Annotated in this window: 53 protein-coding genes and 2 pseudogenes (1 of these 55 only partly in view); 32 read left to right on the top strand and 23 right to left on the bottom strand. The window is 66.0% G+C overall.

The features are described from left to right. Window positions 1-1693, top strand: a pseudogene (locus DNX69_RS26885) (EAL domain-containing protein) (it extends 912 nt beyond the left edge of the window). An 81-nt stretch (window positions 1694-1774) separates the two neighbouring features. Here the strand turns inward: DNX69_RS26885 and DNX69_RS05560 are convergent. Continuing rightward, entirely contained in the window at window positions 1775-3025 is a 1251-nt protein-coding gene (locus tag DNX69_RS05560) for a NupC/NupG family nucleoside CNT transporter (RefSeq protein WP_110785026.1), read from the bottom strand. Between the two features lie 181 nt (window positions 3026-3206). Between DNX69_RS05560 and DNX69_RS05555 the strand changes: the two genes are divergently transcribed. Together DNX69_RS05555 and DNX69_RS05550 are read left to right on the top strand one after the other, a co-directional pair. Then, window positions 3207-4307, top strand: coding sequence for a RuBisCO large subunit C-terminal-like domain-containing protein (locus DNX69_RS05555; protein ID WP_110785025.1), 1101 nt, complete (start codon window positions 3207-3209; stop codon window positions 4305-4307). Next, window positions 4297-4794: a cupin domain-containing protein gene (locus DNX69_RS05550; RefSeq protein WP_110785024.1), complete on the top strand. Its 498-nt coding sequence runs from the start codon at window positions 4297-4299 to the stop codon at window positions 4792-4794. Before DNX69_RS05555 ends, DNX69_RS05550 begins: the two co-directional genes overlap by 11 nt. Window positions 4795-4801: 7 nt before the next feature. On the opposite strand, the gene DNX69_RS05545 is transcribed toward DNX69_RS05550, so the two are convergent. Continuing rightward, on the bottom strand, window positions 4802-5221 hold the full coding sequence (locus tag DNX69_RS05545) for a protease inhibitor I42 family protein (RefSeq protein ID WP_110785023.1): 420 nt from the start codon (window positions 5219-5221) through the stop codon (window positions 4802-4804). Between the two features lie 80 nt (window positions 5222-5301). On the opposite strand from DNX69_RS05545, the gene DNX69_RS26250 reads away from it, so the two are divergent. Continuing rightward, window positions 5302-5529 (top strand): hypothetical protein, encoded by a 228-nt coding sequence (locus DNX69_RS26250; protein WP_165825189.1) that lies wholly within the window; start codon window positions 5302-5304, stop codon window positions 5527-5529. Between the two features lie 153 nt (window positions 5530-5682). On the opposite strand, the gene DNX69_RS26545 is transcribed toward DNX69_RS26250, so the two are convergent. Both DNX69_RS26545 and DNX69_RS26540 read right to left on the bottom strand, forming a co-directional pair. After that, the gene (locus DNX69_RS26545; protein ID WP_234826860.1) at window positions 5683-6021 is read right to left on the bottom strand and encodes a hypothetical protein; all 339 of its coding nucleotides are present in this window, start codon (window positions 6019-6021) and stop codon (window positions 5683-5685) included. A gap of 11 nt (window positions 6022-6032) precedes the next feature. Further along, window positions 6033-6350 (bottom strand): ArsR/SmtB family transcription factor, encoded by a 318-nt coding sequence (locus tag DNX69_RS26540; protein WP_234826859.1) that lies wholly within the window; start codon window positions 6348-6350, stop codon window positions 6033-6035. A 58-nt stretch (window positions 6351-6408) separates the two neighbouring features. Here DNX69_RS26540 and DNX69_RS26030 point away from each other — a divergent pair, with 58 nt between their 5' ends. Further along, the gene (locus tag DNX69_RS26030) at window positions 6409-6618 is read left to right on the top strand and encodes a hypothetical protein (protein WP_133255973.1); all 210 of its coding nucleotides are present in this window, start codon (window positions 6409-6411) and stop codon (window positions 6616-6618) included. On the opposite strand, the gene DNX69_RS05535 is transcribed toward DNX69_RS26030, so the two are convergent. From DNX69_RS05535 to DNX69_RS05500, 8 genes are all read right to left on the bottom strand, one after another. Then, window positions 6575-7774 (bottom strand): acyltransferase family protein, encoded by a 1200-nt coding sequence (locus DNX69_RS05535; protein ID WP_165825192.1) that lies wholly within the window; start codon window positions 7772-7774, stop codon window positions 6575-6577. The genes DNX69_RS26030 and DNX69_RS05535 overlap by 44 nt on opposite strands. Before the next feature lie 132 nt (window positions 7775-7906). Beyond that, window positions 7907-8665: an SDR family oxidoreductase gene (locus tag DNX69_RS05530; protein WP_110785117.1), complete on the bottom strand. Its 759-nt coding sequence runs from the start codon at window positions 8663-8665 to the stop codon at window positions 7907-7909. A gap of 81 nt (window positions 8666-8746) precedes the next feature. Then, on the bottom strand, window positions 8747-9949 hold the full coding sequence (locus DNX69_RS05525) for a GNAT family N-acetyltransferase (protein ID WP_110785021.1): 1203 nt from the start codon (window positions 9947-9949) through the stop codon (window positions 8747-8749). A 241-nt stretch (window positions 9950-10190) separates the two neighbouring features. Next, window positions 10191-10730 (bottom strand): GNAT family N-acetyltransferase, encoded by a 540-nt coding sequence (locus DNX69_RS05520; protein ID WP_110785020.1) that lies wholly within the window; start codon window positions 10728-10730, stop codon window positions 10191-10193. A gap of 18 nt (window positions 10731-10748) precedes the next feature. Then, window positions 10749-11495 carry a peptidase gene (locus DNX69_RS05515; RefSeq protein ID WP_110785116.1) on the bottom strand — a complete coding sequence of 249 codons (747 nt, stop codon included), beginning with the start codon at window positions 11493-11495 and terminating at the stop codon, window positions 10749-10751. A 111-nt stretch (window positions 11496-11606) separates the two neighbouring features. Further along, a complete protein-coding gene (locus DNX69_RS05510) occupies window positions 11607-12434 on the bottom strand; it encodes a transglutaminase family protein (protein ID WP_110785019.1) in 828 nt (275 codons plus the stop codon). 53 nt (window positions 12435-12487) lie between these two features. Beyond that, window positions 12488-13432, bottom strand: coding sequence for an alpha-E domain-containing protein (locus DNX69_RS05505; protein WP_110785018.1), 945 nt, complete (start codon window positions 13430-13432; stop codon window positions 12488-12490). 109 nt (window positions 13433-13541) lie between these two features. Then, entirely contained in the window at window positions 13542-14960 is a 1419-nt protein-coding gene (locus DNX69_RS05500; protein ID WP_110785017.1) for a circularly permuted type 2 ATP-grasp protein, read from the bottom strand. 226 nt (window positions 14961-15186) lie between these two features. On the opposite strand from DNX69_RS05500, the gene DNX69_RS05495 reads away from it, so the two are divergent. The 3 genes from DNX69_RS05495 to DNX69_RS05485 all read left to right on the top strand — a co-directional run bounded on the left by DNX69_RS05495 (window position 15187) and on the right by DNX69_RS05485 (window position 17569). Continuing rightward, entirely contained in the window at window positions 15187-15924 is a 738-nt protein-coding gene (locus DNX69_RS05495; protein WP_110785016.1) for a competence/damage-inducible protein A, read from the top strand. A 158-nt stretch (window positions 15925-16082) separates the two neighbouring features. Further along, window positions 16083-16604, top strand: a complete 522-nt coding sequence (gpt, locus tag DNX69_RS05490; protein ID WP_110785015.1) for a xanthine phosphoribosyltransferase — start codon at window positions 16083-16085, stop codon at window positions 16602-16604. 290 nt (window positions 16605-16894) lie between these two features. Continuing rightward, on the top strand, window positions 16895-17569 hold the full coding sequence (locus DNX69_RS05485) for a hypothetical protein (protein WP_110785014.1): 675 nt from the start codon (window positions 16895-16897) through the stop codon (window positions 17567-17569). A 189-nt stretch (window positions 17570-17758) separates the two neighbouring features. On the opposite strand, the pseudogene DNX69_RS05480 reads toward DNX69_RS05485, so the two are convergent. Further along, window positions 17759-18605 (bottom strand): annotated as a pseudogene (locus tag DNX69_RS05480) (methionine synthase). Window positions 18606-18753: 148 nt separating this feature from the next. On the opposite strand from DNX69_RS05480, the gene DNX69_RS05475 reads away from it, so the two are divergent. From DNX69_RS05475 to DNX69_RS05450, 6 genes are all read left to right on the top strand, one after another. Then, a complete protein-coding gene (locus DNX69_RS05475) occupies window positions 18754-19473 on the top strand; it encodes a glutathione S-transferase N-terminal domain-containing protein (RefSeq protein WP_110785013.1) in 720 nt (239 codons plus the stop codon). Between the two features lie 404 nt (window positions 19474-19877). Further along, window positions 19878-20498: a 2-hydroxychromene-2-carboxylate isomerase gene (locus DNX69_RS05470; protein ID WP_110785012.1), complete on the top strand. Its 621-nt coding sequence runs from the start codon at window positions 19878-19880 to the stop codon at window positions 20496-20498. Then, the gene (locus DNX69_RS05465) at window positions 20498-21472 is read left to right on the top strand and encodes an NADPH:quinone oxidoreductase family protein (RefSeq protein WP_110785011.1); all 975 of its coding nucleotides are present in this window, start codon (window positions 20498-20500) and stop codon (window positions 21470-21472) included. The genes DNX69_RS05470 and DNX69_RS05465 overlap by 1 nt, the downstream gene beginning before the upstream one ends. Before the next feature lie 91 nt (window positions 21473-21563). After that, window positions 21564-22031 carry a MaoC family dehydratase gene (locus tag DNX69_RS05460; protein ID WP_110785010.1) on the top strand — a complete coding sequence of 156 codons (468 nt, stop codon included), beginning with the start codon at window positions 21564-21566 and terminating at the stop codon, window positions 22029-22031. Window positions 22032-22049: 18 nt separating this feature from the next. Beyond that, window positions 22050-22967, top strand: a complete 918-nt coding sequence (locus DNX69_RS05455; RefSeq protein WP_110785009.1) for an SDR family NAD(P)-dependent oxidoreductase — start codon at window positions 22050-22052, stop codon at window positions 22965-22967. A 230-nt stretch (window positions 22968-23197) separates the two neighbouring features. Continuing rightward, window positions 23198-24430: an NAD(P)/FAD-dependent oxidoreductase gene (locus DNX69_RS05450; RefSeq protein WP_110785008.1), complete on the top strand. Its 1233-nt coding sequence runs from the start codon at window positions 23198-23200 to the stop codon at window positions 24428-24430. 80 nt (window positions 24431-24510) lie between these two features. Here the strand turns inward: DNX69_RS05450 and DNX69_RS05445 are convergent, their stop codons facing one another. From DNX69_RS05445 to DNX69_RS05435, 3 genes are all read right to left on the bottom strand, one after another. Continuing rightward, window positions 24511-25593, bottom strand: a complete 1083-nt coding sequence (locus DNX69_RS05445) for a D-TA family PLP-dependent enzyme (protein ID WP_110785007.1) — start codon at window positions 25591-25593, stop codon at window positions 24511-24513. Between the two features lie 168 nt (window positions 25594-25761). After that, entirely contained in the window at window positions 25762-27579 is a 1818-nt protein-coding gene (locus DNX69_RS05440; protein WP_110785006.1) for an ABC-F family ATP-binding cassette domain-containing protein, read from the bottom strand. An 8-nt stretch (window positions 27580-27587) separates the two neighbouring features. After that, window positions 27588-28064, bottom strand: coding sequence for a YaiI/YqxD family protein (locus DNX69_RS05435; RefSeq protein WP_110785005.1), 477 nt, complete (start codon window positions 28062-28064; stop codon window positions 27588-27590). 102 nt (window positions 28065-28166) lie between these two features. Here DNX69_RS05435 and DNX69_RS05430 point away from each other — a divergent pair, with 102 nt between their 5' ends. Continuing rightward, the gene (locus DNX69_RS05430) at window positions 28167-28964 is read left to right on the top strand and encodes a hypothetical protein (protein ID WP_110785004.1); all 798 of its coding nucleotides are present in this window, start codon (window positions 28167-28169) and stop codon (window positions 28962-28964) included. Between the two features lie 193 nt (window positions 28965-29157). Beyond that, the gene (locus DNX69_RS05425) at window positions 29158-30372 is read left to right on the top strand and encodes an ABC transporter substrate-binding protein (protein ID WP_110785003.1); all 1215 of its coding nucleotides are present in this window, start codon (window positions 29158-29160) and stop codon (window positions 30370-30372) included. 273 nt (window positions 30373-30645) lie between these two features. On the opposite strand, the gene DNX69_RS05420 is transcribed toward DNX69_RS05425, so the two are convergent. Further along, window positions 30646-33021, bottom strand: coding sequence for a xanthine dehydrogenase family protein molybdopterin-binding subunit (locus DNX69_RS05420; RefSeq protein WP_110785002.1), 2376 nt, complete (start codon window positions 33019-33021; stop codon window positions 30646-30648). Window positions 33022-33261: 240 nt separating this feature from the next. Between DNX69_RS05420 and DNX69_RS05415 the strand changes: the two genes are divergently transcribed. From DNX69_RS05415 to DNX69_RS26245, 3 genes are all read left to right on the top strand, one after another. After that, a complete protein-coding gene (locus tag DNX69_RS05415; protein ID WP_110785115.1) occupies window positions 33262-34329 on the top strand; it encodes a Ppx/GppA phosphatase family protein in 1068 nt (355 codons plus the stop codon). A gap of 71 nt (window positions 34330-34400) precedes the next feature. After that, on the top strand, window positions 34401-35114 hold the full coding sequence (locus DNX69_RS05410; protein ID WP_110785001.1) for an RlmE family RNA methyltransferase: 714 nt from the start codon (window positions 34401-34403) through the stop codon (window positions 35112-35114). A 163-nt stretch (window positions 35115-35277) separates the two neighbouring features. After that, on the top strand, window positions 35278-35454 hold the full coding sequence (locus tag DNX69_RS26245; protein WP_165825191.1) for a hypothetical protein: 177 nt from the start codon (window positions 35278-35280) through the stop codon (window positions 35452-35454). Window positions 35455-35473: 19 nt separating this feature from the next. Here the strand turns inward: DNX69_RS26245 and DNX69_RS05405 are convergent, their stop codons facing one another. Beyond that, window positions 35474-36946, bottom strand: a complete 1473-nt coding sequence (locus DNX69_RS05405; protein ID WP_110785000.1) for an MFS transporter — start codon at window positions 36944-36946, stop codon at window positions 35474-35476. A 193-nt stretch (window positions 36947-37139) separates the two neighbouring features. On the opposite strand from DNX69_RS05405, the gene DNX69_RS05400 reads away from it, so the two are divergent. The 5 genes from DNX69_RS05400 (at window position 37140) to guaA (ending at window position 43739) form a co-directional block, all read left to right on the top strand. After that, the gene (locus DNX69_RS05400) at window positions 37140-37388 is read left to right on the top strand and encodes a hypothetical protein (RefSeq protein WP_110784999.1); all 249 of its coding nucleotides are present in this window, start codon (window positions 37140-37142) and stop codon (window positions 37386-37388) included. A 354-nt stretch (window positions 37389-37742) separates the two neighbouring features. After that, complete coding sequence (gene guaB, locus DNX69_RS05395) at window positions 37743-39239, top strand: IMP dehydrogenase (RefSeq protein WP_110784998.1); 1497 nt, start codon at window positions 37743-37745, stop codon at window positions 39237-39239. A gap of 268 nt (window positions 39240-39507) precedes the next feature. Beyond that, window positions 39508-40533 (top strand): NADP-dependent oxidoreductase, encoded by a 1026-nt coding sequence (locus DNX69_RS05390; protein ID WP_110784997.1) that lies wholly within the window; start codon window positions 39508-39510, stop codon window positions 40531-40533. A gap of 192 nt (window positions 40534-40725) precedes the next feature. After that, window positions 40726-42027: an RsmB/NOP family class I SAM-dependent RNA methyltransferase gene (locus tag DNX69_RS05385; RefSeq protein ID WP_110784996.1), complete on the top strand. Its 1302-nt coding sequence runs from the start codon at window positions 40726-40728 to the stop codon at window positions 42025-42027. An 89-nt stretch (window positions 42028-42116) separates the two neighbouring features. After that, window positions 42117-43739 carry a glutamine-hydrolyzing GMP synthase gene (gene guaA, locus DNX69_RS05380; RefSeq protein WP_110784995.1) on the top strand — a complete coding sequence of 541 codons (1623 nt, stop codon included), beginning with the start codon at window positions 42117-42119 and terminating at the stop codon, window positions 43737-43739. A 697-nt stretch (window positions 43740-44436) separates the two neighbouring features. Here the strand turns inward: guaA and DNX69_RS05375 are convergent. Beyond that, window positions 44437-45366, bottom strand: coding sequence for a LysR substrate-binding domain-containing protein (locus DNX69_RS05375; RefSeq protein WP_110784994.1), 930 nt, complete (start codon window positions 45364-45366; stop codon window positions 44437-44439). A 135-nt stretch (window positions 45367-45501) separates the two neighbouring features. On the opposite strand from DNX69_RS05375, the gene DNX69_RS05370 reads away from it, so the two are divergent. From DNX69_RS05370 to DNX69_RS05360, 3 genes are all read left to right on the top strand, one after another. Further along, window positions 45502-45840, top strand: coding sequence for a hypothetical protein (locus DNX69_RS05370; protein ID WP_207803116.1), 339 nt, complete (start codon window positions 45502-45504; stop codon window positions 45838-45840). After that, complete coding sequence (locus DNX69_RS05365) at window positions 45807-46568, top strand: SDR family oxidoreductase (protein WP_110784993.1); 762 nt, start codon at window positions 45807-45809, stop codon at window positions 46566-46568. The genes DNX69_RS05370 and DNX69_RS05365 overlap by 34 nt, the downstream gene beginning before the upstream one ends. Before the next feature lie 268 nt (window positions 46569-46836). Next, on the top strand, window positions 46837-47970 hold the full coding sequence (locus DNX69_RS05360) for an FAD-dependent oxidoreductase (protein ID WP_110785114.1): 1134 nt from the start codon (window positions 46837-46839) through the stop codon (window positions 47968-47970). Between the two features lie 128 nt (window positions 47971-48098). Here DNX69_RS05360 and DNX69_RS05355 read toward each other — a convergent pair whose 3' ends face one another. Continuing rightward, on the bottom strand, window positions 48099-48428 hold the full coding sequence (locus DNX69_RS05355; RefSeq protein WP_110785113.1) for a nuclear transport factor 2 family protein: 330 nt from the start codon (window positions 48426-48428) through the stop codon (window positions 48099-48101). Window positions 48429-48545: 117 nt separating this feature from the next. Between DNX69_RS05355 and DNX69_RS05350 the strand changes: the two genes are divergently transcribed. Next, window positions 48546-49436: a LysR family transcriptional regulator gene (locus DNX69_RS05350; protein ID WP_110784992.1), complete on the top strand. Its 891-nt coding sequence runs from the start codon at window positions 48546-48548 to the stop codon at window positions 49434-49436. 140 nt (window positions 49437-49576) lie between these two features. Here DNX69_RS05350 and DNX69_RS05345 read toward each other — a convergent pair whose 3' ends face one another. Then, window positions 49577-50557 carry a helix-turn-helix transcriptional regulator gene (locus DNX69_RS05345; RefSeq protein WP_110784991.1) on the bottom strand — a complete coding sequence of 327 codons (981 nt, stop codon included), beginning with the start codon at window positions 50555-50557 and terminating at the stop codon, window positions 49577-49579. Window positions 50558-50641: 84 nt separating this feature from the next. Between DNX69_RS05345 and DNX69_RS05340 the strand changes: the two genes are divergently transcribed. Further along, entirely contained in the window at window positions 50642-51286 is a 645-nt protein-coding gene (locus tag DNX69_RS05340; protein WP_110784990.1) for a glutathione S-transferase family protein, read from the top strand. Between the two features lie 111 nt (window positions 51287-51397). Here the strand turns inward: DNX69_RS05340 and DNX69_RS05335 are convergent, their stop codons facing one another. Beyond that, complete coding sequence (locus DNX69_RS05335; RefSeq protein ID WP_110784989.1) at window positions 51398-52291, bottom strand: LysR family transcriptional regulator; 894 nt, start codon at window positions 52289-52291, stop codon at window positions 51398-51400. A gap of 106 nt (window positions 52292-52397) precedes the next feature. Here DNX69_RS05335 and DNX69_RS05330 point away from each other — a divergent pair, with 106 nt between their 5' ends. The 3 genes from DNX69_RS05330 to DNX69_RS05320 all read left to right on the top strand — a co-directional run bounded on the left by DNX69_RS05330 (window position 52398) and on the right by DNX69_RS05320 (window position 54550). Then, a complete protein-coding gene (locus DNX69_RS05330) occupies window positions 52398-53267 on the top strand; it encodes an SDR family oxidoreductase (RefSeq protein WP_110784988.1) in 870 nt (289 codons plus the stop codon). A 221-nt stretch (window positions 53268-53488) separates the two neighbouring features. Beyond that, on the top strand, window positions 53489-53926 hold the full coding sequence (locus DNX69_RS05325) for a hypothetical protein (protein WP_110784987.1): 438 nt from the start codon (window positions 53489-53491) through the stop codon (window positions 53924-53926). Between the two features lie 63 nt (window positions 53927-53989). After that, a complete protein-coding gene (locus DNX69_RS05320) occupies window positions 53990-54550 on the top strand; it encodes a flavin reductase family protein (RefSeq protein WP_110784986.1) in 561 nt (186 codons plus the stop codon). A 16-nt stretch (window positions 54551-54566) separates the two neighbouring features. Here DNX69_RS05320 and DNX69_RS05315 read toward each other — a convergent pair whose 3' ends face one another. After that, complete coding sequence (locus tag DNX69_RS05315; RefSeq protein WP_110784985.1) at window positions 54567-54869, bottom strand: AbrB/MazE/SpoVT family DNA-binding domain-containing protein; 303 nt, start codon at window positions 54867-54869, stop codon at window positions 54567-54569. Window positions 54870-55098 lie beyond the last annotated feature (229 nt).

Below are 55098 nucleotides of genomic sequence, written 5' to 3'. Positions count from 1 at the left end.
GCTGAGCTGGACGGGGTCGCGATCGGTCCAAATGTCGGATCCTGCGGCGCCGCCGCCTATACCGGCGAGCCGGTGCTGGCGGTCGACCTCAAGACCGATCCGCGTTGGCAGCCGTTCAATGCGATGCCGCTCGCGGCGGGGCTGCGCGCCTGCTGGTCGTTGCCGATTAAGTCCAAGGACGACCGTGTCATCGGCACCTTCGCATTCTATTTCCGGCAGTGCCGTGCACCGAGCCGTTGGCACGAGCGCATCGCGCAGGCGTGCTTGCATCTCGGAGCATTGGCGATCGAGCGTATGGAATCGCGCGCTCAGATCGCGCAGATGGCCTACAACGACTTGCTCACCGGCCTACCCAATCGCGCTCGTCTGCGCGATCTGATCCAAGATGCGATCACGACCTCCTTCGGGGCGGCATGTGGCGTTGGCGTTTCTCGACCTCGACAATTTCAAGGATATCAACGATACGCTCGGCCACTCTGCCGGTGACGACTTCCTCATGGCGTTTGCCGGGCGGCTGCGTGAGCAAGTGAAACCGGGTGACATTCTCGGGCGCCTCGGCGGCGACGAGTTCGTCGTTGCGATGCCGGGCTGTGACGCGGCCGGAGCGGATGCCGTCGTCGCGCGGATCGCGCAGGCGTTGACGGCGCCGCTGAAGCTGGCGACCCGTCAGGTGTCGATGTCCGCCAGTATCGGTATCAGCATCTATCCGGACAACGCCACCGAGTTCGATACGCTGCTCCGGCAGGCCGACACGGCGATGTATCAAGCCAAACGGGCCGGACGCGCGACCCGTCGGTTTTACAGCGATGATATGAATGGGGCCGCCCAGGAGCGTGTGATCTACACGACCGCGCTTCGCGACGCGATCGCACGCGAGGCCCTGGAGCTGCACTACCAGCCGCAGATCCGCTCGTCCGACGGCACGATTTTCGGCGTCGAAGCGCTCGCGCGATGGAACGATGCCGTACTCGGCGCCGTGTCGCCTGCGAAGTTCATCCCGCTCGCCGAGGAGTGTGGATTGATCGAGCAGATCGCGCTGTGGTCGATCCGCGCCGCCTGCCGGCAGATGGCGGCGTGGCGCAAGGCCGGGCTCGATATTCCCACGGTGTCCGTCAATCTGTCGCCGATCAACTTCCAGAATCCCGATCTTGCTTCGATCGTGGCCGATATTCTCGCCGAATTCGAGCTGCCGCCGGAAGTGTTGACGATCGAAGTGACCGAGGGCGTGCTGCAGAACGAAGAAGCGGTGGCTCTGGGCAGCATGCAGACGCTACGCGCGCTGGGGGTCGGCTTGGCGCTCGACGATTTCGGAACCGGCTATTCCAGCCTGAGCCGCTTGGTGCAACTTCCCATCCGAGAGTTGAAGATCGACCGCAGTTTCATGCAGCAGCTCGAGACCGACAGCAACGCGCGGGCGGTGGTCACGGCCATCATCCGTGTCGGACAGGCGCTGGAGCTCACCGTGGTCGCCGAAGGCGTCGAGACCGAGGGGCAACAAATGCTGCTCTCGCAGCTCGGCTGCGCTGTGGTGCAGGGCTTCCTCCACGCGCCCGCGCTGCCGCCGTCGGCATTCGCGCGCTGGCTGATCGAGCACAGCACCACGCGAGCTGTCTCGCTGATGCGGCGGATCCGCAAGCTCGCTGGGCAGCGGCCGCTGGCCTCGCGGACGGATCTATTGCGGCTGTCGAGCTGACGAGGCGTCGTAACCTCTATCCGCGCGGGGAGAGGGAGCAGGCAGCGTCCGCCAAGACGCAAGTTGCCTACGTCGCCTCCTTTACGTCATCACCCCGACCACCGCGCCCATCAGGCAGGTGGTGAGCGTGCCGGAGACGATCGACCTGAGGCCGAGCGCGGCGATCTCCTCGCGGCGCTGCGGCGCCATCGCAGTGAGGCCGCCGAGCATGATGCCGAGGCTGCCGAAATTGGCGAAGCCGCACATCGCGTACAGCATGATCAGCTTCGAGCGCGGATCGAGCGCCCCCTCCGGCAGCTTCGAAAGCTCGACATAGGCGATCAGCTCGTTGAGGACAGTCTTGATCCCCATCAGCGACCCCGCCGTCACCGCCTGATCCCACGGTAGGCCGAGCAGCCAGCACACCGGCGCCATCAGATAGCCGAGCAGCCGCTGCAGCGTGATCGCCTCGCCGCCGATAGGCGGCAGCAGGCCGAGTGCGGCGTTGCCGAGATACACCAGCGCCACCAGCACGATCAGCATCGCAATGATGTTGAGCAGCAGGTCGAGGCCGGCGGCGGTGCCCTTGACGATGGCGTCCATGCTGCTGACCGCGATCTTGCCGGGATCGGCGAGTTCGCCGCCGGTGGCGCGCGCCTCCGTCTCCGGCACCATGATCAGGCTGACTAGGATCGCGGCCGGCGCGCCGAGGACCGAGGCGATGACGAAATGCGCGGCGGCGTCCGGCAGCACCGGCGCCAGCAGCGTCGAATACAGCACCAGCACGGTGCCGGCGATCCCGGCCATGCCGCCGGTCATCACCAGGAACAATTCGCTGCGGGTGAGCTGCGCCAGATATGGGCGGATGAACAGCGGCGCTTCGACCATGCCGAGAAACACATTGGCGGCGGTCGACAGCCCGACCGCGCCGCCGACGCCGAGCGTGCGCTCGAGCAGCCACGCCATGCCGCGCACCACCGGCGGCAGGATCCGCCAGTAGAACAACAGCGTGGTCAGCACGCTCATCACCAGCACCACCGGCAGCGCCTGAAACGCGAGGATGAAATCGGCGCCGGGCGCCTTGACGTCGAACGGTGCCGGGGCGCCGCCGAGATACCCGAATGCAAACGAGGTGCCGGCGCGGCTCGCCGCTGCGATCACGCCGACCGCGTCGTTGATCGCCCCGAACGCATGGGCGGCGCCGGGCAATTTCAGCATCGCGACCGCGGTCAGAAGCGTGACGCCGAGCCCGATCGCGACCTGCCGCACCGAGACGCGGTCGCGATGTTCGCCGAACGCCCACGCGAGCATCAGCAGCGCGAACACGCCGAAGCCGGATTGCAATTGCAGCATTGTGTCCCCCGAGCCGAACCCGATGGGTAGGCCACGGCGGGGCGCGCTGGCAAGTCGACTAAAGCGCGGATCACCGCGACGATGCCGTCATCGCGGCTTCGTCCGCCGCGACGACACTGCGGTTCGAACAGGCTGTGCTAGACAGGCCGGACAGGTCGGCCGTCGCGATATTGGATCGGATATGAGCGAACGGATTATCGTCACCTATCAGGTCGGCGCGCCGCCGGCGGAGATCGCCGCGCGCGCCGAGGCGCTGGCGATCGAGCAGAGCGTCGAATGCCCGCTCGCGGCGGTGACGGAGCCGCATCTTCGCGACGACATCGTCGGCCGGGTCGAAGCGATCACGCCGATCGGCGAGGCGCGATTTTCCGTGCGGATCAGTCTGGCGAGCGCGACCGCACCCGCTGAGCCGGGACAGCTTCTCAATATGCTGTTCGGCAACAGCTCGATCCAGCCCGACGTCGTGCTGGCCGATGTCGACTTGCCGTCGGCCTATCCGGCTGCGTTCTGCGGGCCGAGGTTCGGGATCGCCGGCATTCGCGCCAAGCTCAATGCGCCGCGGCGGGCGCTGACCGCGTCGGCACTGAAGCCGCAGGGGCTGTCGCCGCAGGCGCTGGCGGCGCTCGCGGGGCGGCTGGCGCGCGGCGGCGTCGATCTGATCAAGGACGACCACGGCATCGCCGATCAGGCGTTCAGCCCGTTCGCGGCGCGGGTGCCGGCGGTCGCCCGCGCGGTGGGGGACGCCAATGCGGTGCGGGGGGCGACGACGTTGTATGCGCCGCACGTCTCCGGTTCGCTCGACGACATGCGGCGGCAGCTCGACATCGTCCGCCGCGAAGGTCTGCCGGCCGTGATGCTGATGCCGATGATCGTCGGGCTGGCGAACTTCCATCTGATCGCCAAAGAGGCCGAGGGGCTGATCGTGCTGGCGCATCCGTCGCTCGCCGGCGCGCAGCGGATCGCGCCGGACCTGCTGCTCGGCCGACTGTTCAGGCTGCTCGGTGCCGACGCGACCATCTTTCCGCATCACGGCGGCCGGTTCGCCTACACGCCGGAGACCTGCCGCGCGCTGGCGGATGCGGCGCGGTGCGACTGGTGCGATCTGAAGCCGTGCCTGCCGATGCCGGCCGGCGGCATCGCGATTGATCGGATCAAAGAACTGCTGGCATTCTACGGTCCCGACGTGATGCTGCTGATCGGCGGCAGCCTGCTCGCTGCGGGCGTGCATCTCACCGAACAGGCGGCGCGGTTCACCGCGGAGGTCGCAAGCCATGGCCAATGACAACGCAGCAGCGCCGCAGCCGCCTTCGGGCGAGCGCCCCGGCGTGCGCGCGCAGACCGAACCGGGCCGTTGGGAAGGTGTCGCGGTAATGCCGTACAAGCAGACCGCCGAAGCGCCGTTTCAGGACGTCTCGCGGCAATTGCTGTTCTCGGATCCTAGCCTGGCTTGCGAGTGGCGCTACTTTGAGGTGAGCGAAGGCGGCTATTCGACGCTGGAGCGCCATGCCCATGTGCATGCGGTGATGATCCACCGTGGGCGCGGGCAGTGCCTGGTCGGCGAGACGATCCGCGATGTCGGGCAGGGCGATCTGGTGTTCATCCCGCCGATGACCTGGCATCAGTTCCGCGCCAATCGCGGCGACTGCCTCGGCTTTCTCTGCGTGGTCAACGTCGCCCGCGACCGGCCGCAACTGCCGACGGCGGACGATCTCGCCAAGCTGCGCAAGACCGAGCAGGTCGCCGACTTCATCCGCACCGGCGCGGAGTAGCTGCGCTTCAGCGCGGCGTGATCTCGACCGTGACGGTGTGGCGCTGTGCCGGCGCCTGGTTCTCCCAATCGCGCAAGTAGTCGAACACCGCGGTCGCGGTACCGGCCTTGCGCGCCATGATGCGGAACGACCGCATGCCGGGCACGCCGACCACCGGTTGGTGCACCACGTCGCCGGCGCCCTGGTGATAACCAGCATCGGAGATCTCGATCAGGTCGAGATCGCGGCTGGCCTTGGTGTCCAGGTGCCAGCGATAGCCGGTCGAGGGATTCTCTTTCAGGCTGAAGGTCGCATCGCCGCCGACCGCAAGGCGCAGCGTCTCGGCCGTGTCGTCGGCGCGCGGCGGCGCGACGCCTGCAACCAGCACAGTGCCGGTCAACAGGCCGAGCAGCCCCAGCTGTCGAACGGTGTTGAATGATGCCCGCATGTCCGCCCCCGGAAGTAGGTTCCTGCTGCCAATATCCTTATCAATTCATTAGCCCGGTAAATGCAGCGATCCAACAGATCATGAAGGGGACTTCCATGCGGATCGCAAGTGCGGTCTTTTTATCAGAACAATATTGCGGTGCTGCAATTGCTGTCACAGTCGGCATCCGCGACCGCCAAAGGTACTTCGACGGCATTGGCCGGAGCGGCTCCGGCACCAAGACGGCGGCGAATATTCCGGACCTGCAGCAGCTCACCGACACCACGACCGGGCTGCCGGGTGGAGGCCCCTACGCCGGAGCTACGTGATGTCGTGGTAAGCGCGCCTACCGGGGAAGCCCGGCTCATCTGAACAATGTCCGGTCCTGATCAAATCAGAACCGGAGCTCCAGACCAGTGTTTGGACGCATTGCAGCTCCGCGAAGCTGTTTGCGTTTCGCGCGACAATGCCTGCGTCGACGCTCAGGCGAGTTCGAGCGGGCCGTGGTCGTCGCAATGGTCGCCGTGCGGGTGGTGCAGGCGGCCGTTCACCAGATAATCGACGTGGTCGCCATGCGGCACGGCTTCGTGGCCGCAGCCGGGACCATGGGTATGGCTGCATTTGGTGTCGGGCGTGCATGCCACCGGGTTGGTGCCGTCGACCGCGATGCGATGTTCATCCACGTGATCGCCGTGCATGTGATGCAGATGGCCATCGTGCAGATAGTCGATATGGCCCTCGTGCTTGATTGCGGTGTGGCCGCAGTTCGGGCCGTGCTGATGGTCGTGATTGGCGTGGTGGGATTCGTTGCAGGTAGCCATTGTGGTCTCCTTCAGTGGTCTTGATGGTTGCTGTCGTGCTCGGCCGCGTGAGCGATGGCGCCGCCGATCATCTGCAGCACATGGTCGTCGGCGACGGAGTAGTAGACATGCTTGGCTTGCCGCCGGCGCTTGACCAGCCGCGCCGCGTGGAGCGATTTCAAGCGGGCCGACACGGTCGTGAGTTGCTCACCCTCGATCTCCGCCAGTTCGGAGACGCAGATTTCGTCGGTCGACAATCGCAGTAGCAGGCGCAGCCGTGCCGGCTCGCCGAGCGCTTCGAACATTTTCGCAGCGTCGTCGATGTCACGCCGCCGCGGCAGCTTGACCACCGCACGCGGCGGATGATCGTGCGGTTCAACCGTTCGCCGAACTGTCCCGGATTTCGTCATGCTCAATCCATCGATTGATGGATTGATAGGTCGATTGGGGTGGATCGTCAAGCCGCAAAGGGATCCCGGTGGCTTTGTCGCTCAGTTCGGCAAGCGTGCCGGCTTGGCGGATGCCGACACGTTGGTGAGTCTGGAGGGCTTCACCCTTGGCGAGCACTGGCCGTTTAAGGAGGCGCCGGATGTGCAGGCGGGGTGCGCGGACCATTGAGTATGGTGCCGATCAGGCGGTAACGCACCAGATACTGATAGCTGACGAAGCCGAGCACCAGCGTGATCGCCATGATGGTCGCGTATTTGGCCGGCCACGGCCAGCCCAGTCGTGCGACGGCGATCTGCAGCGCGACGATGATCGGCAGATGCACGATGTACAACCAATACGACGCGTCGGCGATGTATCGCCGCGTCTTGCTGAAGCTGGACAGGAAGCGTAGTGCGGCGCCGACCACGCCGAGCGTTGCGGTCCAACTCGCGACCGCATAGCACATCGCGCGCGCGCTGCGTAGCAGGCCGGCTTCCAAACCGTTCGTCGCCACCGCGCCGAGCAACAGACAGGCCACGATCGACGCAATCGCGACCGCCAAGTACAGCAGCCAGTACGATTGCAGCCGCCAGATCAGTCGTGATTGACGATGCAGCGCGAAGCCGAAGCCGAACGCCAAGCCGTAGACGATCCAGGCCTGCGCGGTGGTGACGAGATGATCGGGCGTGCGGATGTTCGGCCAATCCGTCCAGCTCGAATCGCCGAGCAGCGCGGCGCTCACCGGCAGCGCTAGCAGGATCGGGCCGAGCGGGCTGCAGACCACGAAGCCGACGAGATGGTCGACGCCGGCTCCGATCCGACCCGCCCGGTCGATCGCCGCGACGGCGGCGCGCAGCAGCAGCGTTATCGCGTAGAACTCGATCAGCACGTAAAGAAACCACAGATGTGTCAGCGACAATTTCGCTGCGACGGCGGGCGGCTCGTGAAGTGGGGGCTGGCGGCCGTGATTGGCGAGGATCGCGGCGACGGCGCCGATCAGCCCGAAGGCGAGGGTGACCGCCAGCCAGCCGACCACCAGCGGCAGTGCGATCCGCCGGCCGCGGTCGCGGACGAAGCTCGTTATGCCGAGCCGGTGCAGGCTAAGACGCGCGAAGAAGCCGGCGATCAGGAAGAACGTCGTCATCCGAAAGCTGTGCGAGGCGAACATGAACACCGACAACACCGTGCTCGGATGGTTGTCTGCGACCATCCAGAACTGCGGCGCGAACGGCAGAAACGACAATGCAGCGTGATAGAAGATGCCGAGAAGCAATGCGAAACCGCGCACCGCGTCGAGCGCATGCAGACGCTCGGCGGTGGCGGACTGCTGGGCCGATGCGGTCATCGCGCGCTCTGGTCTCGGGGCCGGATCGGGGTCGGCGCCGTTTGGAAATGACTGGATCAATGCCAGCATGCTGGCCCCGACGGGCCAGCGGAAGCAACCGTAAAACGCGGCAGTCGTCGGCTGGCTGAGGCCTCAGCCGCGGCCGACGAACGGCATTTTGGTCGCCATCACGGTCATGACCAGCACGTTGGCGTCGAGCGGCAGACCGGCCATGTAGGCGACCGCATCGCCGACCGCCTTGGCGTCCATCCGCGGCTCGTGCTTGACCGAGCCGTCCGGTTGCAGCACGCCGGGGCCCTCGACCATGCGGTCGGTCATCGGGGTGGCGGCGTTGCCGATGTCGATCTGGCCGACCGCGATGTCGTAGGCGCGGCCGTCGAGATTGCTGGCCTTGGTCAGGCCGGTGATGGCGTGCTTGGTGGCGGTGTAGGCGGATGAGAACGGCCGCGGCGCGTGCGCCGAGATCGAGCCGTTGTTGATGATGCGGCCGCCGCGCGGGTTCTGATCCTTCATGATCCGGAACGCGTGCTGGGTGCACAGGAACGGCGCGGTGAGGTTGGTCATCACCACCGCCTGCCATTGTTCCAGCGGCAGGTCCTCGAACGGCACCGGCGGCGCGCCGATGCCGGCGTTGTTGAACAAGAGGTCGAGCCGGCCATAGGTGGCGGTGGCCTTGTCGAATAGTGCGGCGATCGAGGCCGGGTCGGCCATATCGGCGACCACCGGCAGGCTGTCGCCGAACTCGGCGCCGAGCTTCTGGGTCTCCTGCAGCAGTTGCAGCCGGCGGCCGGCCAGCACCACGGTGAAGCCGGCCTGCATCAGCGCCAGCGCCGCGGCACGGCCGACGCCGGTGCCGGCGCCGGTGACGAGGGCGATCTTGGTGGTGGACATCGGCGTCTCCCCGAACTGTTCTATCGTTGTGATGAGGCGCGCACCGTAAAGCCAGTCCATGGCCGCAACAAGCCGATGCGGTCAGCGTTCGGCGACCGCTTCGGTGCCTGCACGTTCGTCGTTGGCCCGCGGCGCCGCCTTCGAAGTGGGACGCTGATGTCTGCTGCGATAGCTCTGGACGGCGTGCCAGACGCGGTCGGATTGCAGCGCCATCTTGCCCAACAGGGTGCGGCCGCCGACGAACGACGCCAGCGTCACCTGCTGATTGGCGAAGCGATACTTGTAGTCCTCGTCGCCGCAAAGAAAATCGATGCAGGTGGCGCCTTGATCGATCGCCCATCGGATGTAGTCGTACAACAGGATGTAGCCGGGCGAACCGCGCTCGAAGGCGGAGTCGTAGGTGGTGACATAGGCCATCATGGTGTCGTGCTGGACCAAGTTGATGGTTATTGCGACGATGATGCCGTCGCGTTCGAGCACGAAGACATGGAGCAGATTCTTGTCGGCGAGCACCTGCGCCAGCGCTGGCAGCATCGGCGAGCCCTCGTCGAACAGCGGCGCGATCAGCCCGTTGCGCGCGCACCAGGCACGCTTCAGCTCGGCACAGCGCTGCAGCGCAGGCCCGAGTTGCTCGCCGGGCCCGAGCCGCCGGAATTCGACCTTGGCGCCTTCGGACAGGCTTTTCAGCGCTCGGCGGTAGTTGCGCCGGGCGTTGCCCGATTGCGAGTCGAACCAGGCCTGCCCATTTTCCCAACGGCCGACGACGCGCAGGCTGGTGGCCTGCCGGTGATGCGGATGCAGCGCGAGGCCACCCGTCGTGCGACGTGTCAGCGTGGTCGCGGTCGCTGTCGGCAAGAGATGGGGCAGATACGCGGCATCGAAGCCGCCTTGCGCGCTGACGTAATCCCACATCCGCACGGCCAGTGCCGGGTCGGTGCAGGGGCGCAGCAGCACGTCGCAATAATCGGAATAATCCTTGGCGGCCCATTCGAGCACGCGGATGCCGTGCAGCCGGCAGATTGCGAGCGGCATCACCGCATCAAGTCGATCCCCGGACCAGGCGAGGACGATCATCAGCCCGCGCCGATGCGGATCCGGTACGGCGTGCCACCACGCTGCCACCCAAGCGTGGCATTGAAACACCGGAGCGTCGGCTTGCTCCCACAGTGTTTCCCAGGCGTCTCCGATTTCCTGCAGGCGCTCGGTCGTCCGCACAATCTCCAGGCGCGTGGCCTGCTCCAGGCTTGTGCCCTGGGCTCCCGTCGCGTCGGGCTTGCTCGTCATCTCTCGTCCTTGGTCTCGCGGCCCGCACGCAGGCGCGCCGTATGGATAAAGGGCAACCTAGTATCGAGGTGCCGTCGTTTGAATTTGTCCGCAACAGGAACAGCAGACACGGTTAATGTAACCGTGACGAGGGCGACGATTTTTCTGCCGACGGATCGACGATGAATTCGGAACTTATTCTAGCTCAGAAATGCGCGCGCTCACTGCGGCATCCTGTCCGGTCTGCAGCTTGCACCGCCACTCACTCCAGCGAGATCGTCGATCCGGCGGCGTGATCGGCGCTCAGCGAGCGGACCATATAGCTGGCGTCTTTGCCGTAGCTCTGAAGCTTGCGTGCGAGGCTCGGGGTGTCGTGTGGCGCGAAGCGATAACGCCCCCAGAACGGCGCGGTTCCACCGACAGCGACGAGTGAGACGTTGTCCGCGACAGCCGCTGCGTGATCAAACACCATCGTCAGCACGGTGCCTGCCGCACCGCCGCCGCGCGCCTGCGGTAGCAGCGCGATGTCGTGCAAATAATAGGTCGAGGCCGGCTGTGGCATACTGCCCAGCAGCGCATTCAGCGCCGGTGGCTGCATCACATGCCAAGGATGACTAACGAGATAGCCGGCGAGGCCGTTCGCGGTCTCGAGCACGAAGCAACCGTCCGGATACAGTGCCAGCCGCTCGGCGAACACCGCGGGGTCTTCAGGGTAGGCTGCGTGGACCACCGCCGCGATGGCGTTGACGGCGGGCAGATCGGCGGGGGTCATGCCGCGCCAGGTGGCGGTCTTTGCCATCATGATCTCGCGCCCGATGCCTCACGCCGGATTCTTGTAGGGCGGGCGCGGGATGTTCTTGTGGGCGGCGCGCAGTGCGGCGGACCAGCGCGAGCGGAGGTCGTGGAAGTAGGGCTCTCCGGCCTCGATGCGGTGGTTGAGGTCGGCGTCGCAAACGTCGGTGCGTACCACCAGCACGTCGATCGGCAGGCCGACGCCGAGATTGGAGCGCATCGTCGAATCCATCGAGATCAGGCTGGTCTTCAGCGCCTCGTACAGTTCGACGTCGTAAGTGATCGCGCGGTCGAGCACGGGCTTGCCGTATTTGTGCTCTCCGATCTGCAAATACGGCGTGTCGATGGTGCATTCGATGAAGTTGCCGGCCGGATAGATCATGAACAGCCGCATCCGCTCGCCCTTGATCTGGCCGCCGAACAGGAACGACACCTCGTAGTTGATTTCCTCGGCCTTGAGCGCCTGCGCCTCGGTCGCATTGACGTGGCGGATGACGCGGCCGATCAGTTGCGCCGCCTGGAACATGCTGGACGCGCCGATCAGGGTCTCGCGCTCGCTGGTCTCGGCGTTTTCGAGGCCTTCGGTCAGGGTCGACAGCACCGACTGGCTGATCGACAGATTGCCGGCGCTCGCCACCGCCATGATGCGGTCGCCCGGCGTGCTGAAGACGTGCAGCTTGCGAAAGGTCGAGATGTTGTCGAGCCCGGCATTGGTGCGGGTGTCGGCGACCATCACCAGGCCCTCGCGCACCAGCACTCCACAGCAATAGGTCATCTCGTCCTCGAACTCACAGGCCTGACAGCAATTGCGCCGGCGCGGCAGCGCCGATCGGCCGCGGGACACTAGCCCATCCGTGCCGCCCGTCCAGCCCCCGAAGGGCGGAAGCTATTGCGATTGGAATTGCCGGCCGGCCTGATCGACCTTGACCGACACCGTCAAGGTCTCGACGCCGCCGCCATAGCGGGTGCCGCGCACCGGCGCGGCGCCGAGATAGTCGAGCCCGATGGCGACGCGGGCGTGGGCATCGGTGGTGCAGATGCCGTTGGCCGGATCGAACCCGACCCAGCCGAGACCCGGCACATAGGCTTCGGCCCAGGCGTGGCCGGCGGGTTGCTGCGCCATGCCGTCGGCGCGCAGGAAATGCCCGGCGACGAACCGAGCCGGCACGCCGCCGGCGCGGGCGCAGGCGATGAACACATGCGCGTAGTCTTGGCAGACGCCGCGGCGTAACGCGAAGGCTTCGGCCGCGGTCGTGCCCGAATGGGTGGGGTCGTCGTCGAAGGTGATGTGCTGGTTGATCGCGGACATCAGCGCGTGCAGGAAGCCGATCGTGTCGCCGCTGCCGTCGCCGCGCAGCTCGCGCGCCAGCGCCTGCATCGGCGGCGCGAGGTCGGTCAGCTCGGTCGGGCGCAGAAACAGCTGCGGCGGAAACCGCTCGTCGGTGCCCTTCAGGACGCCGCCGGTGTCCGAGGTCTCGATCAGCCCTTCGGCGGTGATGGTGAGATACTCGGTCGCGCCGACCGTCAGCACGTGGGTGACGTTGCCGAACGCGTCGTAATGCATGTCGAGCCGGGTGTCGGTGGAGACGTCGATCTGCCAGTCGGCGACGTATTGGCCGTCGTGGCTGCCGGGCGTCAGCCGCAGCACCTGGATCACGCCGGTGGCGGGCGGCTCGTAGCGATAATTTGTCGTGTGCGTGATGCGCAGGCGCATGGCGTCGGCAGTCCGGTTGCGGCGGGCGGGCGGTCGCGCGCGCCTGTGCTCGATCAGATAAGATACTGCTTGGCGACGATTTCGCCGAGCCGGCTGTTGTCGGCGATGAATTCCTGGATGAATTCGTGGACGCCGCGCTGGAAGATGTCGTCCATGTTGGAATGTTCCAGCCGGTTTCGGATGGCGCGGGCGTGGCGCTGGGCCAGGCCCTGGCGGCCGTAGGCGACGCCGATCTGGTCGAGATTCCGCACCAGATTGCCGTAGCACGACGCCAGCGAGCGCGGCAGGCTGTCGTTGAGGATCAACAGGTCGGCGATCAGCCACGGTTTCAGCGTCTCGCGATATACCCAGTGATAGGCGGTCAGCGCCGACACCGAGCGCAGGATCGACGACCACTGATAATAGTCGAGCGGGCCGCCGACGTGCTCCTCTTCGGGGAGCAGCAGATGATATTTGACGTCGAGAATCCGCGCGGTGTTGTCGGCGCGTTCCAGATGCACGCCGAGCCGCGAGAACCAATAGGCGTCGTTGCGCAGCATGGTGCGATAGGCCGAGCCGTCGAACCGCAGTGACGTCTCCTGCACGAAGCGCAGGAACTGGGTCAGTTGCTCGCGTGTCTTGGCGCCCTTGCTCCAGTTCTCCTGCAGCTCGATCCAGGCGGAATTGATGGTGTCCCACATCGCGCCCGTGAGCGCGGTGCGGACCGAGCGCGCGTTCAGCCGCGCCGCCTCGATGCAATTGCGGATCGAGGACGGGTTCGAGGTCGACATCGACAGGAATTCGACGACGTTGGGCTCGTTGGCCTCGTCGTATTGCGCATAGAAGCTGGCGCTGACGCCTGCCGTGAGCAGCGCCGAATCCCATTCGTTGCCTTGGCCCGAATAGGTGTTCGGCAGCGCGGTGACGCGCAGCGTCGCCTCGATGGTCCGCGCCAGATATTCGGCGCGCTCGACGTAGCGGGACAGCCAGAACAGGTTTTCAGCGGTACGGGACAGCATGACTCATTCCGTCATTGCGAGGAGCGGAGCGACGAAGCAATCCAGCTTGCCGAGTGTGGCGCCATGGATTGCTTCGCTTCGCTCGCAATGACGCCTCAATGTTGCGAACCTACTCATCCAGCACCCAGGTGTCTTTGGTGCCGCCGCCCTGGCTGGAATTCACCACCAGCGATCCTTCCTGCAGCGCGACGCGGGTGAGGCCGCCGGGGACGACGGTGATGCGGTCGCGGCCGGTGAGGACGAATGGGCGCAGGTCGACATGGCGCGGCGCGAGGCCGGCTTCGGTGCAGGTCGGGCAGGTCGAGAGCGCCAGCGTCGGCTGGGCGATGAAGCCTTCCGGCTCGCGCTTCAGCTTCTCGCGAAACGCTTCGATCGTCGCCTTGGTGGCGGTGGGGCCGATCAGCATGCCGTAGCCGCCGGAGCCGTGGACCTCCTTCACCACCAGCTCGGACAGATGGTCGAGCACGTAGGCGAGGTCGGAAGGCTCGCGGCAGCGCCAGGTCGGCACGTTCTTCAGGATAGGCTCTTCGTCCAGGTAGAACTTCACGATGTCCGGCATGTAGCTGTACACCGCCTTGTCGTCGGCGATGCCGGTGCCGACTGCGTTCGCCAGCGTGACGTTGCCGGCGCGATAGGCCGACATCAGTCCGGGCACGCCGAGCACCGAATCCGGGCGGAAGGTCAACGGATCGATGAAGTCGTCGTCGACCCGGCGATAGATCACGTCGACCCGCTTCAGCCCTTCAGTGGTGCGCATGAACACCTCGTCGTTCTTGATGACGAGGTCGCGGCCTTCGACCAGCTCGATGCCCAGCTTGTCGGCGAGGAACGAGTGCTCGTAATAGGCGGAGTTGAACACGCCGGGGGTCATCAGCGCCACGGTCGGCTCCGACGACGAATGCGCCGGCGCGACCGAGCGCAGCGCGGTCAGGAGTTCGTCCGGATAGCGCTCGACCGGCGCAATGCGATGCCGCGCGAACAGATCCGGAAACAGCCGCATCATGATCTCGCGGTTTTCCAGCATGTAAGAGACGCCGGACGGCGTCCGCGCATTGTCCTCCAGCACGTAGAAATGCTCGTCGTCGACCCGGACGATGTCGATGCCGGCGATGTGGACATAGACGTCGTGCGGAACCGCCTGGCCGTTCATCTCCGGGCGGAACACCGGGTTCTGGAAGATCAGGTCGTCGGGAATGATGCCGGCGCGCAGAATGTCCCGGCCGTGATAGATGTCGCGCAGGAACATGTTGAGCGCGCGCACCCGCTGCTTCAGCCCGAGTTCCATCCGGGCCCATTCCTGCGCCGACAGAATGCGCGGGATGACGTCGAACGGGATCAGCCGCTCCTGCGCCTCAGCATCGCCGTATACCGCGAAGGTGATGCCGATGCGACGGAACAGCAGCTCGGCTTCCTGGCGCCGGTGAGTGAGGGCTTCGGGCGGCGTTTCGCCGAGCCAGCGGGACAATTCCTGATAGGCCGCGCGAACCTCGCCGCTGGGGCCGTTCATTTCATCGAACGCAACTGCCATGAAACCAGTCTGATTCCCAAAGACGCTGCGAGAGAGTGCAGCATGGAACACAGCAGTAGCAAGGGGCGGGCCAGCACGATATGGAAGGAGTGGACGCTTTTTGACCGCGGGCTCATAATCTTGCCCGCAAATAGGGCGGGTGCTGCTCAAATGAGTGGCAAAAGTCTACGGAGGCGGCAGCTGCGGTCGTCGCCGGGCACTTAGCAGCGGGGAAACGGAAGCATTCATGAGCGAGATCGTTACGGCGGGTATCCTGGTGATCGGCGACGAGATCCTGTCGGGCCGGACCAAGGACAAGAATATCGGCTTCATCGCCGAATACCTGACCAACATCGCGATCGATTTGCGCGAAGTGCGCGTGGTGGCCGACGACGAGAACGCGATCGTCGAGGCGCTGGACGCGCTGCGGAGCCGCTATACCTACGTCTTCACCACCGGCGGCATCGGGCCGACCCATGACGACATCACCGCCGACTGCGTTGCCAAGGCGTTCGGTGTCGGGATCGATTATCATCCCGAGGTGGTGGCGCGGTTCCGCGAACGGTTCTCCGAAGCCGAGCTCAACGAAGCGCGGTTGCGGATGACGCGGATTCCGGATGGCGCCGAGCTGATCCAGAGCGCGACCATCATCGCGCCCGGCTTCAAGATCGGCAACGTCATCGTCATGGCCGGCGTGCCGTCGATCATGCAGGCGATGATGGACATCGTCGCGCCGACGCTGAAGTCCGGCGTCAAGATGCTGTCGGAGACGGTGAAGGCGAACGCGCGCGAGGGCGACATCGGCGGTCCCTTGCGCGAGATCGCCGCCGCGCATCCGGACGCGATGATCGGCAGCTACCCGTTCCTCGACGAGGAGCGCAAGCCGAATACCAATCTGGTGGTCCGCTCGCGCGATCCAGAGAAGCTGCAGCAGGCGATGGCGGCGGTGAAGCAGATGCTGGCGGATCTGCAGCCGGCGAAATGAACCAGGATAAATAGTCTCTGTCATTGCGGGGAGCGGCGCGACGCAGCAATCCAGAACCGCCTGCACCATGACCCTGGACTGCGTCGCGGAGCCTGTGCCTGGACGGCGCAACGCGCCGATGTGTGGGCTCGCAATGACGGAGTCGTCGGAGTGGATGAATGACGCAAAGCGAACCGAATGAGCAGAAACGGGCGGGGCGCCCGTTTCCGGTGTCGTGGGATCAGTTTCACCGCGACTGCCGGGCGCTGAGCTGGCGGCTCAACGAGCTCGGACCGTTCCATGCGGTGATCGCCATCACCCGCGGCGGCCTGGTGCCGGCCGCGATCGTCGCCCGCGAGCTCGGCTTGCGGGTGATCGACACGGTGTGCATCGCCAGCTACGAGCACGACAAGCAGGGCGATTTGCAGGTGCTCAAGGGCGTCTCCGATCAGACCGCCGCGCTCGGCGGCGGCACCGGCAAGGGCCTGTTGATCATCGACGACCTGGTCGACACCGGCAACACCGGCCGGATGGTGCGCTCGCTGCTGCCGGACGCGCATTTCGCCGCGGTCTACGCCAAGCCGAAGGGCCGTCCCTTGGTCGACACCTTCATCACCGAAGTGTCGCAGGACACCTGGATCTTCTTCCCCTGGGACACCGGCCTCAGCTTCCAGCCGCCGCTGAAGAATGGGGCGGAGTGAGGAGACGTCTAGTCTAGTAGGCAAGTTTCTCGTCCTGGGTCTGACAGGCGCCGCAGCTTCACCTCTCCCCGCGCGCGGGGAGAGGTCGGATTGCGTAGCAATCCGGGTGAGGGGGCGCCTCCGCGCGCCTGAGCTTTTCGGGTGGCTCGACGCCGTCGCCGGTGATCTGATCGTTGATCGTGGGCACTCGGCGGCGTGGCGCCGCCCCCTCATCCCGGCCTTCTCCCCGCACGCGGGGAGAAGGAGCAGGCAGTGCGCGTTGATCAGTCTTTCCTCACAGGACACACTTGATGCCGCTGCAGAACCGCGTGACGCCGTTCGGTGAGATCGTTGCGGTGGCGAGCCGCGGGATGTTCACCGGCAATCGCGGCATCATTCATGATCCGGCGACCAGGACGCTGCTGAACAGGCGCTGGTCGAGTCACGCTTGGATCACCTGTGCTTGCGAGTTCCGTGGTCGCCGCCGCGACGTGATGGCGACGCGGAGCTGGACCGAGCTGTTCTTTCTCGACGAAGCGACCGCGCTCGCGGCCGGGCACCGGCCTTGCTACTACTGCCGCCGCGCGGATGCGAACCGCTTCGGTGCGGCGTGGGCGCGGGGCAACGGGCTCGAGCAAATCACCGCCAAGGAGATCGACACCACGCTGCACCGCGAACGGCTCGACGGCCGCGCCAAGCGGCTGCATGCGTTGCCGTGTGCGGTCGATGAGTTGCCGGATGGGGCGATGGTGGCGGGTGAGCAGAGCGACGATGCCGGTGGCCGCAATGACACCTGCACCCGCACTGCTTATCTGGTCACGCAGGGCAGTCTGCTGCGCTGGTCGTTCGAGGGTTATCAGCCGGTCGGAGCGGCGGTGATCGAAGGCTTGCAGGATCGTCTCTTCCTGCTCACGCCACCATCAACGCTAAGGGCTCTTGAAGCCGGCTATCAGCCCGCACTGCATCCAACCGCACGCACAAACTAACCACGTCATTCCGGGGCGCTCGCGCAGCGGGCGAGCCAGGAACCCACAAACCTGTGTGCGTGGTTATGATCCGCGGCTGTCACTTCGCGTCAAATGATTACAGGGACAGGATGCCGGGTTCGCGCTACGCGCGCCCCGGAATGACGAACGATAGAGCGAGTGTAGACCTCGCTCAGAAAAATCAGCGAACTACTTGAACCGCTCCCGCGCCAGTTCCGCGCCCTTGCCGAGCGCGGCGAGCTTGGCTTCGGCGATGTCGCGGCGCATCGGAGCCATGCCGCAATTGGTGGTGGCGATGATGTTGCTCTTGGGCACATGCTTCATCACCGCTTCGATCGTGGCGCAGACGTCGTCCGCCGTCTCGACCTCGTCGCTGGCGACGTCGATGACGCCGGCCTGAACGATCTTGCCCTTCAGCAGCGACAGCAGTTCCAGCGGCACTTTCGAATTGCGGCACTCGACCGCGACCTGTTGGATCGAACTGGCGTCGATCGCCGGGAAGATGTCCTCGTATTGCCGCCATTCGGCGCCGAGCGTGTCCTTCCAATCGGTGTTGGCCTTGCAGCTCGGCGAAGGCGAATGCCATCTTGACGCGGTCGCCGTAGTGGCGATCGGCGATGGTGTCGATGATCGTCATCGGGCCGGGCAGGGTGAACTTGATCTTGTGCGTGGTATGCGCTCGCGCGATCTGTCCTTCGAAGCCGTGAACGCGGCCTTTCAGCCGCAGCGGCGCCACCACTTGCGGCACCATCGCTTTGTAGCGATCGTTGCGGATGCCCATCTCGACCTTGTGGGCGAAATCGATGCCCTCGACGGCCTCCAGGAAGCCGTGGACGAAATGCTGGCGCGCCTGCTCGCCTTCGGTGACGATGTCGATGCCGTAGTCCTCCTGCAGCTTCAGCGCCAGGATGGTGGCGTCGCGCTTGGCCCGGATCAGTTCATCGCCGCTCGACTTCCACGGCGCCCACAGCTTGTTGGGTTCGGCAAGCCATTCCGGCTTCGGCAACGAGCCGGCGATCGTGGTCGGAAACAGCATCGTTCTCTCCCTTGAGCCTCACATGGCGCCTGATTGGCGCCCTCTGTGCCACGTCCGCAGCGAGGCGTACAGAAGTGCGAGACCGAGGTGACAAGGCGGCCGAAGCCGGGCTAGGATCGGCGCAAACCCGTCAAGAGGACCTGCTGCCATGATCGATCTGTATTACGCGCCGACTCCGAACGGCTGGAAGATCTCGATCATGCTGGAAGAATGCGGCCTGCCGTACACGGTGGTGCCGATGCAGCTCGGCCGCGGCGACCAGCACAAGCCGGAGTTTCTCGCGCTCAGCCCCAACGGCCGGATGCCGGCGATCGTCGATCGCGCGCCCGCGGGCGGCGGTGAGCCGCTCTCGGTGTTCGAGAGCGGGGCGATCCTGATCTATCTGGCGGAGAAATCCGAGCAGTTGATGCCGACCGAGCCGCGGGTGCGGTTCGAGGTAATGCAGTGGCTGATGTGGCAGATGGCCGGGCTCGGGCCGATGCTCGGGCAGAACGGCCATTTCCTGCTGTATGCGCCGGAGAAGATCCCTTACGCGATCGATCGCTACAGCCGCGAAGCGAAGCGGCTTTACGGCGTGCTCGATCAGCGGCTGGCCGACCGCGACTATATCGCCGGCGGCTACTCGATCGCCGACATCGCCTGTTTCCCCTGGATCATGACCCACAAGGCGCAGGGCCTGACGCTCGACGACTATCCCAACATCAAGCGCTGGTACGCCGCGCTGCGTGCCCGGCCGAAGTTGCAGGCCGGTCTCGCGCTCGGCAAGGAGGACAAGAAGCCGATGGACGAGCAGGCCCGCAAGCTGCTGTTCGGCGTCGACAAGCCCGCGCACGCCGACGCGCAGGCACAGAGCGCGCAGCAACAGTGATGATGCAGTACGACGCAAGGCGCGAAACATGGATTGGCGCACGATCCGCTTGTGGCGCATTCCCCACAATCGACGTCATCGCTCGTCCGGGCGACCCAGTATCCCAGAGCGTTCGTGGTGGACGCAGTCGCTCTGCAATACTGGGTCCCCCGCCTTCGCGGGGGACGACGGTGGTCGCGTAGCGATGTCGTGCACGAACTCACCGTTCGTCATTCCGGGGCGCGCGGCGAAGCTGCGCGAGCCCGGAATCCATACGCCGCAGCGTCGGCTGTGGAGCAAGGCGGCTGTTGCGCTTTGCTTGAACGAGGGATTAGCGGTTATGGATTCCGGGTTCGCTCGCTGGCGCCAGCGCCCCGGAATGACGAGTTGAGAGACAATCAATAACAACAACGGAGGAAATCCCTATGCTCGAATTCTTCTTCGACTGCTCCAGCCCCTGGACCTATCTCGCCTTCCACAACATCCAGCCGCTGGCGAAAGAGATGGGCGAGGAGATTTCGTGGCGGCCGATCCTGGTCGGCGGCATCTTCAACTCGGTCAATCCGAGCGTGTACGAGAGCCGCAAGACGCCGGTGCCGCTGAAGGCGCGCTACATGCTGAAGGATCTGTCGGATTGGGCGCGCTCGGCCGGCCTCGCCATCAAGATGCCGCCCAGCGTGTTTCCGGTGAACAGCGTCAAGGCGATGCGCGGCTGCCTGTGGCTGCTGCGGGACAAGCCCGACGCGATGGTGCCGTTCGCGACCGCAGTGTTCGAAGCGTATTGGGGCGACGATCAGGACATCTCCAAGGATGAGGTGCTGACCGCGATCTGCACAAAATGCGGCCTTGATCCGCAGGCGTTCTTCTCCGCCATCGCCGAGCAGGGCATCAAGGATCAGCTCAAGGACAACACCGAGGAAGTGATCGCGCGGGGCGGGTTCGGTTCGCCGACGATCTTCGTGAACAAGACCGACATGTATTTCGGCAACGACCGGCTGCCGCTGGTGCGCGAGGCGCTGGCGCGCGGCAAGGCGGGTGCCGCCTGATGCCGAAGGCTGTGGTGTGCCGCGAACTCGGACCTCCCGAGGCGTTGCGGCTCGAAGAGATCGAACGCAAGGCGTTGAAGCCCGGCGAGGTGCGGGTCGCGATCCGCGCCGCCGGCATCAACTTCCCCGACATCCTGATGTGCGCCGGGGAGTATCAGCTCAAGCCGGAGCTGCCGTTCATTCCCGGCGTCGAGGCGGCCGGCGAGGTGATCGAAATCGGCGAGGGCGTCACCGGCGTTCGGTGCGGTGACCGCGTCATCGTCAAGCTGAGGTTCGGCGCCTATGCCGAAGAGGTGGTGGTCGCTGCGTCGCAGCTCACGCCGGCGCCGCCGAACTTCGACGACGCCGAGGCCGCGACCTATCTGGCCGGTCATGGCACGGCGTGGCACGGGCTGGTCGAACGCGGCGGGCTCAAGGCCGGCGAGGTGCTGCTGGTGCACGGCGCCGGTGGCGGCGTCGGGCTCGCCGCGGTCGAGCTCGGCAAGTATCTCGGCGCCACCGTGATCGCAGCGGCGTCGTCCGAGGAGAAGCTCGCGGTGGCGCGGCAGCGCGGCGCCGACCACGGCATCCTCACCAGTGCCGAGCCGTTCCGGGATGCGGTCAAGCGCATCACCGACGGCCGCGGCGCCGATGTAGTGTTCGATCCGGTCGGCGGCCAAGTGTTCGAGGACAGCGTGCGCTGTATCAATTGGGGCGCGCGGCTGCTGGTGGTCGGCTTCACCGGCGGCATCGGGCTGGCGCGCACCAATCTGATCCTGATGAAGGGCGCATCGGTGATCGGCGTGCGCGCCGGCGAGGCGGTGCGGCGCGATCCCGCGCTCGGCGCGCAGCGCATCGCCGCGCTGCTCGACCTCGCCGCCCAGGGCGTGCTGCGCCCCAACGTGTCGCACCGGCTGCCACTCGCCGAATGGGCGCCGGCGATGCGTCTGCTGATCGACCGCAAGGCGATCGGCCGGGTCGCGCTGCTCCCGTAGCGCGGAATGTCGGGCGCCCGCGCCGGGTGAAGATTTCGCTTGGCGCGGGTTTCGCGATGTGGAATGTGCAGCGCGGAACAACGAGGGTGGAATGAGCACTGAACTGGAACTCGACGCCTATATGAAGCTGGTCGGCACCGAGATCGGGGTGTCGGAATGGCACGTGCTCGATCAGAACCGGATCGATCAGTTCGCCGATTGCACCGAAGATTGGCAGTACATCCACGTCGATCCGGAGCGCGCCGCGCGCGAGACGCCGTTCGGCACCACCATCGCCCACGGCTTCCTGACGCTGTCGATGCTGAGCGTGTTCTCCTACGAGGCGATGCCGAAGATCAAGGGCGTCACCATGGGCGTCAATTACGGCTTCGACCGGTTGCGTTTCATCTCGCCGGTGAAGGCGGGAGCGCGCGTGCGCGGCCGCTTCATGCTGGCGGAAGCCACTATGCGCAAGCCGGGCGAATTGTTGTCGCGTACCAGCGTCAACGTCGAAATCGAGGGCGAGAAACGCTCCGCGCTCGTGGCCGACTGGCTCGGCCTGATCTACTTCGAACAATAATCCGGGGAAGCAACACACATGGCTATCAGGTTCGACGGACGCGTCGCCATCGTCACCGGCGCGGGTAACGGTCTCGGCCGCGCGCATGCGCTGGGTCTCGCGGCGCTCGGCGCCAAGGTGGTGGTAAACGATTTCGGCGGCGCGCGTGACGGCACCGGCGGCTCGATGACGGCGGCCGAGACCGTGGTCGAAGAGATCAGGAAGGCCGGCGGCACTGCGATGGCCGACGGCGCCGACGTGTCGAACTACGAACAGGTCCAGGCGATGGTCGCCAAGGCGACCAAGGAGTGGGGCAGCGTCGATCTTCTGGTCGCCAACGCCGGCATCCTGCGCGACAAGTCGTTCGGCAAGATGGAGCTCTCCGATTTCCAGAAGGTGATCGACGTGCATCTGGCCGGCACGTTCTACTGCTGCAAGGCGGTGTGGGACGGCATGAAGGAGCGCAACTACGGCCGCATCGTGCTGACCACCTCGTCGTCGGGCATGTTCGGCAATTTCGGCCAGGCCAATTACGGCGCGGCGAAGGCCGGCATCGTCGGGCTGATGAACGTGCTGGCGCAGGAAGGCCGCAAGACCGACATCCGCGTCAACACCGTGTCGCCGACTGCAGCGACCCGCATGACCGAAGAGCTGCTGCCGCCGCAGGCGCTGGCGCTGATGAAGCCCGAGGCGATCACGCCCGCGGTGCTGTTCCTGCTTAGCGACAACGCGCCGACCCGCACCACGCTCGGCGCCGGTGCCGGTTCGTTCGCGCAGATCAAGATCATCGAGACCGAAGGCATCAACCTGCCGGAGTCCGAATGGACCCCCGACGCGATCGCGGCACACTTCGCCGAGATCAGCGACGACTCCAAGGCCCAGGCGCTCGAAGGCGCGTTCCAGCAGACGCAGAAGTACGTGGCGCAGGCCGCGGCGCGGCTCGGGATCAAGATGTAGGCGCGACGTCATTCCGGGGCACGCGCAGCGCGAACCCGGAATCTTAGAGTCGCAGAACAGCTCGGGGTTCCGGGTTCGCTCGCCGGCGCGAGCGCCCCGGAACGACGTGCTTGGGCCGAAGCCTCTCCCCGAGTCATTCCGGGGCACGCCGAAAGGCGTGAACCCGGAATCTCTGCGCCGATCCCGGTTGGTGTATAAGCGCCGGATGATTTTCATCGGACGCAGCCGTCGTGGCTGACCTCATCGACATCGATGCCGCCGTGATCGGCGCCGGCCCGGCCGGGCTGATCGCGGCTGAGCAATTGGCGCAGGCGGGCGCGCGCGTCGCCGTGTTCGATGGCATGGCCGCGCCGGCGCGGAAGTTTCTGCTGGCCGGGCGCGGCGGGCTCAACCTCACCCACAGCGAAGCGCTGCCGGATTTTCTCGCGCGCTACGGCGCCGCGCAGCCACGGCTGAGCCCGGCGATCGAGGCGTTCGGACCGCAGCAACTCCGCGCCTGGGCGGATGATCTCGGGCAATCGACCTTCGTCGGCACGAGCGGCCGGGTGTTTCCGGTCGCGATGAAGGCCTCGCCGCTGTTGCGCGCCTGGCTGCGCCGGCTCGATGCGCAGGGCGTGCAGCTTCGCCTGAAGCATCGCTGGACTGGATGGGACGGCGAGGGACATCTGTCGTTCGACACACCGGACGGCCCGCGCCGCATCGCGGCGCGAACGACGGTGCTGGCACTCGGCGGCGCGAGCTGGCCGCGGCTGGGCTCGGATGGGAGCTGGGCCGATCTGCTCGCCCGCAAAGGCGTTACGATTGAGCCACTGAAGCCGGCGAACTGCGGCTTCGTCGCCGCGTGGTCGGCGCTGTTCGCGGATAAGTATCAGGGCGCTCCGCTGAAGAACGTCGCGCTGTCGTTCGGACCGCGCACCGTGCGCGGCGAGGCGATGATCACCCGCGACGGCATCGAAGGCGGTGCGATCTACGCGCTGTCGGCGCTCTTGCGCGATGCGATCCTCGCCGGCGGCGAGGCGCGGCTGTGGATCGCGCTGCGGCCGGATCTGACGCCGAACGATCTCGCCGCGCGCTTGGCGAAACCGAAGGGCAAGCAGTCGCTATCGACGTATTTGCGTAAAGCCGCGGGATTGTTGCCGGCCAGCATCGGTCTGCTGCAGGAAGTAGCCCATGCGTCCGGCGCCACGCTGGCGATGCTGCCCGCGGACGAACTCGCCGCGCTGATCAACGCGGTGCCCGTGCGGCTCATCGGCGTAGCGCCGATCGCACGCGCGATCTCGACCGCCGGCGGCATCGCGTGGGACGAGATAGGTGACGACTACATGCTGCGCAAACTCCCCGGCGTGTTCGCCGCCGGCGAGATGCTCGATTGGGAAGCGCCGACCGGGGGCTACCTGCTGACCGCGTGTTTTGCCACGGGGGCGGCCGCGGGGCAGGGCGCGGCGAAGTATCTGGGGCGATGACTCCGTCATTCCGGGCTCGCGCAGCTTCGCTGCGCGCCCCGGAATGACGAACGCTGAGGTCTCGCGTCGCCGTCGAGCTGTTACTTCAGCTTCCCCCGCGCCGCCACCGGCAGCGTTCCCAGAATTTCCTCACCGCGCACCATCACCACCTCGTCGACCATGTTGACGACGACGCAGACGTGGTTGGGAATGATCCGCACGACGTCGCCGACGTTCGGACGGGAGTTGCTGCGGGACAGGTCTAGGAAGCCGTGTTCCTCGGCGAATTTGGCGATGCGCGCTTCGGGGTGATCGAGGATCAGGCCGTAACCGTCGAGGCCGCCGCCGGGGTCGGAGGTTAGGGTCTTGGATCCCGCATCGAGGATGCCGCGCTCCGGGCCGGCGCGGCTGACCACGGTGGAATACACCATCAGGGCGCAACCGTCCCAAGAGGCGACGCCGGCCGCGACCTGCATGCGGTCGTTGTAGACGTAGGTGCCGGGGCGATGCTCGGTGGCGCCCTTCAACTGGCCGAGGTTCTTCAGATTCGGCGAGCCGCCGGTGGAGACCATCGCGGCGTCGAGGCCGTGGGCGCGGATGCCGGCCTGCGCCTCGTCGAAGAAGCGCTGCGCCCGCGGCCAGTCGTCCTCGGTCGGATACAGCATGAAGCCCTTGAAGCTCAGCCCTTCCGAGCCCGCGATCATCCGCGCCAGCGCCACCGCTTCGGCCGGGGTCTCGACGCCGGCGCGCTGACGGCCGGTGTCGCATTCGACCACGACGCCGAGCGGCCGGCCGGCGCGCGCGGCTGCTTGCGGCAGGCCGGCGATCACCACCGCGTTATCGGCCGCGACCGTCATCGCGGCGCGTTCGTGCAGCGCGCCGAGCCGCGCCATCTTTTCCTCGCCGATCAGGTTGTAGCTGATCAGGATGTCGTCGATGCCGGCCTCGGCCATTACTTCGGCCTCGCCGAGCTTCTGGCAGGTGATGCCTTTGGCGCCGGCGGCGATCTGCATCTTGGCGAGAAGCGGCGACTTGTGAGTCTTGATATGCGGCCGGTTGGCGACGCCGGCCGCATCGCACAGCGCCTGCACGCGTGCGATGTTACGCTCGACGCGGTCCATGTCGATCACCAGCGCTGGTGTGCCGACCTCGCGGGCGATTTTGGCGGCGAGCGGCGTAGTCATGAGCGGGCTCCGGGTTTTAGGGCGTGACATCGCAACTTGTGACCGCGTCATGCCCGGGCTTGACCCGGGCATCCACGAAACGACCACCGTGCTTGCGGCCGTGGATGGCCGGGTCAAGCCCGGCCATGACGGGTGATTATGTGGCAGCGCGGTACTCCAACGTCAGCCTCACGCGCTTTCGATTTCCTCGCGCAGCATTTCGAGTTCGAGCCAGCGGTGCTCGGCTGCGTGGAGTTCGTCATGGGCCTTGGCCATCGCGGCCGAGGCCTTGTCGAATTTGGCGCGGTCGCGGGCGTAGAGTTGCGGATCGTCGAGCTGCTTCTGCAGGGCCGCGATCTCGGCCTCCAGCTTGGCGATGGTCTTCGGCAGCGTTTCCAGCGCGTGCTTCTCGTTGAAGCTCAGCTTGCGCTTCGGCGCTGGTGCGGCGTTCGGCGCGGGCGCGGCCTTGGCTGCGGCCGGCTCGGCCGTGGCGGCCTTGGCAGGCTGCCGGGTCAGATCGGCGCCGCGCTGCGCCAGCATGTCGGAATAGCCGCCGGCATATTCGATCCATTTGCCGTCGCCGTCCGGCGCGATCACCGAGGTGACGACGCGGTCGAGGAAGTCGCGGTCGTGGCTGATCAGGATCACCGTGCCGTCGTAGTCGCCGAGCATCTCCTCGAGCACGTCGAGGGTCTCGAGGTCGAGATCGTTGGTCGGCTCGTCGAGCACCAGCAGGTTCGACGGGTTGGCCAGCGAGCGTGCCAGCATCAGCCGGCCGCGTTCGCCGCCGGACAGCGCCTCCAGCGGGGTGCGGGCCTGCTCCTGGGTGAACAGGAAGTCCTTCATGTAGCCGATGACGTGGCGCGGCTTGCCGCCGACCATCACCTGGTCGCCGCGGCCGCCGGTCAGCGCATCGCTCAGAGTCGATTTCGGATCCAGGCTGTCGCGGCTCTGGTCGAGCGTGGCGATCTCGAGGTTGGTGCCGAGCCGCACCGTGCCGCTGTCGGGCGCAAGCTGCCCGGTGAGCAGGCTGATCAGCGTGGTTTTGCCGGCGCCGTTGGGGCCGACGATGCCGACGCGGTCGCCGCGATTGATCCGAATCGAGAAGCCGTCGACGATGCTGCGATCGCCCCACGCCTTGCTGATCGCTTTCGCTTCGATCACCAGCTTGCCGGATTTGTCGGCCTCCGCGGCGGCGAGCGAGGCGGCGCCGGTCGGGCCGCGATAGTCGCGGCGCTGGGCGCGCAATTCGTGCAGGCCGGCGAGCCGCTTGACGTTGCGCTTGCGGCGGCCGGAGACGCCGTAGCGCAGCCAGTGCTCTTCCATCACGATCTTGCGGTCGAGCTTGTGCTGATCGCGCTCTTCCTCGGCCAGCACGTCGTCGCGCCAGCTTTCGAATTGCGAGAAGCCGCGGTCGATCTGGCGGATCACGCCGCGGTCGAGCCAGGCGGTGGCGCGCGACAGATTGCTGAGGAAGCGGCGGTCGTGGCTGATCATCACGATCGCGCATCGGCGCTGGGCGAGATCGTTTTCCAGCCATTCAATCGTGGTGAGGTCGAGATGGTTGGTCGGCTCGTCGAGCAGCAGGATGTCGGGATCGGGCGCGAGAATCCGCGCCAGCGCCGCGCGCCGCGCCTCGCCGCCGGACAGATTGGCGGGGTTCTCGTCGCCGTGCAGGCCGAGCTGTTCCAGCAAGTAAGCGGCCTGATAGTGAACGTCGCCCGGCGCGAGCCCGGCCTCGACATAGGCCAGCGTGGTGGCGAAGCCGGCGAAATCCGGCTCCTGCGGCAGATAGCGGATAGTGGCGCCGGGCTGCACGAAGCGGCTGCCGCGATCGGACTCGATCAGCCCGGCGACGATCTTCAAAAGCGTCGACTTGCCGGAGCCGTTGCGGCCGATCAGGCACAGCCGGTCGCCGGCGGAGACGGCGAGTTCGACGCCGTCGAACAGCGCGGCGCCGCCGAAGGTCAGCGCGATGTCTTTCAGTTGAATCAGCGGCGGCGCCATGGTTCGTCTCAGCTCTGATCGGTGCGGCGGTGCGCGATCCGGCGGATCGCGCTGTCGAGCGCCGAGAGAAAGGTGGAGCGGTCGCGCGGCGAGAACGCGCGCGGGCCGCCGGTGATCTCGCCGGACGAGCGCAGATCGGTCATCAGATTGCGCACCGCCAGCGTCATGCCGATCGACTCTTCGGAGAACGGTTTGCCGTTGGGAGCGATCGCGGTGGCGCCCGCTTTGACGCAGCGGCTCGCCAACGGAATATCCGCGGTGACGACGATATCGCCCGGTTTGATCCGCTCCGCAATCCAGTCGTCCGCCGCATCCATTCCGGAACCGGCCGCCACGCGTTCGATCAGAGGATGCTGCGGCACCCGGATGAAGCCGCCCGCCACCACCGTCACCGGAAGATGGTGACGTTCCGCCACCTTGTACACCTCGTCCTTCACCGGACAGGCGTCGGCGTCGACATAGATGCGGGTGAGGGCGTCGGTCATCGGGCGGTGCGTGGTCCTGGGGCAGCGGCCTTGCGTTGCCGGTGTAGTGGCGTAGCATCGCTGGCAACGATCGCCAACAAGATCGGGTAACCTGGAGACACCATGGCCGCATCGCTTGCGCCCTGGCGCGTCAGCGCCTTCAACACTGCCAAACAATCCGAAAACAAGATGCACGACGACACCGTTGCCCGCCGCTTCGGTTTCACCGGCGGTCTGGTGCCCGGGGTCGAGGTGATGGCCTATATGATGCATCTGCCGGTTGCCCGCTGGGGACGCGACTTCCTGGAGCGCGGCCTGATCGAGGCGCGGTTCGTGAGGCCAGTCTACGACGGCGAGACCGCGACGGTGACGGGCGAGGAACAGGCCGAGGCCCTCGCGCTCGCAGTCGAAAGCCGCGGTGAGCTCTGCGCCACCGGCTCGGCGTCGCTGCCGGCGCGGGCGCCCTCGGTCGATCTGTCCGCCTATCCCGAGACTGCGGCGGCAACGAATCGGCCGCCGGTCGACGCCTCGTCGTTTCCGCTCGGCCGGTGGTTCGGCACTGCGCCGGTGAGCTGGGGCGGGGCCAAGCTGCGCGCCTATCTCGACGAGATCCGCGAAACCGACCCGATCTTTCAGGCAGCCGATCTGATCCATCCCGGCACGCTGCAGCGGATCATGAACCGTGTGCTGGTCGACAATGTCGTGCTCGGGCCGTGGATCCATGTCGGATCCAAGATGCAGTTACTCGCCGCCGCACGCGGTGACGACGTCCTCAGCGCGCGGGCCAAGGTGGTGGCCAACTACGACAAGAAGGGCCACCGCTTCGCCGAGTTCGACGCGCTGATCGTCGCGAACGGCGATCAGCCGGTGGCGCATTGTCACCACGTCGCGATCTTCGCTCCGCGACAGGCGGCCGCGTAGTTCGCGCTTATTCCGCTTTGCGGACGCGTGCTTGGGCGCGCGTGCGACGTTCTGCCTCTCTCGCCTTGCCGGCGAGAGAGGTGAGAATGCGTGACGACACTAAAACAGGTAGGGCGGGGGCACATCCATTCATGCGCGCGGCCGGCGACAAGGCCGAACTGACAAACAAATCAAAAAATATCTGGGAGGAAACATGACACTCATTCAACGGACGGCAGCGCTGCTGCTCGCCGCGCCGCTGCTGCTGGGCGCGCCCGCCTTCGCGCAGCAACAGGCGCCGGTGAAGATCGGTCTGCTCGGCGACTTCCAGTCGGTGTATTCCGACATCGGCGGACAGGGTAACGTCGAAGCCGCCAAGATGGCGATCGAGGAGATGGGCGGCACGATGTTCGGCCAGCCGATCGAGTTCATCTCGGCGGACGTCCAGAACAAGCCGGACATCGCCGCATCGCTGGCGCGCAAATGGTACGAGAACGAAAGCGTCGACATGATCGTCGACCTGCCGACCTCGGCCACCGCGCTCGCCGCAATGGAGATGAGCAAGAAGTTCGAGAAGATCATGATCGTCACCGACGCGGCGTCGTCGGACATCACCGGCAAGTCGTGCTCGCCCTACACCGCGCACTGGACCTATGACACCTATTCCAACGCCCACACCGTCGGCTCGGCGATCGTCAAGAACGGCGGCGACACCTGGTTCTTCATCACCGCGGACTATCTGTTCGGTCACTCGATCGAGCGCGACACCGGCGAGGTGGTGAAGGCGGCCGGCGGCAAAATCCTCGGCAGCGCGCGGCATCCTCTGAACAACGCCGACTTCTCGTCGTTCCTGCTGCAGGCGCAGTCGTCCAAGGCCAAGATCATCGGCATGGCCAATGGCGGCGGCGACACCATCAACACCATCAAGCAGGCTGCGGAATTCGGCATCGTCACCGGCGGCCAGAAGCTCGCCGGCATCGTGATGTTCATCTCCGACATCCACAGCTTAGGATTGAAGATGGCCAATGGCCTGATCATCACCGAGGCGTATTATTGGGACCTCAACGACCGCACCCGCGCGTTCGGCAAGAAATTCTACGAGCGCACCAAGCGGATGCCGACGATGAACCAGGCCGCGACCTACAGTGCGACGCTGCATTATCTGAAAGCCGTGAAGGCGGCCGGCACCAAGGACACCAAGACGGTGCTGGCGAAGATGCGCGAGATGCCGGTGCGCGACGCCTTCACCGACAACGGAACGTTGCGCGAGGACGGCCGCATGGTACACTCGATGTTCCTGTTCGAGGTCAAGAAGCCGGAAGAGTCGGAAGCGCCGTGGGACTATTACAAAGTCCTCGCCGAAGTTCCCGGCGACCAGGCCTTCCGCCCGCTGAAAGACGGCGGTTGTCCTCTGGTGAAGGCGGAGTAGAGAGCGGAATCCTGACGACGAGGCAACGTCCTCGCCGCACAACAGACGTCGTCGCCGGGCTGGACCCGGCGACCCATCTTCTTCGATAGGACGATCTCGTTCGAGGGAGGCGCAGTGCCACAAGCACAGAGTCATCCCGCGGATGCGGGGGATCCAGTATTCCAGGGCGCCCGCGGCGAGCCGGACCAGGTGCCACTTGTGCGGCCCTTCCGCCTCAAGTGACGCTCTGGGATACTGGGTCGCCCGGACGAGCCGGGCGATGACGGGCGGGGCCTACGCCGCCGTCTTCGCCTTCGCGTCGTGGATCGCGCGCCACACCTTTTCCGGTGTCAGCGGCATGTCGAGCGTGGTGACTCCGTGGTCCTTCAGCGCGTCGAGCGCGGCGTTGACGATGGTGGCGAGCGAGCCGGCGCAGCCGGCTTCGCCGCAGCCCTTGGTGCCGAGCGGGTTGGTCTTGGCCGGCACCGGGTGATCGCCGACCGTCATCAGCGGGATATCGTCCGCCCGCGGCAGCGCGTAGTCCTGCAGCGAGCCGGTGATCGGTTGGCCGTCGGCGTCATACGAAATCTTCTCCATCAGCGCTTGGCCGATGCCCTGCGCGACGCCGCCGTGGAGCTGGCCGGCGACGATCATCGGGTTGACGATGGTGCCGAAATCGTTGACCGCGGTGTAGCGCACCACGCGGGTGACGCCGGTGTCCGGGTCGATCTCGACCTCGGCGACGTGGCAGCCATTGGGGAAGGCGGAGGGCGCACCGTCGGTGGTGTGGTCGACGTCGAGCGATGCCGGCACGCCGTCGGGCAGCTCGGCGCCGCGCAGCCGCTGCGCCAGCTCCATGATGCCGATGCTGCGGTCGGTGCCGGCGACGGTGAAGCGACCAGCCTCGAATTCGATGTCAGCCTCGGCGGTTTCCAGCAGATGCGCGGCGGCGCTCTTGCCCTTGGCGATCACCTTCTGCGACGCCTCGACGATCGCCATGCCGCTCGCGGTGATCGAGCGCGAGCCGCCGGTGCCGTTGCCGCTGTGGACGATGTCGCTGTCGCCCTGTTCGAGCCGGATACGATCGAACGGCACGCCGAGGAACGCGCTCAGCACCTGGGCGAACGGCGTGGCATGGCCCTGGCCGTAGTCGAGCGTGCCGGTGATCAGCCGAACCGTGCCGTCGTCTTCGAACACGATCTTGCCGAGCTCGGCGCTCGGCGGCGCGGTGACTTCCAGATACGAGCCGACCGCGATGCCGCGCAGCTTGCCGGCCTTGCGCGCCTCCTTCTTGCGCTTGGCGAAGCCGTCATAGTCGGACAGTTCCAGCGCCTGCCCGAACACGCCGGCGAAGTCGCCGCTGTCGTAGGTGACGCCGGAGCAGGCGGTGAACGGCATCTGCGTCGGCTTGATGAAGTTGCGCTTGCGCAAGGTGAGGCGGTCGATCTTCATCTCGTCGGCGGCGCGGTCGATCAGCCGCTCCAGGAAGTAGTTGGCTTCGGGCCGGCCGGCGCCGCGATAGGCGCCCATCAGCGTGACGTTGGTGACGACGCATTTGATGTCGACGGCAAGCAGCGGCGTGCGATACACGCTGCCGATGTTCTTGCCGGTGTTGAGCGACAGCGGCAGCGGCGCGACGCCGGTGATCTGGGCACCCAGATTGCCGGTGCCGGACAGCCGGATCGCAAGAAAACGCCCACCGGCGTCGAGCGCCAGTTCGGCGCGGATCTGTTGGCCGCGGCCCTGGCTGTCGGATAAAAAGCTGGTCGAGCGCTCATCGGTCCATTTCACCGGACGGCCGAGCGCCTTGGCGGCGTGCAGGATGCAGATGTACTCGGGGTACGAGATGTTCTTCATCCCGAACGAACCGCCGACCTGGCCGGTCAGCACCCGGACCTTGTCGGTCGGCACGCCGAGCAGCTTGGCCAGCGTGTTGCGGTTGCCCGAGACGCCCTGGGTCGGCACCTGGATGGTGTAGCGGCCGTTCTGCTGATCGTAGGAAGCGAGCCCGACACGCGGCTCCATCGGCACCGCGGCGACGCGGGTGTTCTCGATATCCAGCGTGGTGACGTGCGCGGCCGCGGTGAACGCCGCGTTCACCGCCGCGGTGTCGCCGAAGTGATAGTCGAGCGCGACGTTGTTTTCGATGTGGTCATAGAGTTGCGGCGCGCCGGGCTGCATCGCGGCCTCGGCATCGGTGACGGCGGGCAGCGGCTCGATGTCGAGTTCGACCGCTTCGGCGGCATCGCGCGCCTGCGCCGGCGTTTTGGCGACCACGCAGGCGACCGGTTCCCCGGCGTAGCGCACCTTGTCGGTGGCCAGCGCGCCGTGATGGGTCTGCTTCAGCGGCGTGCCGTCGCGGCTTTTCAGCGGCAGGCCGGAGCTGAACGGCGCGTAGCCGGCGGCGGCGAGGTCGGTGCCGGTGTAGATCGCGCAGACGCCCGGCATCGCCCTTGCGGCGTCGGTGCCGATGCCGCGGATGATGCCGTGGGGGTGGGGGCTGCGCACCATCACGGCGTAGAACTGCCCGGGTAGGTTGCAGTCGTCGGTGTAGCGGCCCTTGCCGCGCAGCAGGGTTTCATCCTCCTTGCGCCGGACCGGTTGGCCCATGCCGAATTTGTGCAGCGCGAGGGACGTATCGAGCGACGCGTTGGCGGGGCGATCCTGCATGAGGCTGAGTTCCGGCTGAAGAGGCGTGCGGGACGGGAAAAAGCCGCGTGGGGCGGCGTTTTTGCGTGGGGAATGTCAGTGCTGATACGCCCAACGGATAACGCAGCCACCGGCACGCGACAACGCACGAAACCGCATGCTTCGCCCGCAGGTGGGTTGCGCCGGGGCGGTGCGCTGCTAAACTTTCCGTGAATGATGATTTCGGCACCGGCCGTACTCGGCCGCGGAAAGACGAGTTTGATGGACGACGAAACGCGGCTTCGCCCGGGCGCGCTGCCGGGCGAGGATCCGCACGCGATCCTTGCGATCGCCGAGGAGGAGCACGCCGCGCCGTCCCACGGCGACAGCGTTTACGCCGCGCTCGACCTCGGCACCAACAATTGCCGGCTGCTGATCGCGCGGCCGGCAGGCGACGGCTTTCGTGTGGTCGACTCGTTCTCGCGGATCATCCGGCTCGGCGAGGGTGTCGCTACCACCGGCCGGATCAGCGATGCGGCGATCGGGCGTGCGATCTCGGCGCTGGCCGTGTGCCGCGACAAGATCGACGCGCGCAAAGCCAAGCGGCAGCGGCTGATCGCCACCGAAGCCTGCCGCGCCGCCAGCAATGCCGATGAGTTTTGCGACAGGGTCGCACAGGCTACCGGCATCCGGCTCGAGATCATCGACCGCGAGACCGAAGCGCGGCTCGCCGCCACCGGCTGTTCGCCGCTGCTCGATCCGAACGGACGCGGCGCGATCCTGTTCGATATCGGCGGCGGCTCCAGCGAATTGGTCCGGATCGCCCGCGACCCGGACCGGCCCGAGCTGGCGCCGCGGATCGATGCCTGGATGTCGGTGCCGCTCGGCGTGGTGACGCTGGCGGAGGCGTTCGGCGGCAGGGTGGTCACTCAAGAGACCTACGAGGCGATGGTTGCGGAAGTCGCCAAGCACGTCGCGCCATTCGCTGCGCAGCATGGCGGCGATCTCGGCCGAATGCATCTGCTCGGCACGTCGGGCACGGTGACGACGCTGGCGGGGCTGTATCTCGATCTGATCCGCTATGACCGTCGCCGGGTCGACGGCATCTGGATGAACGATGACGAACTCAGCGCCACCATCGAGAGACTGCGCAGCATGAGTTATCACGACCGCGCCCACAACCATTGCATCGGCACCGAGCGCGCCGATCTGGTGCTGGCCGGCTGCGCCATCCTCGATGCGGTGCGCGCGGCGTTTCCGATGCCGCGGCTACGGGTGGCCGATCGCGGCTTGCGCGAGGGCATGCTGGTCGAAATGATGCGCGAAGACGGCGTGCTCGGGGCGCCGTAACCAGTTCCGCACTGGTTTTTCCGCGCTCGTCTGCTAAGCAGCGCGTTGATCCCTCTGTCGCAAGCGAAGTTATGGCCAAAGACACCACCGGACGAATGCGCGTCACCGTCAAGAGCGGCGGGCGAATGAAGCTGTCGTCCAAGCTGTGGCTGGAGCGCCAGCTCAACGATCCCTACGTGGCGCAGGCCAAGCGCGACGGCTACCGCTCGCGCGCCGCCTACAAGCTGACCGAGATCGACGACAAGTTCCGGCTGCTGAAGCCCGGCATGGCGGTGGTCGACCTCGGCGCCGCGCCGGGCGGCTGGAGCCAGGTCGCGGCCAAGAAGGTCGGGGCCGCCGAAGGCCGCGGCAAGGTGGTGGCGATCGACTTGTTGGAGATGGGCGAGGTGCCCGGCGTCACCTTCGCGCAGCTCGACTTCCTCGATCCCTCGGCGCCTGACCGGCTGCGCGATATGCTCGGCGGCGGCGCCGATCTGGTGATGAGCGACATGGCTGCCAACACCACCGGCCATCGCAAGACCGATCAGCTCCGCATTGTCGGACTGGTCGAAACCGCGGCGATGTTCGCGGCCGAGGTGCTGAAGCCGGGTGGGGCGTTCCTCGCCAAGGTGTTTCAGAGCGGCGCCGATGCGACGCTGATGGCCGAGCTGAAGCGCGACTATGCCAACGTCAAGCACGTCAAGCCGGCCGCGAGCCGCAAGGATTCGTCCGAGCGCTACCTGCTGGCGACCGGATTTCGCGGTGGGGCGGCTCGGGACAAGGACGCGGACGGCGAGCTGGCGTGATCCCGTCAGCTTGATGTGCTAACTTCCTAAGACTGCCAATTAGTCGCGCTTTAGATCAGCGAATTCATGTGGTTAATTGTTGTTAAGGGTAGCTTTCTACAGAGCTATTCCTCGTAGTTCCCATAGGCTGATCGGCATCCATCGCGCGAATCGGGAGGGGCGAATGGAGATTCCTACGCCGATGTGCAGAGCCTGCGGCGTCGATCGGGAACTGGTCGAGATCGAACACGCCAACGCGTCGTTCGACGTGCCGCATTATCGCTGCCCGAGCTGCAACAACGTGCTGCGTCTGGCGGTCCGCCAGGGCGATACGCCCGAGCAAAGCGAGAGTTGCGGCTGAGGCCGCGACGGACGGTTGGTCAAAGCCGTTGATCGCGCGCGTCCTGGGTCTCTTCCGACGCCGCCTTGGTTGCCGCTGACGCGACGCCCTTCTTGCTGGCGATCGCGATCGCCTTGCGGCCCGAAATCTCGTGGCCGGCGTCGTCCGGCATTTGCCAGAAGAAGTACGACGACAGCGCCGCCAGGACCGCGACGACCACGAAGGCCGGACCGAAATCGTCAGCGCTCAGTTCAGTGACGTGACGCAGCGCCATCGTGGCCTCCACCGAGAACGCACCGATCGCGACGCCGGCGGAGATCGCGAGCTGCTGGCCGACGCTGACCAGCGTGGTTGCCCGGCTCATCTGCGCCTGCTCGACTTCGGCATAGGCGACGGTGTTGATCGCGGTGAATTGCAGCGAGCGGAAGAAGCCGCCGACCACCAGGATGATCATGATCAGCAGCAGCGGCGTGCCCGGCGTGAACAGCGCGCAGGCGGCGAGAAACACCGAGCTGACCACGGCGTTCACCGTCATGATGTTGCGGAAGCCGAAGGTGCGGATAATCCGCGCCGCCAGCGTCTTCATGCCGATCGCGCCGACCGCGGACGCGAAGGTGACGAGGCCGGAGTGAAACGGCGACAAGCCGAAGCCGATCTGCATCAACAGCGGCAGCAGGAACGGCAGCGCGCCGATGCCGAGCCGGAACAGGAAGCCGCCGACCAGGCTGGAGCGCAGCGTCGTCAGGCGTAGCAGCGAGAAGTCCAGCACCGGTGCCGGCACCCGGCGGGCGTGGAACACGTACAGCGTCATCGCGATCGCGCCGACGCCGATCAGCGCGATCACCACGGTCCAGGGGAGTAGGTTCAGTCCCGCGACCGACAGGCCGAAGGCGATACCGGCGACGCCGATCCCGGCCAGTACTAGCCCCCACAGGTCGAATTTTTCGAGGCGGTCGCTGCGGATCGGATCGATGTAGCGCAGCGCCATCGCGATCCCGATCAGGCCGATCGGGATGTTGATCAGGAAGATCCAGTGCCAGGAGAAGTACGTGGTGATGAAGCCGCCGAGCGGCGGCCCGATCACCGGGCCGATCAGCGCCGGTACCGTGACCCAGGCCATCGCGCCGACCAGCGCGCTCTTGTCGATCGAGCGCAGCAGCACCAATCGCCCCACAGGAGTCATCATCGCCCCGCCGATGCCCTGCACGATGCGGGCGATGACGAAATCGGTGATCGAGCCCGACAATGCGCAGCCGATCGAGCCGACCATGAACACCGCGATTGCGATCGAGAACACCGTGCGCGCGCCGAACCGGTCCGCAGTCCAGCCCGACGCCGGAATGAACACGGCCAACGACAGCAGGTACGAGGTGATCGCCAGTTTCAGCGTCAGCGGCGAGGTGCCGATGTCGGCGGCGATCGCCGGCAACGAGGTCGCGATCACGGTCGCGTCCATGTTTTCCATGAACAGCGCGGCTGCCACGATCAGCGGGATGACTCGGTCTTTGTTCATGCGAGATTTCGGGCGAGAGGAGGGCGCCCGGGCTGTAGCACCGTGTCGCGGCTACCGCTATTGCGGAGCTTGCAGCGATACTTAAATCCTCCGTGACCGGCGCATGGTCCTTCGAGCGGGAATCGCTTGCGGGGCGCGGCGACGTCGAGATCGTGGGCGGTACCAGGTCTGGTTCTGCGACGGAGATTGGCCGATGATCTATCTGCTCGCCGCGTTCCTGCCACCGCTCGGCCTGTTGTTCAACGGCCAGCCGCTGTCGGCGGTGTTCAACCTCGTGCTGCTGGTGGTGTGCATCGTGCTCGGGCTGATCTTCCACCCGCTGCTGGTGATCCCGTCGCTGCACGCGCTGATTGCCGTGCGGATGGAGCGCGAAAAGCGCATGCACCGCGAGGTCGTCGAGGCGATCCGCGAATACGGCCCCCCGCCGGGCTACCGGCGCTGAGCGGGGCGTCGCTGCAGAGGTGATCTCGGCAGGATTCCTTCAAAGAACATCCAGACAGCGGAGCTTTCTGGTGCCCTGCTGAGCCGGCTGGTCTTGTACCGCCCGCGATGCCGTCAACGAAATCCCTGAAATCGCGGTGATTTCCGGTTCGCTGGCGGCGGATTGAGGAATGCCTGGGGAGCGGGGCGGGGCTGTCGTCGTTGCCTCTTTGATTCGTCATATCGCCATGCTATCGACCACCGCCAACCCTACCGACGGGCTCGATTCGACGGCGTCGCACCAAGCGGCGCCGAACGAGCCTCCCGTCCCCGCAAAATCGAGCGCGGCCTTCGGCGCCGCTGAACGGAGTTGGCCATGGCGTCAGTGAGCGCATCCCCGCAATTTATCGAAGCCCTCACCTTCGACGACGTGCTGCTGAAGCCGGGTCTGTCGGACGTGCTGCCGTCCGAAGTCGACATCCGCTCGCGCATCACCCGCGCAATCCCGCTCAACATTCCGATCATCGCTTCGGCGATGGACACCGTCACCGAAGCCCGGATGGCGATCGCGATGGCGCAGGCCGGCGGCATTGGCGTGATCCACCGCAACTTCGACCCGGAGGGCCAGGCCGCGCAGGTCCGTCAGGTCAAAAAGTTCGAATCCGGCATGGTGGTCAACCCGCTGACCATCAGCCCCGACGCCAAGCTGGCCGACGCGCTGGCGCTGATGAATCAGTACGGCTTCTCCGGCATCCCGGTGGTCACCGGCGCCCAGGGCCACGGCCCCGGCAAGCTGGTCGGCATCCTGACCAACCGCGACGTGCGCTTCGCCACCGATCCGGCGCAGAAGGTGTCGGAGCTGATGACGCATGAGAACCTCGTCACCGTGCGCGAGGGCGTCAGCCAAGGCGAGGCCAAGAAGCTGCTGCATCAGCACCGCATCGAGAAGCTGCTTGTGGTCGACGAGCAGTATCGCTGCGTCGGCCTGATCACCGTCAAGGACATGGAGAAGGCGGTCGCGCACCCGCTCGCCAGCAAGGACGCGCAGGGCCGGCTCCGGGTCGCCGCCGCGACCACGGTCGGCGAGGGCGGCTATGAACGCACCGAGCGGCTGATCGAAGCCGGCGTCGACGTCGTCGTGGTCGACACCGCGCACGGCCATTCGGCCCGTGTGCTCGACGCGGTCACCCGCATCAAGCGGATCTCCAACGAGGTCCAGGTGATCGCCGGCAATATCGCCACCCGCGACGGTGCCCAGGCGCTGATCGATTCCGGTGCCGATGCGGTCAAGGTCGGTATCGGCCCGGGCTCGATCTGCACCACGCGCATCGTCGCCGGCGTCGGCGTGCCGCAGCTCACCGCGATCATGGACGCGGTCGAGGCCTGCAAGAAGGCGGACGTGCCGGTGATCGCCGACGGCGGCATCAAGTACTCGGGCGACCTCGCCAAGGCTCTCGCCGCCGGCGCCGATATCGCGATGGTCGGTTCCTTGCTCGCCGGCACCGACGAGACCCCGGGCGAAGTGTTCCTGTGGCAGGGCCGCTCCTACAAGGCGTATCGCGGCATGGGTTCGGTCGGCGCGATGGCGCGCGGTTCGGCCGATCGTTACTTCCAGCAGGACATCAAGGACACGCTGAAGCTGGTGCCGGAAGGCATCGAGGGCCAGGTGCCTTACAAGGGGCCGGTCGGCAACGTCGTGCACCAGCTCGCCGGCGGCCTGCGTGCCGCGATGGGCTATGTCGGCGCCAAGGATCTCGGTGAATTCCACACCAAGGCGCAGTTCGTCCGGATCACCGGCGCGGGTCTCCGCGAAAGCCACGTCCACGACGTCACCATCACCCGCGAGAGCCCGAACTACCCGGGCGGGGTGTGAGGCGACTGACCTAAGTAACGACCTTTCCACAGTCGTAACGACATCTCCACAGTCATTCCGGGGCGCGCGTGAAACGTGCGAACCCGGAATCTGGAGATTGTTGTCGTCTCTGAGGTGCGCCGACCAGCGAGATTCCGGGGTCGCGCTTCGCGCGCCCCGGAATGACGAGCGTTGGGCTACGTGCGCAGCCTGACGCAGTTGGCGAATGCGGTGGTGTCGCTTACAGTCGCGGGCCTGACGACCAACGAACATCAAAAAAGGAAACGAAATGCCCAAGGGTCAGCGTATCGTGCTCGCGTCGCGTCCGGTCGGCGAGCCGACGCCGCAGAATTTCCGCCTCGAGGAGTTCGACGTTCCGGCGCCCGGCGAGGGGCAGGTGTTGCTGCGCACGATCTGGCTGTCGCTCGATCCCTATATGCGCGGCCGGATGAGCGACGGCCCGTCCTACGCGCAGCCGGTGCCGGTCGGCGGTGTGATGGAAGGCGGTACGGTCTGCGAAGTGATCGACAGCAACAGTCCGGGCTTCGCCAAAGGCGATATCGTGCTGGCGCATTCGGGCTGGGCGACGCATGCGGTCGCCGACGCCAAGCCGCTGCGCAAGATCGACCCGGCGCTCGGCCCGATCTCGACCGCGGTCGGCGTGCTCGGCATGCCGGGGATGACCGCCTATACCGGCCTCTTGGACATCGGCCAGCCGAAGGAAGGCGAGACGGTCGTGGTCGCGGCGGCTTCCGGCGCGGTCGGCTCCGCGGTGGGGCAGATCGCTAAGGTGAAGGGCGCGCGCGCCATCGGCATCGCCGGCGGCAAGGACAAGTGCGACTATGTCAAGCAGGAGCTCGGCTTCGACGACTGTCTCGATCACCGCGATCCCGATCTTGCGGCGAAGCTCAAGGCGGCGTGCCCGAACGGCATCGACGTGTATTTCGAGAATGTCGGCGGCGAAGTGTTCGAGGCGGTGTTTCCGCTGTTCAACAGCTTTGCCCGGATGCCGGTGTGCGGGCTGATCGCGCAATACAACGCGTTCGAAACGCCGCCGACGCCGAAATGGGCGACCGCCTTGATGCGCCATGTGCTGACCAAGCGGCTCACGATCCGCGGCTTCATCGTCAGCGATTTCGCCGGCCGGCGGCAGGATTTCTTGCGCGAGATGTCCGGCTGGGTGCGGGACGGCAAGGTGAAGTACAAGGAGTACGTCACCGACGGGCTGGAGAACGCCCCCGAGGCGTTCATGGGGCTGCTCAAGGGTGCCAATTTCGGCAAGCAGCTGGTCCGCGTCGGGCCCGAGCGGGCCTGATCGCAAGCCGCGCAGCGGAGCCCCGGCAACGCCGGGACTCTGCGTTGCGGTGGCTCGATTGTCATCGGCGGGGGCGGCGGTTATAGCGGGGGCCGGAAAGCGTCGGACCGACAGTGCCCTTTGCGCAGGTCGCGTCTATGTTGTGACGCCGCTCGGCGTGTTGCGCGCCCTCGACCTGATTGAAAGCTCCGCATGACCCCCGCCGCACGGCTGTCCGCAGCCATCGATCTGATTTCGACCATCGACAGTCAGCGCATTCCCGCTGCCAAGGCCCTGAAAGAATGGGGGACCGCGCACCGCTACGCCGGGTCGGGGGATCGGGCGGGGATCGCTGGGGTGGTGTGGGACGTGTTGCGCCGACGGGCGTCCAGCGCGTTCATCATGGATTCCGATACGGCCCGGGCGCGGGTGCTTGGCATGCTGAAGCTGGAGCGCGGCATGACGCCCGACGCGATCGCGGCGCTGTGCGACGGTAGCCGGTTCGCGCCCGCGCCGCTGAGCGACGCCGAATACGCCGCGCTGTCGGCGCGTACCCTGCAGGGCGCGCCGCCGCACATTGCCGGCGACTACCCCGAATGGCTCGACGGCGCGCTCGCCGAGATGTTCGGCGAGGCCCGCGTCGCCGAGGCGGCCGCGATGGCCAGCCGGGCGCCGCTCGATCTCCGCGTCAACACGCTGAAAGCCTCGCGCGACAAGGAACTGGCCTCGCTGGCGCATCTGCGCGCCAAGGCGGCGCCGTGGTCGCCCTGGGGGCTGCGGATCGAATTGCCGGCCGACGCCCGCAATCCCGGCGTGCAGGCCGAGCCGGATTTCATCAAGGGCGCGGTCGAGGTCCAGGACGAGGGCTCGCAGCTCGCCGCGCTGTTTTCCGCCGCCAAGCCCGGCGAGCAGGTGATCGACCTCTGCGCCGGGGCCGGCGGCAAGACCCTGGCGCTGGCCGCGATGATGCAGGGCAAGGGCCGGCTGATCGCCACCGATGCCGACAAGCGCCAGCTCGCCCCGATCCACGAGCGGCTGTCGCGCGCCGGCGTCCACAACGCCGAGGTGAGGGCGCCGAAGGGCGATGCCGATCCGCTGGCCGACATCAAGGGCAGCGCCGATCTGGTGCTGGTCGACGCGCCGTGCACCGGCACCGGCACCTGGCGCCGCAACCCGGACGCGAAATGGCGGATGCGCCCCGGCGCGCTGGAAATCCGGCTCAAGGACCAGGCCGAGGTGCTCAGCCGCGCCGCGCGGCTGGTGAAGCCGGGCGGGCGGATCGCCTACGTCACCTGTTCGGTGCTGGCATCCGAAAACACCGGCCAGATCCAGGCCTTCACCGCCGGCCATCCGGAGTTCGCGGTGGTCCCGCCGGCCGAAGTCGCCGCCGCGCTGTGGGACAAGGCCGAGCTGTTCCTCGCCGCCGCCTGGACCTCGCCCGAAGGCCTGCTGATGACCCCGCGCCGCACCGGCACCGACGGATTTTTCGTCAGCTTGCTGAAGCGCAAGGGCTAAACCGGGACCTCCCCCCGCGCGCGGGAAGAGGTGAGGACACCGCCGTTTTCCCCGTTGCGAGCCGGGCTGCGGTCGCGTATTTGCTGCCCATGACAGCCCCCCACCCATCCTCCGCTTCGTCCGTCGTCCCCTCCGGCGCCGACACCTCGCCGCATGTCGCGGCGATCCACGAAAAAATCCTGATCGTCGACTTCGGCTCGCAGGTCACCCAGCTGATCGCTCGCCGCGTCCGCGAGGAGGGCGTGTATTCCGAGATCGTGCCGTTCCAGAAGGCGGAGGCCGCCTTCGCCGAGATGAAGCCGAAAGCCGTGATCCTGTCCGGCGGACCGGCCTCGGTGCTGGACGACAACGCCCCCAGCGCCCCGATGGCGATCCTGGAGGCCGGCGTGCCGGTGCTCGGCATCTGCTACGGCGAACAGACCCTGGCCAAGCAGCTCGGCGGCACTGTCGAGGGCGGCCACCACCGCGAGTTCGGCCGCGCCCAGATCGAGATCACCGATGACTGCGCGCTGTTCGACGGCGTCTGGCAGAAGGGCGGCCACTACGACGTCTGGATGAGCCATGGCGACCGCGTCACCAAGCTGCCGGCAGGTTTCCGAGCGGTTGCGCAGGCGCCGGGCTCGCCGATTTCGGTGATCGCCGACGACACCCGAAAATTCTATGCGATGCAGTTCCACCCCGAAGTGGTGCACACGCCCGACGGCGCCAAGCTGCTGCGCAACTTCGTCCGCAAGGTCGCGGGGCTCACCGGCGACTGGACGATGCGCGCCTTCCGCGAGGAGGCGATCGACAAGATCCGCGCCCAGGTCGGCAGCGGCAAGGTGATCTGCGGCCTGTCCGGCGGCGTCGACTCCGCGGTCGCGGCGGTGCTGATCCACGAGGCGATCGGCGATCAGCTCACTTGCGTGTTCGTCGATCATGGCCTCTTGCGCAAGGACGAAGGCAAGAGCGTCGTCGACCTGTTCCGCCACCACTACAACATCCCGCTGGTCCACGTGGATGTGTCCGAGACCTTCCTCGGCGCGCTGAAGGGCGTCACCGATCCGGAGCAGAAGCGCAAGACCATCGGCAAGCTGTTCATCGACGTGTTCGAAGCCGAGGCCAAAAAGGTCGGCGGCGCCGACTTCCTGGCGCAGGGCACGTTGTACCCGGACGTGATCGAAAGCGTGTCGTTCACCGGCGGCCCGTCGGTGACGATCAAGTCGCATCACAACGTCGGCGGCTTGCCCGAACGCATGAACATGAAGCTGGTCGAGCCCTTGCGCGAACTGTTCAAGGACGAAGTGCGCGCGCTCGGCCGCGAGCTCGGCCTCCCCGACGTGTTCGTCGGCCGCCACCCGTTCCCGGGCCCCGGCCTCGCCATCCGCTGCCCCGGAGAGATCACCGAAGAGAAGCTCGAGATCCTGCGCAACGCGGACGCGGTGTACATCGACCAGATCCGCAAGGCGGGCCTGTATGATGTGATCTGGCAGGCTTTCGCCGTGCTGCTCCCGGTCCGCAGCGTCGGCGTGATGGGCGATGGCCGCACCTACGACTACGTCGTCGGCCTGCGCGCAGTGACTTCGACGGACGGCATGACCGCCGATTTCTACCCGTTCGAGATGTCCTTCCTCGGCGCCACCGCGACACGGATCATCAACGAGGTCAAGGGCGTCAACCGCGTGGTGTACGATGTGACCAGCAAGCCGCCGGGGACGATTGAGTGGGAGTGAGTTGAGCTATTAAGTAAATCGTAGTCGGTGTTTTCATAGGCTCCATTTCGGTTTGTTTGGCCAATCATGATGATCTTGAATTGACGGCTTTGTTTGCAACTAATTGATTGTTCCTGCTGGCTTGCTGCTGATTAGTCAGCGGGTTGCCGTAGAACTATAATATGGCTCACTTGCGTGAATTTGGCGAGCTTACCAACTTAGTAACTGCGCCGCCAGGACGTCTTTGCGTTAGCGCCCTTAGGATGTTCAGTAGTGGCAGGCGAGATCCGCGTCTCCGTGGAAGATGCTTTCTTTCACTGCGGAAAATCCTACAAGCGATCACAGCTTTGGGAGCCGGGCGAATGGCCTGACGTCAGTGCCTTCCCGCCGCTGAGCAAAGTCACTGCCGGAACAAGTAACAGAAATGATCGAGAAGGAGTACCAGCACGGTCTTCGTAATGGTTTGTATTGACGGCGTCGATCACGCCACCATGGGCTTGCCTGTGTCGCCTTTCGATGTCTATCGATGGGCACAGGTCGACGCCGGCGGCCTGCTTGACGGTCATTGCCCATCTTGATCGTTCGGCGTGGCGGTTTGCTGTCGCCTGAGGTCAGTTGCCCTATGCAATCGAGGGCGTGATGATCGGACGCTCAGCGGAAGGATCGTGGGGCGTGCCGCCCAACCTGGTGCTGTGGCTTGCCGCCGCGCGCGACCTGATCACCCGTGTGCTTTCGCTGGTGCCGATATCGTGCCGGCTGGGTCGCTTCCCTCTGCGACAAGCCAGTCGACGAAGCCGGCGACCAGGTTTCCGGCATCGGCGTGCCGGGGCGTGACCGCGACATAGCCGGTTCGCGGCACCCGGATGTCGGGAAGCGGGGTAATCAGTCTGCCATTGGCGACATCGATCTCCAGCATCGGCAGCGGACCGATGCCAATGCCGAGCCCGTCTTCCACCGCCTGGCGCGCCACGTGGAAATGATCGAAGATCTGGCGGGGAAGCCCGGCAAGGTGGTGGAGACCCGCCGCTTCGAGCCAGTCCGCCCAGTCGCCACCGCGCGTCTCGGCGGCGAACAGCGTGTGCCCCTCAATGTCGGCCGGTTTCAGGATCGGGCGCTCGGCGAACAGCGCGGGGCTCATGATCAGCGTGTCGACATCCTCCAGCACCGGGACGACACGATGCTGAGGCCATGCATCTTCCCGGGCGGGGCCGCGCCGGATCGCCACGTCGACTCCGCCACGCAAGTCGTCGAGCACGCACGATACCGTCGTCACCGCGATTTCGACATGCGGATGATCGGCGTGATAGCGGTTGAGTCTCGGGATCAGCCACCGCATCGCGAAGCTGGTCGGTGCGCTCACCCGCAGGATGCGACGCGCGCCGGGCCGGCCACAGGCTTCCGCCGCGACCGCCAGGCGATCGAATGACAGGCCGACCTCCGCGGCGAAGATTTTCGCCATCGGCGTCGCGACCATGCGGCGGCCCTCTCTCGTAAAGAGCCGCTGCCCGAGCCAGCCTTCCAGCGCCGAGATCTGCCGGCTGACAGCGCCATGGGTGAGGCCGAGCTCGGCTCCGGCGTCGGCGTAGCTGCCGGTGCGGGCAGCGACCTCGAAGATGCGCAGGGCATTCAGGGGAGGAAGACGGCGCATGCGGACTCGTGAGAAAAACGAACGATATGCGTGATCATTGATAGGCTAGTCGATAAAAATTCACGTGTATAGCCTGCGGTGGCTGATGAGGCCAACCGAACGATGCGAACTGCCTCTACTGAAGACCTGTCGAAAATGAACGAGAGACAAGGGTGGACGCTGCGCAAGCGTAGTCTTGTCGGAGCAAGTCTCACCCACGCGCTTCATGACGGCTATACCGACGCTCTCTATGCCTTCCTGCCCATATGGCAGACGCAGTTCGGTCTTTCCTACGCGGGACTCGCAGTCGTTCGTGCGCTCTACTACGGCACGATGGGAGGCCTTCAGATCCCGGCTGACCATGCCCTGCGCGCTGTGTCGCCGCGTGCAGCGCTGATCCTGTCGACCATCCTCGCCTCGGCGGGTGATCAATATCCCGCAACTCACGAAAGGTTCGACAAATGGATCCTGTCTCTCAAGCACCGGTCATTCTGATCACGGGGGGAAGTCGGGGCGTCGGCGCAGCGACTGCGCGGCTTGCGGCTGCACAAGGCTACGACGTCGCGATCAGCTTCGTCTCCAACGACGCTGCCGCCCTTGCGGTGGCGGCCGATGTGGAAGCGGCGGGGCGGCGGGCTTTGCCTGTACGTGCGGACAGCGCGGATCCGGCCCAGGTCTCCCAGCTATTCGCCGCGATTGACCGGGAGTTCGGCCGGATCGATGTCCTGGTAAACAACGCTGCGGTCATCGCTCAGCAGTCCCGGATGGAGGACCTCACATTCGAACGGATGCAGCGCATGTTCGCGATCAACGCGATCGGTCCCATCCTCTGCGCCCAGCAGGCGGTCAAGCGGATGTCCCATCGGCACAATGGACGGGGAGGCGTGGTGATCAACATCTCGTCGGCATCGGCCCGGCTCGGTAGTCCGAACGAATATGTTGACTACGCCTCGTCGAAGGGCGCCCTCGAGACGTTCACGATCGGCCTTGCGAAGGAAGTCGCGCGGGAGGGGATACGTGTCTGCTGCGTTCGCCCTGGGCACATCTATACTGAGATGCATGCCAGCGGCGGAGAGCCGGGGCGGGTGGACCGCGTCAAGGACTCGATTCCGATGGCAAGAGGCGGCCAGCCCGAAGAGGTTGCGCGGGCGATCCTGTGGCTGGCAAGCGCGGATGCGTCCTTCATCACCGGCACGTTCCTGGATGTCACCGGCGGCAAATGAGTGCGGGTCGGACCGGTGGTCGTCGACGCGATCGACTAGTCTAGTTCGCTCGGGTGCGCTTTGGCATCTGCTGTCATCGCGGAGAAGAGCCTCGGTCGCGCTTGAAATCCGACATGCGCCGTTGTACTGGCGGCTCGTCGCGAAAAACGGTGCTCGGGGCTTGCCCCTCAGAGGCCGCGCATAAGTCGGCCGTGCGTTGCGCGGCAGGCCAGCGTCTTCCGGAAACCATGGCCGGCATCATGAGATGCCGTGCGGGAAGGAGGCGCTCATGCAAAAGACCATCGGCATCATTGGAGCGGGGCTGAGCGGGCTGACGCTCGCCAGCGTGCTGCATCGCCACGGCATCGAGACGATCATCTACGAAGGCGAGGCCTCGGCGACCGCCCGGTCGCAGGGGGGCCTGCTCGACATCCACGAGGACAGCGGTCAGCCCGCGCTCAAGGCAGCGGGTGTGTACGATGCGTTCGTCGACATCGTCCGCGCGGGTGAGGATGCCAAGCGTGTCGTGAACAGCTTCGGCACCGTTCTGTTCGACGCGCCGGGCAACAGGACGTCGACACGCCCGGAGGTGGAGCGCGGCGAACTGCGAGCGTTGCTGATGGCGTCGCTTCCCAACGGCGTCATCCGATGGGGACGAAAGGCGATTTCATTTTTCCGGCTCGACGGTGGCCGACATCGCATCGCCTTTGCCGACGGCACGTCCGCAACGGTCGATCTGCTGGTCGGAGCCGACGGGGCCTGGTCGAAGGTCCGTCCTGTCGTCTCCGATGCAACGCCGATCTATGCCGGCACCTGCTTTATCGAGATCGCGCTCGGCGCGGACGATCCATCCAACGCCGCGAGCATCGCGGCGATCGGCGACGGCACCATGATGGCCGTGGCGCCGGGCAAGGGCATCATCGCGCATCGCCATGCCGACGGCAGCGTGTCCGGCTATGTCGCACTCAACCGGCCGGAAGCGTGGGGCCACTCGATCGACGTCGACGATACGCGGGCCGGGCTGTCCTTCGTTGCACAACAGTTCGAAGGATGGGCGCCGCATCTTGCGCACCTGATCACCGGCAGTATTGCCCCGCCGACGATCCGCCCGATCTACGCGCTCGCGCCCGGCGTCGCGTGGCCAAGGGTCCCCGGGGTGACGTTGGTCGGCGATGCAGCCCACCTTATGTCGCCCTTTGCTGGCAAGGGCGCCAATCTCGCTATGCTCGACGGAGCTGAACTGGCCCAAGCGATTGTCGATCACCCGGATAATATTGAAGCTGCCCTATCTGCTTATGAGGCCGCCTTGTTCCCACGCAGCCGGGACATCGCGCAACTATCGGCCGATAACCTGACGCTGTTCTTCAGTGATGCCGCTCCCCGCAGCGTTGCCGATCTCTTCGCCGGGCTTCTCAACGGGTAAGGGCAGCTTCCTCCGTCATCACCATCGGCAGAGGAGCAAGCGTCCGGAAGCATCTTGTTCTCGCGACAGGACGTCGTCGGCCTGTGCGCGGTGGCCTTCGCCGACGCCGTCGCCGGCGAGACGCCAGATCACGGGACGATCTCCAATTCTGCGATCCGGTCACCATCGAGGGCGAAGAAGTACCGCAGATCAATCGGGCTTCCTGGGAAGTTGCCCGTCAGGTGGCTGGTGACGACGATCCGGTGGCCGACGGTGTCGATCCGGAACGGGGCCACTGTGTAGCTGAACTGGGTCGACGTGTCGGCCTTCCACCGGCGGATCGCTTCGCGTCCCGCATGGGCCCGGTTCTCGTCCTTCACGACGGCGTCTTCGGCAAAGCACCGGGCAACGGCGTCGGCATCCCGGCCACGATCCGCTGCGAAATAGGCGGCGATAGGTGCTGGTAGGTCTACGGCCATGTTCGTCTCCTGACACGTGGAGCCGTTCGTGCTCCACCGACGCCACTGCACCTAGCAATAGACATGTCTTGCGATAATCAGGATAATGAGGGATGTGCCATTGCGATTTTCAGAACAATGTCCCGGCCCGGCCTGATTGAGCTCGAGGCGGTTCTGGCCATCGTGCGGCGGGGGTCGTTCCGGTCGGCGGCGCTCGAGCTTGGCCTGTCCACGACCGCGCTCAGCAATGCCATCGGCAAGCTGGAGCAAGAAATCGGCGTTCGCCTGTTCAATCGGACGACCCGCAGCGTCTCGCTGACCGACGCCGGCCGAACCTTCGTCGATCAGATCGGACCAGCGCTGGCGACCATTTACGACGCGATGCATGTCGCTCGGTCACAGCAGGAAACGCCGTCTGGAACGCTCAGGATCAACGCCTTCGCCACGGCCGCCCGCGAGATCCTCGCCCCGCTGATCCTCGAGTTCCTCAGGCGCTATCCGCAGGTTCAAATCGATCTCGTCACCGAAGGCCGGCTGATCGACGTGTTTGCAGAGGGGTTCGATCTCGGCATCCGCAGCGCGGATTTCGTGCCGAGCGACACCATCGCCGTCCCGCTGGGGCCCGTCCGGCGCTTCGCCGTGGTGTCGACACCGGCGTTTCTGGACAGCCGGGAAGTCCCGCATATACCGCACGACCTGTTGAAGTACCCCTGCATCCGGATTCGTCTGCCCAACGGCGCGCTCTATCGATGGCCGTTCGAGAAGGACGGGCAATCCGTCCAGCTCGATGTCGCCGGGCCGCTTACGCTCGATGAAGCCACGCTTGCGCGAATTGCTGTTCTCGAAGGCTGCGGGTTCGGATTCTTCATGGAGCCGGACGTTCGCCAGGATCTCGCGGCTGGCCGCCTCGTGCAGGTCTTGGCGGACTGGACGCCGCCGCGTGCGCCGTTGTGCCTCTATTATCCGAGCCGAAAGAATCCTTCGGCAGCGTTCCGGGCTTTCATCAATCTCGCTCGTGAGATCGCCTGAAGCGCACCGGGGGCGGCTGCTTGAAGACGGACAACGAGGCCCGAAAAGCCGGCCACGAGATTGGCGATGTGCCTTGCCGCTAGCGGCCGTCTTTTCGGCGATGATGCTGCACGATCAAAGCGAAGTTCACGGCGAGACCGTCACGATGTGAGTGCAGCGGCGTATCGCTCCGCCATCGCCTGCGTCAGCTCCGCAATCGTTACACGGAGCTCTGCCGGCTCCAGCACTTCGGCCTCCGGTCCAAGGCGAAGTAGTTCGGCGGCCGCGTGCCAGGAGGTTTTGCCGATCGGGATCTTGGCGATGCGCCAGCCGTCGGCGTCGGTGACGTCATCGAGCTCTGTGTGGGATCGGACATAGGGCTGGCTCAGAGCATCCAGCAACTTCAAGCCGAGCGGGGACAGCCGGACGGTCGCGACGTTGGGATGCAGCTCGGCTTCCATCCGTAGCGTCGCGCTTTGCCAATACGCGGCGAGATCGAAATCGGCCGGACGCGCGAAGCGATCGTCGAGCGGTGTGCAGTCGAGCACGCGCGCGATCCGGTAGGTTCGGACGCTGCCGTCAGCCTGTCCGGCGAGATACCAGCTGCCGCCTTTTAGCACCAGGCCGAGCGGGGCGACGCGGCGGCGCTTCTGCCCACGCCAGCTCTGGTAGCGGATGTCGATCAGCGTCCCGCGCAGCACCGCGGCAGCGACGGCGCGTAGATGCTCGGGTTTTTCGGCCTCGACGAACCAGCCCGGCGCGTCGAGGTGAAAGCGTTCCTGCATCCGTCCGGCGTCTTCGCGCGCATTCGCCGGCAGCGCGGCCATCAGCTTGTTCTGCGCGGCGATCATCGCCGCATCGAGACCGAGCGCGGCGGCGGGGCCGGGCAGGCCGGCGAGGAACAGGGCACCGGCTTCGCTCTGCGACAGCCCGTTCAGCCGCACGCGATAGCCGTCGAGCAGCCGGTAGCCGCCGTCCGCGCCGCGGTCGGCATAGACCGGCACGCCGGACGCTGAAAGCGCGTCGATGTCGCGATAGATCGTGCGTACCGACACCTCGCAGGCTTCGGCCAGCTCCGGCGCGGTGACGCGGCCCTTAGCCTGCAGGGTGGTGAGGATCGACAGCATCCGGCTCGCGCGCATGATTCATTGAACCATACCTGACACAAGATGTCAGGTATGGGGTTGTAAGCAGGGGTCATCGCCGTCCAGCCGAGGAAGCCCAAGATGACCAGCCCCAACCGCGTCACCCTGTTCTATTCGCCGCAAACCCGCGCCACCGGCGCGCGCGTGCTGCTTGAGGAATTGGGGGCCCCATACGATCTTCACGTCCTCAACATGAAGGCCGGCGAGCAGCGCCAGCCGGCCTATCTCGCGATCAATCCGCTCGGCAAGGTGCCGGCGATCCGCTACGGCGACGCGCTCGTCACCGAGCAGGTCGCGATTACGATCTTTCTTGCGGACCTGTTTCCGCAGGCCGCCCTTGCACCATCGCTCGATGATCCGCTGCGTGGCCCGTATCTGCGCTGGATCGCCTATGCCGGCTCGTCGTTCGAGCCGGCCGTAGTCGACAGATTCATGCAGCGCGAACCGGGCCCGATCGCGATGTCGCCCTATGCTGATTACGACACGATGCTCGGCGCCCTCGAAGCGCAACTCGCGCGCGGGCCGTATCTGCTCGGCGACCGTTTCACCGCCGCGGATGTGCTGTGGGGGATCGGGCTCGATTGGACGATGACATTCGGCCTGGTGCCGAAGAAGCACGCATTCGTGCGCTTTGCCGAGCGGGTGACGTCGCGGCCGGCGTTCCAGCGGGTCAGTGCGGCCGACGCCGAGATGGCAGCGCAGCACGCCGCTGCGGTCGGGGGCTGAACGAGCGCGGATCGCTCGCGCTGGCAGCGCGTTGAGCACTTGCGGCGCCCATCAGGTGACGCGAGGGTACTTCGCGTTTGCTGGATCGCCTCGCGCTGGATGTCGCGCCAGTTACGAGCTGCCGACGAAAGTCGCCAGTTCGTCCGCTGTGCCTGACGGAAACGACTCTTTCAGATAGTCGAGAAACGCCGACACCCGCGTGCTCAGGAGTCGCCGGGAAGGGTAGAGGGTCCACAGCGCAATCTCCGGAGCGTCGATATCGCCCCAGGAGACCAGCGTGCCGGCCGCAAGATCGTGACTGACCAACGATAGCGGCAGGCGGGCGGCACCGACACCGGCGCGGACGGCGTCGCGCGCCATGATCAGCGACGAGACGGCGAGGACGGGTTCGATGTTGATGGTCGACCGGCCGGTTGCCGTCTTGATGATCCACGGCTGCCGGTCGCCGGATGAGCGGACGACCGCGGGAGGAACGCGGCTTTGGTCGGGGCGAGCGACCTTGGGGCTGGCGACCGCAACCAGCCGGTCGCGAAGGAAGATCCGCCCCACCAGGCTGTCGTCGGGATCCGGGTTGACGCGGATCACCAGGTCGAAGCCCTCCTCGATCATGTCGACCGGCCGGTCCTCGGTGGTGATTTCCAGCCGCACCTCCGGATATCTCAGCGCGAAGCCGGCGGCGATCTTGCCCATCGCGGTCTGCGAAAACAGCAGCGGGGCGCTGATCCGCAACCGGCCGCGCGGCTGCTTGCTGCCGGAGGCGATCGCCGCGGCGGTGTGTTCGAGTTCGAGCAACAGCTGGCCGGCCCGCTCGTACAACGCCCGGCCTTCCTCGGTGAGCTTGAGCGTGCGACCGCCGCGCTCGATCAGGCGCAAGGCGAGAGCCGCTTCCAGCTCCGCGACCCGGCGGGACAGCGTGGCCTTCGGGCGCCCCGCCGCCCGGGCAGCTCGGCCGAAGCCGCCGTGGCGAGCCACCAGCGTGAAATCGGAAAGAGCCAACAGATCCATGTCGTTCCATTTGTGAGACGGTATGTCTAAATATAGCGTCTATTGGCTCGCATGTGGATCAATCATTTTGAGGAGGTCTTCAGAACCCAATCAAAGGAGCGATCCCATGACCATCCTCGTTACCGGTGCCACCGGCCGTGTCGGCCGCCATCTCGTCCAGCAACTCGTCTCCCGTGGCGCCAGCGTGCGCGCGCTGGTTCGCGACCCGGCCAAGGCCAACCTTCCCGCGGGCGTCGAGATCGCAAAGGGCGACCTGCTCGATCTCGACTCGCTGCGTGCCGCGTTCGCTGGCGTGAACACGCTGTTCCTGCTCAACGCTGTGACCGGCGACGAATTCACCCAGGCGCTGATCGCGTTGAATGTCGCCCGCGAGCAGGGCATTGAGCGCGTCGTGTATCAGTCGGTGATCCACGCCGATCGCTTCGTCAACGTGCCGCATTTCGCGGTGAAGTCCGGGGGCGAACGGATGATCGCCGGGATGGGGTTCGGCGCCACCATTCTGCGGCCCGCTTACTTCATCGACAATGATCTGATGATCAAGGATGTGATCCTCGGTCATGGCGTCTATCCGATGCCGATCGGCAGCAAGGGCGTCGCCATGGTCGACGCGCGTGACATCGCCGAAGTCGCAGCGATCGAGCTGATCCGCCGCGACCGGGCGCCGGGCAAGCTGCCGATCGAAACCATTAACCTGGTCGGTCCCGACACGCTGACGGGCGCTGGCGTTGCGGCGATCTGGTCCGACGTGCTGGGGCGCCCGGTCGTCTATGGCGGCGACGACCCCACCGGCTTCGAGCAGAACCTCGCCACCTTCATGCCGAAGTGGATGGCCTATGAGATGCGGTTGATGGCCGAGCGCTACGTCAGCGACGGCATGGTCCCGAACGCCGGCGACGTTCGGCGTCTGACCGATCTGCTCGGCCGGCCGCTGCATTCCTATCGCGACTTCGCTGTCGACGTCGCGGCCAAATCGTAGCCTCGCAACACCATTGTCGTCTCGCGGCCGGAGCAGCGAGACGACAGCGGCGAGGGCGGCAAGATCGTCGTGCAGGCGGCAAGACTTGCCGAGATCAGACCGTGACGCGTCTCTCACTTGATGCCGCAATGCGCTGCGGCTGTTTGCGAAAATGGTCGCCGCCAGGATGGCACATCGGTTGCTTTGGAGTGTGCTCGACCAAGCACGTTTGGAGGTGCGTGATGAGCATTTCTGCAATCGGACCATATGCGTCAGCCGTGGTGACCTCGTCGCGCGGCGGCGGCGGCACCAGCGCTTCGGCCGCGGTCCCTGCCGACGGTCCGGCGGCAGTCAAGTCGGGCGGCGGCGTGCAGAAGACCGACTTCACCCAGATGACGCGCAAGGATCTGGCGGATTGGATCAACAGCAAGATCGCCAGCGGCGAGATGAGCTTCGACGAGAGTTCGACTTTCGTCAGCATGACTGTGAATTTTCGGCAAGACGGCGCCACCACGGGGCTCGACGACAAACAGCAAGTCGATTTCATGCAGTCAGTGCGCGACGGCATGGCGCGGGCCAAGAACACCAACGATTCCGAGCTGTTCGACCGGCTGCAGGCCGCGCTTCGCACGATGGAGCGTTATCAGGGCGAAGTCCGCGGCGTGAACATGACGGTGTGAGCCGCGGTCGCGATCCTGATCCATTGCAAAGATGTGTGCCGACCGGAACCACAGGAGGCGGACATGATCCGGCATCCACTCAAATCCGATTTCCCGGTCTCCGGCGTGCGCCGCTATCTCGAACCTGGGCCGATCGTGCTGGTGTCGTCGCAGTGGAAAGGCGAGCGCAACATCATGACGCTCGGCTGGCACGTCGTGCTCGAATTCACCCCGTCGCTGATCGGCCTGATGATCTCCAGCGGCAACCATTCGTTCGAACTGATCCGCGCCTCCGGCGAATGCGTGGTCAATCTGCCGACCACGGCGCTGACCGATATTGTCGTCAGGATCGGCAACACCACGGGCGCCGAGATCGATAAGTTCGCGCATTTCGGACTGACGGCGGAGAAGGCGGCGGCGGTCGCCGCGCCGCTGATCGGCGAATGCCACGCCGCGTTCGAATGTCGGCTGCACGACGACGCCATGGTCGACAAGTACAACTTTTTTATCTTTGAAGTCGTCAAGGCCCACGTCGCGTCGCGGCCGAAGCATCCGCAGACGCTGCACTACACCGGCGACGGCGTGTTCATGGTCGCCGGCAAGACCATCAGCCGCAAATTGCTGTTCCGTCCGGGGATGTTGTGAGTGCGGGCGGCGCCAGTCAGATACCCGAGATCCGATTGGTATCATCGCGCGCATGACGACGCCGTGCTTCCGCGGCAACCGCGGCGGCCATGTCGTCCAGCGACTTCGGTGGCCCGTCGAAGCGCAGCGATGCGTAGACTTGGTCTGGCTGGGTCGCAGCAAACAACGGAGCAGGGCGCAGCAGCACGCCGTCAGGCGTCTCTTCGACGGTCAGTCGGGTGCCGGCCGGCCACTGCCGGCGCTGCCGGATCGCCTTGGGCAGGATGACCTGCACCTTGGTCGAGACTGTCGTCGTCAGCTTGTCGGCCGGTACTGCCATTGGTCGTGCCCTGTAAGACGAACGTAAGATAGGACGGGCTTCGCCGGTCGACAAGCCAGAGCGATGCCGGAAGGTGGCCGTAGCCGCTCCCCAGGGTGCGGTGGTCACTCAACCCAGGTGATGCACCTGTTGCAGGCCGTAGACCGGGGTAGTACTACTGCGTCATAAGTTTCCGCCGCCGGCTTGATGCTGCGGCGAGGCCACAACAGGGGCATCGCGGCAGGGTTTT

Source organism: Rhodopseudomonas palustris (assembly GCF_003226555.1).
Taxonomy (GTDB): Bacteria; Pseudomonadota; Alphaproteobacteria; order Rhizobiales; family Xanthobacteraceae; genus Rhodopseudomonas; species Rhodopseudomonas palustris_I.
This window is presented reverse-complemented; position numbering and strand designations above follow the sequence as displayed.

Bases quoted from the DNA above. Each gene is read 5' to 3' on its own strand.
- DNX69_RS05545 (WP_110785023.1), bottom strand. From the start codon at position 5,221: ATGCGGGCATCATTCAACACCGTTCGACAGCTGGGGCTGCTCGGCCTG.
- DNX69_RS05505 (WP_110785018.1), bottom strand. From the start codon at position 13,432: ATGCTGTCCCGTACCGCTGAAAACCTGTTCTGGCTGTCCCGCTACGTC.
- DNX69_RS05390 (WP_110784997.1), top strand. From the start codon at position 39,508: ATGCCCAAGGGTCAGCGTATCGTGCTCGCGTCGCGTCCGGTCGGCGAG.
- DNX69_RS05440 (WP_110785006.1), bottom strand. From the start codon at position 27,579: ATGGCGCCGCCGCTGATTCAACTGAAAGACATCGCGCTGACCTTCGGC.
- DNX69_RS05460 (WP_110785010.1), top strand. From the start codon at position 21,564: ATGAGCACTGAACTGGAACTCGACGCCTATATGAAGCTGGTCGGCACC.
- DNX69_RS05500 (WP_110785017.1), bottom strand. From the start codon at position 14,960: ATGGCAGTTGCGTTCGATGAAATGAACGGCCCCAGCGGCGAGGTTCGC.
- DNX69_RS05525 (WP_110785021.1), bottom strand. From the start codon at position 9,949: ATGACGAGCAAGCCCGACGCGACGGGAGCCCAGGGCACAAGCCTGGAG.
- DNX69_RS05360 (WP_110785114.1), top strand. From the start codon at position 46,837: ATGCAAAAGACCATCGGCATCATTGGAGCGGGGCTGAGCGGGCTGACG.
- DNX69_RS05320 (WP_110784986.1), top strand. From the start codon at position 53,990: ATGATCCGGCATCCACTCAAATCCGATTTCCCGGTCTCCGGCGTGCGC.
- DNX69_RS05555 (WP_110785025.1), top strand. From the start codon at position 3,207: ATGAGCGAACGGATTATCGTCACCTATCAGGTCGGCGCGCCGCCGGCG.
- DNX69_RS05560 (WP_110785026.1), bottom strand. From the start codon at position 3,025: ATGCTGCAATTGCAATCCGGCTTCGGCGTGTTCGCGCTGCTGATGCTC.
- DNX69_RS05330 (WP_110784988.1), top strand. From the start codon at position 52,398: ATGACCATCCTCGTTACCGGTGCCACCGGCCGTGTCGGCCGCCATCTC.
- DNX69_RS05415 (WP_110785115.1), top strand. From the start codon at position 33,262: ATGGACGACGAAACGCGGCTTCGCCCGGGCGCGCTGCCGGGCGAGGAT.
- DNX69_RS05445 (WP_110785007.1), bottom strand. From the start codon at position 25,593: ATGACTACGCCGCTCGCCGCCAAAATCGCCCGCGAGGTCGGCACACCA.
- DNX69_RS05355 (WP_110785113.1), bottom strand. From the start codon at position 48,428: ATGGCCGTAGACCTACCAGCACCTATCGCCGCCTATTTCGCAGCGGAT.
- guaB (WP_110784998.1), top strand. From the start codon at position 37,743: ATGGCGTCAGTGAGCGCATCCCCGCAATTTATCGAAGCCCTCACCTTC.
- DNX69_RS05410 (WP_110785001.1), top strand. From the start codon at position 34,401: ATGGCCAAAGACACCACCGGACGAATGCGCGTCACCGTCAAGAGCGGC.
- DNX69_RS05510 (WP_110785019.1), bottom strand. From the start codon at position 12,434: ATGCGCCTGCGCATCACGCACACGACAAATTATCGCTACGAGCCGCCC.
- DNX69_RS05420 (WP_110785002.1), bottom strand. From the start codon at position 33,021: ATGCAGGATCGCCCCGCCAACGCGTCGCTCGATACGTCCCTCGCGCTG.
- DNX69_RS05385 (WP_110784996.1), top strand. From the start codon at position 40,726: ATGACCCCCGCCGCACGGCTGTCCGCAGCCATCGATCTGATTTCGACC.
- DNX69_RS05520 (WP_110785020.1), bottom strand. From the start codon at position 10,730: ATGATGGCAAAGACCGCCACCTGGCGCGGCATGACCCCCGCCGATCTG.
- DNX69_RS26545 (WP_234826860.1), bottom strand. From the start codon at position 6,021: ATGGCTACCTGCAACGAATCCCACCACGCCAATCACGACCATCAGCAC.
- DNX69_RS05375 (WP_110784994.1), bottom strand. From the start codon at position 45,366: ATGCGCCGTCTTCCTCCCCTGAATGCCCTGCGCATCTTCGAGGTCGCT.
- DNX69_RS05455 (WP_110785009.1), top strand. From the start codon at position 22,050: ATGGCTATCAGGTTCGACGGACGCGTCGCCATCGTCACCGGCGCGGGT.
- DNX69_RS05475 (WP_110785013.1), top strand. From the start codon at position 18,754: ATGATCGATCTGTATTACGCGCCGACTCCGAACGGCTGGAAGATCTCG.
- DNX69_RS05495 (WP_110785016.1), top strand. From the start codon at position 15,187: ATGAGCGAGATCGTTACGGCGGGTATCCTGGTGATCGGCGACGAGATC.
- DNX69_RS26030 (WP_133255973.1), top strand. From the start codon at position 6,409: ATGCTCAATCCATCGATTGATGGATTGATAGGTCGATTGGGGTGGATC.
- DNX69_RS05350 (WP_110784992.1), top strand. From the start codon at position 48,546: ATGTCCCGGCCCGGCCTGATTGAGCTCGAGGCGGTTCTGGCCATCGTG.
- DNX69_RS05315 (WP_110784985.1), bottom strand. From the start codon at position 54,869: ATGGCAGTACCGGCCGACAAGCTGACGACGACAGTCTCGACCAAGGTG.
- DNX69_RS05485 (WP_110785014.1), top strand. From the start codon at position 16,895: ATGCCGCTGCAGAACCGCGTGACGCCGTTCGGTGAGATCGTTGCGGTG.
- DNX69_RS26245 (WP_165825191.1), top strand. From the start codon at position 35,278: ATGGAGATTCCTACGCCGATGTGCAGAGCCTGCGGCGTCGATCGGGAA.
- DNX69_RS05340 (WP_110784990.1), top strand. From the start codon at position 50,642: ATGACCAGCCCCAACCGCGTCACCCTGTTCTATTCGCCGCAAACCCGC.
- DNX69_RS05430 (WP_110785004.1), top strand. From the start codon at position 28,167: ATGGCCGCATCGCTTGCGCCCTGGCGCGTCAGCGCCTTCAACACTGCC.
- DNX69_RS05530 (WP_110785117.1), bottom strand. From the start codon at position 8,665: ATGTCCACCACCAAGATCGCCCTCGTCACCGGCGCCGGCACCGGCGTC.
- DNX69_RS05400 (WP_110784999.1), top strand. From the start codon at position 37,140: ATGATCTATCTGCTCGCCGCGTTCCTGCCACCGCTCGGCCTGTTGTTC.
- DNX69_RS05535 (WP_165825192.1), bottom strand. From the start codon at position 7,774: ATGACCGCATCGGCCCAGCAGTCCGCCACCGCCGAGCGTCTGCATGCG.
- DNX69_RS05435 (WP_110785005.1), bottom strand. From the start codon at position 28,064: ATGACCGACGCCCTCACCCGCATCTATGTCGACGCCGACGCCTGTCCG.
- DNX69_RS05325 (WP_110784987.1), top strand. From the start codon at position 53,489: ATGAGCATTTCTGCAATCGGACCATATGCGTCAGCCGTGGTGACCTCG.
- guaA (WP_110784995.1), top strand. From the start codon at position 42,117: ATGACAGCCCCCCACCCATCCTCCGCTTCGTCCGTCGTCCCCTCCGGC.
- DNX69_RS05515 (WP_110785116.1), bottom strand. From the start codon at position 11,495: ATGACCTATTGCTGTGGAGTGCTGGTGCGCGAGGGCCTGGTGATGGTC.
- DNX69_RS05370 (WP_207803116.1), top strand. From the start codon at position 45,502: ATGAACGAGAGACAAGGGTGGACGCTGCGCAAGCGTAGTCTTGTCGGA.
- DNX69_RS05335 (WP_110784989.1), bottom strand. From the start codon at position 52,291: ATGGATCTGTTGGCTCTTTCCGATTTCACGCTGGTGGCTCGCCACGGC.
- DNX69_RS05470 (WP_110785012.1), top strand. From the start codon at position 19,878: ATGCTCGAATTCTTCTTCGACTGCTCCAGCCCCTGGACCTATCTCGCC.
- DNX69_RS05465 (WP_110785011.1), top strand. From the start codon at position 20,498: ATGCCGAAGGCTGTGGTGTGCCGCGAACTCGGACCTCCCGAGGCGTTG.
- DNX69_RS05405 (WP_110785000.1), bottom strand. From the start codon at position 36,946: ATGAACAAAGACCGAGTCATCCCGCTGATCGTGGCAGCCGCGCTGTTC.
- DNX69_RS26250 (WP_165825189.1), top strand. From the start codon at position 5,302: ATGAAGGGGACTTCCATGCGGATCGCAAGTGCGGTCTTTTTATCAGAA.
- gpt (WP_110785015.1), top strand. From the start codon at position 16,083: ATGACGCAAAGCGAACCGAATGAGCAGAAACGGGCGGGGCGCCCGTTT.
- DNX69_RS05365 (WP_110784993.1), top strand. From the start codon at position 45,807: ATGGATCCTGTCTCTCAAGCACCGGTCATTCTGATCACGGGGGGAAGT.
- DNX69_RS05425 (WP_110785003.1), top strand. From the start codon at position 29,158: ATGACACTCATTCAACGGACGGCAGCGCTGCTGCTCGCCGCGCCGCTG.
- DNX69_RS05345 (WP_110784991.1), bottom strand. From the start codon at position 50,557: ATGCGCGCGAGCCGGATGCTGTCGATCCTCACCACCCTGCAGGCTAAG.
- DNX69_RS05550 (WP_110785024.1), top strand. From the start codon at position 4,297: ATGGCCAATGACAACGCAGCAGCGCCGCAGCCGCCTTCGGGCGAGCGC.